Source organism: Variovorax sp. FG153 (genome assembly GCF_057809595.1).
This window is the reverse complement of sequence record NZ_JBMDKG010000009.1, coordinates 1-55,800: the sequence shown is the minus strand read 5'-3', so window position 1 is coordinate 55,800 and position 55,800 is coordinate 1. Positions and strand designations below refer to the sequence as shown.

Here is a 55,800-nt window from a genome sequence, read left to right as displayed (position 1 = left end):
CAGCCGCAGCCCCAGCGCCTCGCCATGGCGGCTGTGCGGCGTGATCTGGTGCAGCATGCTCATCACCATCGGCTGCACCGCGCCGAGCGCGAAGCCCAGCACCACCGAACAGACGCCCATGCTCAGGGCCGAAGGCAGCAGCGGATAGACCAGGAAGACGCCAACCGTGACCAGGGTCGAAACGAAGATCACGCTGCGCTCGGAAGCGCGCGAGGCGATCGCCGGCAACACGATGCGGATGACGGCCGCCGCGATCGCGAAGGCGCCGAGGATCGAGCCGATCACCGAGGCGCTGATGCCGCGCTCGTGCCCGAGCACCGGCAGCACGAAGGCATGCACGTCCCAGCTCGAGGACTGCAGCCAGTTCACGAACAGCAGGCGGCGGAACATGGGTTCGCGCAGCAGGTCCCAGGCGCGCGTGCGCGCGGCACCGGGCGGCGGCGGCGTGGGCGGCGGCTCGTGGGCGCCGCGCGCCATCAGCCAGCACAGCACCGGCAGCAGCGCCATGGCGGCGAAGCAGACGCGGAAGGCCAGCATGTCGGCCGCCGCGCGGCCCGCATGGTCGATCAGCAGCCCGGCCAGGAACGGGCCGACGAAGTTCGCCACCGCGGGCGCGATCGCGAGCCAGCTGAACACCCGCTTGAGCTCGGTCGGCGTGGTGGCCGAGCGGCCGACGTGGCGCTGCAGCGCGATCACGGTCGCGCCGGTGGCGCCACCTGTCAGCAGCGCCGCCACGCACATGGCCGGAAAGACCGGGAACGCCCAGACCAGCCCCGCGCCCAGCGAGGCCGCGATCACCGACAGCAGCAGCGGCCGCTTGAAGCCGTGGCGGTCGGCGAAACGCCCGGCCGGCAGCGCGAGGAAGACCTGGGTCAGCGCGAACAGCGCGATCAGCACGCCGACCGCGGCCGCGCTGTAGCCCTGCTGCAGCGCCAGCAGCGGCGTGGCCAGCCGCATGCCGGCCATGGTGGCGTGGAGGCAGACCTGCGCGCCGATGACGCGCAGCAGTTCGCTGCCCTTCACGGCTTGCCGCCGGTGTCGGGGTCGGCGTCGATGCCTTCGGCGCCCGCGGCCAGCGGCGGCAGCAACGCCTGCGCCTGGCCCTCGGGCAGCGCCTCGACCTTGCGCAGCGCCAGGCGCATCTGTTTGGCGCGCGTGTCGGCCTTGTCGAGCGTGTCGGAGGCCTTGGCCACCTGTTCCTTCACGCGCTCGACCCACTCGCCATAGCGCTCGAACTCGGTCTTGACCGCGCCCAGCACCTTCCAGACCTCGGAGGCCTGGCGCTCGAGCGCCAGCGTGCGAAAGCCCATGTGCAGGCTGTTGAGCATCGCGAGCAAGGTGGTCGGCCCGGCCAAGGTCACGCGGTACTGGCGCTGGATCGCGTCCATCAGGCCCGGACGCCGCAGCACTTCGGCATAGAGGCTCTCGACCGGCAGGAAGAGGATCGCGAAATCGGTGGTGTGCGGCGCCGCGAGGTAGCTCTCGGCGATGGACCTGGCCTCGGCGCGGATGCGCGCCTCGAGCGCCTTGGCGGCGAGCTCGGCGGCACCCGCGTCGGCCTGCTCGTGGGCCTCGATCAGGCGCTCGTAGTCGTCGCGCGGAAACTTCGCGTCGATCGGCAGCCAGACCGGCGCGCCCTCGTCGCCGCGGCCCGGGAAGCGGATCGCGAAGTCCACCCGCTGCCCGCTGCGCGGCTTGGTCTCGACCTGGCGCGCGTACTGCTCGGGCGTGAGCACCTGCTCGAGCAGCGCCTCGAGCTGCACCTCGCCGAAGATGCCGCGCGTCTTCACGTTGGTCAGCACGCGCTGCAGGCTGCCGACGCCGACCGCCAGCGTCTGCATCTCGCCCAGCCCCTTGTGCACCTGCTCGAGCCGCTCGGCCACCTGCCGGAAGCTCTCGCCGAGGCGCGCCTCGAGCGTGCTCTGCAGCTTCTCGTCGACGACCTTGCGCATCTCGTCGAGCTTGGCGGCATTGCCCTGCTGCAGCTGGGTGAGCTGGCTCTCCATCGTGGCGCGCACCTCGGCGAGGCGGCGCGCGTTCGATTCGGACAGGCCCTGCAGCTGCGAGGCCAGCGTGTTCTGCAGCGCGGCGAGCTGCAGCGCGAAGGCGTCGAGCTGGGCGTTCTGCGTGCGCGTGGCCTCGGCGCCCTGCATCACCAGCGACTGCTGGAAGGTGGCGAAGGCCTGCGCCGTCTCCTGTCGCGCGCCACGCGAACTCTCGGCGATCTCGCGGCGCAGCTCGCGCTCGGTGCGCGCGTGGGCGGCGAGCAGCTCGCCATGATCGGGCGGTGGCTGCCGGCGGGCGAGCAGCCAGACGAGGAGCACGAGCTGGATGGCGGCCACGGCCGCCAGGGCGAGAAGAAGCAGATCGGTGAGTTCCAAGGGGATCGCGGGGCGCTTTCTTTCTTTTTCGTTCGGCGCTTACCTGGCGGCCACGGGCGTGACCGGCGTGACCGGCGTCAATGGGCCCTTGCCGCCGAAGAAGGCGATCAGGTTGTCGGCCGCGAGCCCGGCCATGGCCTTGCGCGTGGGCACCGTGGCGCTCGCAATGTGCGGCGTGAGCACGACGTTGGGCACGGTCAGCAGGTCGGGATGGACCTTGGGCTCGCCCTCGAACACGTCGAGCCCCGCGGCGGCGATGCGCTTGTCGCGCAGCGCCACGGCCAGCGCCGCGTCGTCGACGATGCCGCCGCGCGCGATGTTCACCAGGGTGGCGGTGGGCTTCATCAGCGCGAGTTCGGCGGCGCCGATGGTGTGGTGCGAGGCGGCCGAGTACGGCACCACCAGCACCACGTGGTCGGCGCTCTTGAGCAGCTCTTCCTTGCTCGCGTAGGTGGCCTTGCACTCGGCCTCGAGCGAGGCGTCGAGTCGCGAACGGTTGTGATAGATCACCTTCATGCCGAAGCCGTGCGCGCCGCGCTTCGCGATGCCCTGCCCGATGCGGCCCATGCCGATGATGCCCAGCGTGGCGCCGTGGATGTCGGAGCCCGCGAACATGTCGTAGCTCCACTTCTGCCACTTGCCGGCGCGCAGGAAATGCTCGCTCTCGGCGATGCGGCGCGCGGTGGCCATCAGCAGCGCGAAGCCGAAGTCGGCGGTGGTCTCGGTCAGCACGTCGGGCGCGTTGGTGCCGACCACGCCGCGCGCGGCCATCGCGTCGACGTCGAAGTTGTTGTAGCCCACGGCCATGTTGGCGCAGATCTTCAGGTCGGGGCAGGCATCGAGCAGCGCCGCGTCGATGCGCTCGCTGCCGGTGGTGAAGGCGCCCTGCTTGCCCTGCAGCTTCGCGGCGAGCTGCTCCCTGGTCCAGCTCTCGTCGGACTGGTTCGACTCGATCTCGAAATGCTGCGCCAGGCGCTCGAGGGTCTCGGGGAAGATCGCGCGGGCGACCAGGATCTTGGGCTTGCTCATGGGCTTGTCTCGCTAGCGGAAGAAGAGGAAGGTGGTGAGGACGAACAGCGGCAGCAGGATGGCCATCGACCAGGCCATGTAGCCGAAGAAGCTCGGCATGCGCACGCCGCGACTCTCGGCGATGGCCTTGACCATCAGGTTGGGCGCGTTGCCGATGTAGGTGTTGGCGCCCATGAAGACCGCGCCGGCCGAGATGGCCGCGAGCGTGGTCGCGTAGGTGGTCATCAGCGCCGCGGGATCGCCGCCCGCGGTGTTGAAGAACACCAGGTAGGTCGGCGCGTTGTCGAGGAAGGAACTGAGCGCGCCCGTGGCCCAGAAGTACATCGCCGGGTCGGGCTGGCCGTCGGGCCGCGTGACCGCCGAGACGACGGCGCCGAACGGTCCCTGCGTGCCGGCCTTGAGCATCGCGATCACCGGGATGATGGTCAGGAAGATGCCCGCGAACAGCTTGGCGACCTCGGCCATCGGGCCCCATTCGAACTGGTTGGCCTGGTGCACCGACTTCGCCGTGATCTTCAGCGAGACCAGCGTGATCGCGATCAGGCCGACATCGCGCAGCAGGCCCGGCAGGCCGACCTCGGTGCCGGCCACGTCGAAGCGCACGCCCGACTTCCAGAAGCCGCTCATGAGCACCAGCGCCACCACGCCCGCGAGCAGCCAGAAGTTGGCGGCGCCGTCGAAGCCGATGCCGGGCGTGTCGGGCGTGGGGTCGACCGGCAGGATGCCTTCCTTGCGGTAGTAGTGGCGGTCGATCAGGTAGAACAGGACCAGCAGCACGCCGAGCACGAACATCGTGTCGGGCAGGATGTTGCGCGCGGTCCAGAAGAAGTCCACGCCCTTGAGGAAGCCGAGGAACAGCGGCGGATCGCCCAGCGGCGTGAGCGAGCCGCCCACGTTCGAGACGATGAAGATGAAGAACACGACCACGTGGACCCGGTGCACGCGGTTGTCGTTGGCGCGGATCAGCGGCCGGATCAGCAGCATCGACGCGCCCGTGGTGCCCATGAAGCTCGCGAGCACCGCGCCGATCGCGAGGATGGCGGTGTTCAGGCCCGGCGCCCCGTGCAGGTTGCCGCGGATGTGGATGCCGCCGGCCACCGTGAACAGCGCGGTCAGCAGCACGATGAACGGGATGTACTCGGCCACCAGCGCATGCATGAGCTGCGTGCCCGCGAGCGCCGGGCCGTGCAGCGCCGCGAAGGGCAGCAGGAAGGCCAGCGCCCAGGCCGCGGAGACCTTGCCGTAGTGGTGGTGCCAGAAGGACGGCGCCAGCAGCGGCATCAGCGCGATCGAGAGCAGGATCCCCGCGAACGGCACGCCCCACAGCGGCGACAGCGAGCCGCCGTCGAAATCCGCGGCCAAGGCCGGCCCGGCAACGAGCAGCGGCACCATCGCCGCCACGAGACGCATCGATTTTTTCATGGGGCCGTACCGTACCAGAGCCGGGCCCCGCGGCGGACCGCGTGAACCCGCATCAGGCGGCAGGCTGCTCGATCTCGAACACCTGGCGCAGATAGGCCAGGTATTTCTCGTCCTCGCACATGTTCTTCGACGGGGTGTCCGAGAGCTTGGCGACCGGCTGGTCGTTGCAGCGGATCATCTTGATCACGATCTGCAGCGGCTCGTAGCCCAGGTCGTTGGTGAGGTTGGTGCCGATGCCGAAGGCCAGCTGGCAGCGGCCGCGGAACTGCTGGTAGAGCTCGATGGTGCGCGGCACCGTGAGGCCGTCGCTGAAGATCAGCGTCTTGGTGCGCGGGTCGACGCGGTTCGCGAGGTAGTGCGCGATCATGCGCTCGCCCCAGTGGAACGGATCGCCGCTGTCGTGGCGCGCGCCGTCGAAGAGCTTGCAGAAGTACAGGTCGAAGTCGCGCAGGAAGGCGCTCATGCCGTAGACGTCGGACAACGCGATGCCCAGGTCGCCGCGGTACTCGCGCGCCCAGCTCTCGAAACCGAAGATCTGGCTGTCGCGCAGCCGCGGGCCCAGCGCCTGGCAGGCCTGCAGGTATTCGTGCGCCATGGTGCCCAGCGGGATCAGGCCCAGCTTCATCGCGTAGAGCACGTTGCTGGTGCCCGCGAGCTGCGGCAGCCGGCCGCCGGGCTGCGAGGCCGAGGGTGGCGAGGTCACGGCGCCCAGGCGCGCGTTGAGGGTGCGCAGCACTTCCTCGTGCCAGTCCTTCGAGAAGCGGCGGCGCGTGCCGTAGTCGGCGATCTTGAGGTCGCCGAGGCCGGCTTCCTGCAGCTGGGCGATCTTGGTCTCGAGGCGGCGGCGGCCCTCGTCAAGGTCGGGGCGCTTCTGCGTGTTGCGGAAATAGACCTCGTTGACGATCGCCAGCACCGGGATCTCGAACAGGATGGTGTGCAGCCACGGGCCCTGGATGCGGATCTCGAGTTCGCCCGAGGGCTGGGGAATGATGTTGATGTACTTCTCGTTGAGCCGGAACAGGCCGAGGAAGTCGATGAAGTCGCTCTTGATGAAGCGCATCGAGCGCAGGTAGGCCAGCTCGGCATCGCGGAACTGCAGCGAGCAGAGGCTGCGCACCTCCTCGCGGATCTGGCTCGCGAACTGCGCGAGGTCCACGCCGGGGTTGCGGCACTTGAAGCGGTACTCGACGCGCGCCCCCGGGAAGTGATGCAGCACGACCTGCATCATGGTGAACTTGTAGAGGTCGGTGTCGAGCAGGCTGTGAATGATCATGGTGCGGCGCGCGTTGTCTCTCTGTCGTCCCGGCCCGGAGTTTTCGCGGGCATCGCTCGATTATCACGGCCCCCGTCGGCCTGTGCCTACGGACCCTGCCCAGCACGTCCTACCGCTGGGGTGAATGCGCCTGGAGACAGTGTTTTCACGGCGGCGAAATGACCCGCCGAATCAACCTCTCAAGGAGATTCGCATGAACAAGGACACCATCGAAGGCAACTGGAAGCAGCTCAAGGGCAAGGTCAAGGAGCAATGGGGCAAGCTGACCGACGACGACTTCGACGTCATCGCCGGCAAGCGCGACCAGCTGCTGGGCCGCATCCAGGAACGCCACGGCATCAGCCGCGACGAGGCCGAGAAGCAGGTCAAGGACTGGGAATCGCGCGACGGCCGCACGCCCGACGCGCTCTGGTTCGAACGCTACTGACGGGTGTCCTGACGCCCCCCCTCCCTCATCCATCGACCAGGAGAACTCCAAAATGAAGAAACATCTGCTCATGCTCGCGCTCGCCTCCACCTGCTTCGTCGCCACCCAGGCCGGCGCCCAGATGAACAAGGACGAGCACAAGGTCGCCAAGGAAAAGATCGAGGCCGACTACAAGGTCGCCAAGACCCAGTGCGACACGCTGAAGGACAACGCCAAGGACGTCTGCCAGAAGGAAGCCAAGGGCAAGGAGAACGTTGCCAAGGCCGAGCTCGAGCAGCAGTTCAAGCCCAGCGACAGCAACGCGCGCAAGGTGGCCGAGGAAAAGGTGAAGGCCACCTATGAAGTCGCGAAGGAAAAGTGCGACGACCAGACCGGCGATGCCAAGTCCGCCTGCGTGAAGCAGGCCAAGGCCGACGAGGACAAGGGCAAGGCCGACATCAAGGCGATGGCCAAGAAGTAAGCCGCGTCTCCGACCTCGCAACGACGGCGCCCCCAGGGGCGCCGTTTCTCTTGGGGGCTCAGGCCCGCAGCGAATCGACCACGCGCTGCAGCGCATCGGGCAGCGGCACCGGCCGCTGGGTCGTGCGGTCGACGTAGACATGCACGAAATGCCCCTGGGCCGCCGCGGTGTCGGCACCCTGCGCGAACAGGCCGACCTCGTAGCGCACGCTGGACCGCCCGGCCTGCGCCACGCGGATGCCGGCCTCCACGGTCTGCGGGAAGGCCAGCGGCGCGAAGTAGTTGCACTGGGTCTCGACCACGAAGCCGATGGTCGAGCCCTGGTGGATGTCGAGGGCGCCGCGCTCGATCAGCAGCGCATTCACCGCCGTATCGAACCAGCTGTAGTAGACGACGTTGTTGACGTGGCCGTACATGTCGTTGTCCATCCAGCGCGTGGGAATGCTGCGGAAGACGGGGTAGCTGGCGCGCGGCTGCGGCACGGGCTTGGGGCTGGGAGAGGCGGGCGTCGTCATCGCGCGAGATTCTGCCAGCGGCCTTGGCCGGCTCCAGGCGACTGCGCGACACCCATGGTCGCCATCGGCTTTCAAGGGCGGCCGGCCTGTTTTAGAAAGCCTCTTCTAAATTGCTGCAAAGCAACAAAAACCTCTTGCCCGGAGATTTCAGCTGCCTATACTTGAGCCCATGCTGCACCGCAACAAAGACGACGAGGCGCAGCGCAACGTGAATAGACCAACCATCATCCCTTCCGGAGATTCCAAATGGCCCTGACCGCTGACCAGATCCTCGCCGCCCAAAAAGCCAACCTCGAAACCCTGTTCGGCCTGACCACCAAGGCTTTCGAAGGCGTCGAGAAGCTCGTCGAACTCAACGTGACCGCCTCCAAGGCCGCCCTGTCCGAAGCCGCCACCACCGCCCAGGCCGCCCTGAGCGTGAAGGACGCGCAAGAACTGCTGACGCTGCAAGCCAGCCTGTTCCAGCCCCTGGCCGAGAAGACCGCCGCCTACAGCCGTCACCTGTACGAAATCGCCCAAGGCACCGGCGCCGAATTCACCAAGGCCTTCGAATCGAAGGCCAGCGAAGCCCAGCAAGCCTTCGTCGGCCTGGTCGACAGCGCTTCGAAGAATGCCCCCGCCGGTTCGGAAACCGCCGTCGCCGTGCTGAAGAGCGCCGTCGCCGCCGCCAACAACGCTTTCGAATCGGTGCAAAAGGCCGTCAAGCAAGCGTCGGACGTCGCCGAAGCCAACTTCAACGCCGTGTCCACGCAAGCCGTCGCCGCTGCCAAGACCGCGACCGCTTCGTCGCGCAAGCGCTAAGCCGCCGACCACCACCAGTTGTCTCCTTGGGTCCTCACGGATCCAATTCAGGGCCTCGTCTTCGGACGGGGCCTTTTTTTATGCGCGCGCCGAAACCGCCTCACGCCGGGCCGTCTTCGATAATGCAGGGCTTTTCTTCCTCAGGAGACTCCTACATGCAGATCGACGGCAAGGTTTTCATCGTGACCGGTGGCGCTTCGGGCCTCGGCGAAGGCGCGGCGCGCATGCTAGCCGGCAACGGCGCCAAGGTCGTCATCGCCGACATGCAGGCCGACAAGGGCGAAGCCGTCGCGCGCGACATCGGCGGCGTGTTCGTGAAGTGCGACGTGAGCCAGGAGGCCGACGGCCAGTCCGCCGTGGCGGCCGCGTTGCAGCTCGGCAAGCTCGTCGGCCTGATCAACTGCGCCGGCATCGCGCCGGCCGAGAAGACCGTGGGCAAGAACGGCCCGCACGCGCTGGCGGTGTTCAGCAAGACCGTCACGGTCAACCTGATCGGCAGCTTCAACATGATCCGGCTGGCCGCCGACGCGATGAGCAAGAACGAGCCCGAAGCCACGGGCGAACGCGGCGTGCTGATCTCGACCGCCTCGGTCGCGGCCTACGACGGCCAGATCGGCCAGGCCGCCTACAGCGCCTCGAAGGGTGGCGTGGTCGGCATGACGCTGCCGATCGCACGCGACCTGGCGCGCAACGGCATCCGCAACATGACGATCGCCCCCGGCATCTTCGGCACGCCGATGCTGTTCGGCATGCCGCAGGAAGTGCAGGACGCACTCGCCGCCAGCGTGCCCTTCCCCTCGCGCCTGGGCACCCCGGCCGACTACGCGAAGCTCGCCAAGCACATCATCGAGAACGACATGCTCAACGGCGAGGTGATCCGGCTGGACGGAGCGATTCGACTCCCTCCCCGCTGACCGAGGACGGCCGCACGCGGGTGCTGCCGGTGCGGTCCAGGCGCTCGTAGTTCGCGATCACCTGGGCGCCCAGCAGCACCAGCGTGGCCGCGATCTCCAGGCTCAGCAGCACCACGATCGCCGTGGTCAGCGAGCCGTAGACGACGTTCACCTGCGACAGCGTCGAGAAATACCAGATCAGGATCCGCCGCGTGGCCTCCCACAGCAGCGCGGCGGTGATGCCGCCCAGCAACGCATGGCGCAGCGACATGCGCCCGGCCGGCATCACGAGGTAGAGCGAGGTCAGCATGAAGATCTCGCCGCCCAGCCCCAGCAGGTACAGGAGCAGCCCCGACACGCCGGACAGCGACCAGCTGCGCCCGAGCAGGTCGACGCTCTCCTGCCCCACGAGCTGCAGCGCGCCCGACACCAGCGTGACCAGCAGCAGCCCCACGCACAGGCACAGGATGTAGACGTAGGGCATGGCCACCGACACCAGGAAATGGCGTTTGTGGTCGGCCTTGCGGTGATGGAAGATCACCGCCATCGCGCTCTCGAGCACGCTGAAGGCCAGCGAGCTGAAGAAGATCATCGTCACCAGCAGCACCGGCCCGAGCACGTCGCGGTGGTCCAGGAAGCTCGACAGCTCGGCCACGATGGCCTTCGACTGCCCCGGCAGCAGCCATTCGAGGTAGCGGCCGATGGTGCGCAGCAGCTCGGCCTGGTCGATCACATGCGACAGCGCGATCACGCTGACGATCAAGAGCGGCACGATCGACAGCAGCGCGTAATAGGCCACGGCACCGGCCAGCAGCAACCCCTGGTTGGCGCGGAATTCTTTCAGGGCCTCCCAGCCGAAGCGCAGCGGGTGGCGCAGCAGCGGGGCGGCGTGTTTCAGCGGATTGAGCGTCGTCATGCGGGCGGGATGGTCGGTCGCCGCCAGTATGCCGCCGGGTCGCGGGGGACCCGCGGCTTGCGTATGATTTGCCGCTCCCCGCCTACATGACCATCCCCGCTTCATTCATCCAGGAACTCATCGCGCGCGCCGACGTGGTGGAAATCGTCGGCCGCTACGTGCAGCTCAAGAAGGCCGGCGCCAATTTCATGGGGCTGTGCCCCTTCCACGGTGAGAAGTCGCCCTCCTTCTCGGTCAGCCCGACCAAGCAGTTCTATCACTGCTTCGGCTGCGGCGCCCACGGCAACGCCATCGGTTTCCTCATGGAGCACGCCGGCATGGGCTTCGTGGAGGCCGTGCACGACCTCGCCGGCCAGTACGGCCTGCAGGTGCCCGAGGACGACGCCTCGCCGGCCGAACGCGCCCGCGCCGCCAGCCAGCGCCAGAAGCAGGCCACGCTGACCGACGTGCTCGAGAAGGCCGGCGACGCCTTCCGCAAGCACCTGCGCCAGGCGCCCGGCGCCATCGACTACCTGAAGGGCCGCGGCGTCTCGGGCGAGATCGCCAAGCAGTTCGGCATCGGCTATGCGCCGCCGGGCTGGCGCACGCTCGCGGGCGTGTTTCCCGACTACGAGGACCCGCTGCTGGCCGAGAGCGGCCTGGTGATCGTCAACACCGAGGACGGCCAGGTCGAGGCCAGCGAGGCCAAGCGCTACGACCGCTTCCGTGACCGGGTGATGTTCCCGATCCGCAACGTCAAGGGCGAATGCATCGGCTTCGGCGGCCGGGTGCTCGGCGACGAGAAGCCCAAGTACCTGAATTCGCCCGAAACGCCCGTCTTCAGCAAGGGCCGCGAGCTCTACGGTCTCTACGAGGCCCGCGCCGCCTTCCGCGACCGCGGCTACGCGCTGGTGACCGAGGGCTACATGGACGTGGTGGCGCTGGCGCAGCTCGGCTTTCCGAACGCGGTGGCCACGCTGGGCACGGCCTGCACCACCGAGCATGTGCAGAAGCTGTTCCGCTTCACCGAATCGGTGGTATTCAGCTTCGACGGCGACGCCGCCGGCCGCCGCGCGGCGCGCAAGGCGCTCGACGGCGCCATGCCCTATGCCACCGACACGCGCAGCATCAAGTTCCTGTTCCTGCCGGCCGAGCACGATCCCGACAGCTTCATCCGCGAGTTCGGCGCCGAGGCCTTCGCTCGCTTCGTGCAGGAGGCCACGCCGCTGTCGCGCTTCATGATCGAGGCCGCGCGCGAGGGCTGCGACCTCGGCACCGCCGAGGGCCGCGCCCACATGAGCAGCAACGTGCGCCCGCTGTGGAGCGCGCTGCCCGACGGCGCGCTCAAGCGACAGCTGCTGAGCGAGATCGCCACGCTGGTGCAGCTCGACGCGGCCGCGCTGTCGGACCTCTGGGCCACGGCGGCGGCACCGCGCGGCGGCGGCGCCTCGCGCCAGGCCGAGCGCAGCCAGGAGCGCCCGCCCGACGACGACGGCTACTTCCCCGAACCGCCGGTCTACGAAGAGCGCGAGCGTTACTACGAAAACGATAGCAAGAAGCGGCCGTTCAACAAGCGTTTCGGCCGCAAGGAGCCGCCGCGCGAACCGATGCGCGGGCGCAGCCAGCCGCTGAGCCGGCCCGACATCGCGGTGCGGCTGCTGCTCGCCAACATGGCGCAGTGGGAACCGCTGTCGCACGAGGTGCACCTGATGCTGTGCGAGCTGCCGGGGCTGCACGGCGCGCTCTTTACCTGGCTCGACAGCCAGCTGCACGAGCACGGCGCCCAGTCGTGGGCCGCGCTGCGCGAGGGCCTGCGCGGCCAGGAATTCGAGGCGCTGGCCGACAAGCTGATGACGGCCGCGGAAGGCGGCCCGCCCGTCGATCCGGAGGCCAGCGAGAGCGACCTGCAGGCCGAGGCGGCCCGCGAGCTCGGCAGCGTGCTCGACTTCATGCTCGACGACCGTCTCAAGTTCCAGCAGAGCGAGGCCATCGCGGCCGTCGGCAAGGATCCGCGGGCGCTCGAGCGCTACAAGGCGCTCGAGGCGCGGCGGCTCGAGCTGCGCGCCCGCATGCGCCCCAAGACGGTGTGATTGCTTGAAATTTGCGCAAGACGCTATAATGTAGGGCTTCGCAACTGGCGAAATCGGCAAGAGCGACAGCAGCACCTCCGGACCGGCCCCTCGCGCAACGCACTCCACGGCAACCCCGCTGGAAAGGGCCAATACCCGCAAGGACTGCACACCAAATGATCGCCCGACATCTTGCCTATTGAGGATTTATTCCTCTTTTCCCCAATTGTTCCTGTCCGGCCGTGCCGGGCTGGCGGCGCTGTCCTCGCGGACCGCGCCCGTGTGATTTCGTGTGATCCCGCTTGTTCATTCTTGTTGTAACGAGGTCGTATGCCCAGTTCAAAGAAGCCTGCTCCTTCACCCGCCAAAAGCGCCGCCGCCAAGCCTGCAGCCGAAAAACCGTTGAAAGCGGCCGCTTTGCCGGCAACTAAGACGGGTGCAGCCGCGTCCAAGGCGGCAGCCGCAACGAAAGTGAAAACCGTGCCCACGAAATCGACGACCACCACCGACGACACCAAGAAGACAGCCGCCAAGACGGCTGCCGCAGGCGCTGCAGCCCCCGCGGCCAAGAAGGTCGGCCGCCCGCCCAAGGCCGCCAGCACCGCCGCCGCTCCCGCCACCGGCGCCAAGCGCGGCCGCAAGCCCAAGGCCGACAAGGATGCGCCCGAGAGCGACGTCGACCTGTCGGACATCGAGGACGACCTGGCCGGTGACGAACCCGCGGCCGCCGTTGCGACGACCGAGGAGAAGGTCAAGCCGCTGCGCATGAAGATCAGCAAGGCGAAGGAACGCGCCTTGATGAAGGAATTCGGCCTCGACGAGACCGTGCTGTCCGAGGAAGACCTCGCCAAGCGCCGCTCGCGCCTGAAGACCCTGATCACGCTGGGCAAGACCCGCGGCTACCTGACGCACGGCGAAATCTCCGACCACCTGCCCGACAAGCTGGTCGACGCCGAGACCATGGAAGTCGTGGTCACCATGCTCAACGACATGGGCGTGGCCGTCTACGAGCAGACCCCCGACGCCGAGACCCTGCTGCTGAACAACACCGCCCCCACCGCGACCACGGTGGAGGAAGCGGAAGAGGAAGCCGAAGCGGCTCTCTCCACCGTGGACAGCGAATTCGGCCGCACCACCGACCCCGTGCGCATGTACATGCGCGAAATGGGCACGGTCGAACTGCTGACCCGCGAAGGCGAAATCGAGATCGCCAAGCGCATCGAAGGCGGCCTGATGGCGATGATGGAGGCCATCTCGGCCTCCCCCGCCACCATCGCCGAGATCCTGCGCCTGGCCGGCGAGATCCGTGAAGGCAAGGTCGTCATCTCGACCATCGTCGACGGCTTCTCGAACCCCAACGAGGCCGACGACTACGTGGCCGAGGAAGACTTCGACGAATTCGACGAGGAAGACGACGACGACGGCAAGGGCGGCTCCAAGGCGCTGACCAAGAAGCTCGAGGAACTCAAGAACGAGGCCCTGTCGCGCTTCGACCGCATCGCCGAGATGTTCGAGAAGGTGCACAAGGTCTACGACAAGGAAGGCTACGGCACGCCCTCGTACACCAAGGCCCAGCAGTCCCTGTCGGACGAGCTGATGACCATCCGCTTCACCGCGCGCACCATCGAGCGCCTGTGCGACCTCGTGCGCACCCAGGTCGACGACGTGCGCAAGAAGGAGCGCGAGCTGCGCCGCATCATCGTGGACAAGTGCGGCTTCCCGCAGGACGAGTTCATCCGCGACTTCAGCGGCTTCGACAAGAACGGCAACCGCATCGCCTCCAACCTGCTGAACCTCAAGTGGGTCGAGAAGCAGGCCGCCGCCGGCAAGCCCTGGAGCGCCGTGCTCGCGCGCAACATTCCGCCGGTGCAGGAACTGCAGCAGAAGCTGGCCGACATCCAGTCGCGCGTGGTGGTGCCGCTGACCGAGCTCAAGGACATCAACAAGCGCATGAACGAGGGCGAATCGTCCTCGCGCGATGCCAAGAAGGAAATGATCGAGGCCAACCTGCGCCTCGTGATCTCGATCGCCAAGAAGTACACCAACCGCGGCCTGCAGTTCCTCGACCTGATCCAGGAAGGCAACATCGGCCTGATGAAGGCGGTGGACAAGTTCGAATACCGCCGCGGCTACAAGTTCTCGACCTACGCCACGTGGTGGATCCGCCAGGCGATCACGCGCTCGATCGCCGACCAGGCGCGCACCATCCGCATCCCGGTGCACATGATCGAGACCATCAACAAGATGAACCGCATCTCGCGCCAGCACTTGCAGGAGTTCGGCTTCGAGCCCGACGCCGGCATCCTGGCCGCCAAGATGGAGATCCCGGAAGACAAGATCCGCAAGATCATGAAGATCGCGAAGGAGCCGATCTCGATGGAAACCCCCATCGGCGACGACGACGATTCGCACCTGGGCGACTTCATCGAGGACAGCAGCAACACGGCCCCGATCGAGGCCGCGATGCAGGCGGGTCTGCGCGACGTGGTCAAGGACATCCTCGACTCGCTGACGCCGCGCGAAGCCAAGGTGCTGCGCATGCGCTTCGGCATCGAGATGTCGACCGACCACACGCTGGAAGAAGTCGGCAAGCAGTTCGACGTGACGCGCGAGCGCATCCGCCAGATCGAGGCGAAGGCCCTGCGCAAGCTCAAGCATCCGTCACGCTCGGACAAGCTGCGCAGCTTTATTGATACGCTCTGAGCCGGTCTCCCGGTATTTCCCCGCAAAGGAGGCGCCCGCAAGGGCGCTTTCTTTTTTGGGCCCCTCTGCGACAGCTACCCAGATAAGAAGAATGGAGCAATCCTCATCATGAATCCCGATGCAGACAAACTCTGGCAAGCCCCGCGCTGGGCGCTGGCCGTGCTGCTCGCGGTGCTCGGCATGCTCGGGCCCTTCTCCATCGACACCTACATCCCCGCCTTCTCGGGCATCGCGCGCTCCATCGGCGCGACGCCGGCCGAGATGCAGCAGACGCTCTCGGCCTACCTGTTCGGCTTCGCGTTCATGAACCTGTTCCATGGCGCGCTGTCCGACAGCTTCGGACGCCGCCCGGTGGTGCTGTGGGGCCTCGCGGTGTTCACGCTGGCCTCGCTGGGCTGCGCGCTGTCGCAGACGATCACGCAGCTGGTGCTGTTCCGCGGCTTGCAGGGCCTGTCGACGGGCGCGGGCATCGTGGTCTCGCGCGCGGTGATCCGCGACATGTTCCCGCCCGCCGAGGCCCAGCGCGTGATGAGCCAGGTCACGATCTACTTCGGCGTGGCACCGGCCATCGCGCCGATCGTCGGCGGCTTCCTGTTCGTGCACGCAGGCTGGCACGCGGTGTTCTGGTTCCTGGTGGCCGTGGGCGTGGTGCTGTTCGCCGCCAACTACAAGCTGCTGCCCGAGACGCTGCATCCCTCGCACCGCCAGTCCTTCCACGTGCGCCACCTGCTGCGCGGCTACTGGGACCTCTGTTCCGACCCGCGCTTCCTGCTGCTGGCCTTCGCCAGCGGCGTGCCCTTCAACGGCATGTTCCTCTACGTGCTGGCCGCGCCGGCCTTCCTCGGCGACCACCTCGCGCTGCAGCCGCAGCAATTCTTCTGGTTCTTCCTGCTGACCATCGGCGGCATCATGCTCGGCGCGCGCGCCAGCGGGCGCATGGCCGGCAAGGTGGCGCCCAAGCGCCAGATCCGCGACGGCTTCCTGATCATGCTGGTCACCTCGGTGGTCAACGTGGTCGCCAACACCTTCTTCCAGGCCCACGTGGCCTGGGCGCTGTGGCCGCTCGCGGTGTTCGCCTTCGGCTGGGCGCTGATGGTGCCGGTGGTCACGCTGCTGGTGCTCGACCTGCATCCCGAGCGCCGCGGCATGGCCTCCTCGCTGCAGGCCGTGATCGGCTCCACCGCCAACGGCATCGTGGCCGGCGCGGTGGCGCCGCTGGTGATGCACTCCACGCTCGCGCTCGCGCTCACTTCCACCCTGATGCTGGCCATCGGCCTGGTGGCCTGGGTCTGGCTGCACGGCCGCTGGCCCGACATCGGCCGGCGCGTCGCCCACGAGGGCTGAAACGGCGGCAGGCGAACGAACAAGAACAACACCGAGACACTCTTCGATCCGCATGTCCTCCGCCAACAAGCTCCTCGTCTATCTGCGCGCCTGGCTGCCGGGCCGCACCACCGTCGATGCGCGCGAGCGCCTGCGCGCCATGGGCGGCGCGGCCCTCGGGCTGCTGATCACGGCGCTGATCTGCCGCTGGATCGCGCAGACCCTCGGCGGCAATGCCGTGTGGCTGATCGCGCCGCTGGGCGCGAGCGCGGTGCTGGTGTTCGCGGTGCCGGCCAGCCCGCTCGCGCAGCCCTGGTCGGTGGTGGGCGGCAACACGCTGTCGGCCATCGTGGGCATCGCCAGCGTCAACTGGATTCCCGACCCGGCCGTGGCCGCCGCGGTCGCGGTGGGCGGCGCCATCGGCCTGATGTTCGTGGCGCGCTGCCTGCATCCGCCGGGCGGCGCCGCGGCGCTGCTGGCGGTGCTCACCCACACCACGCACCTGTCGTCGGCCTTCTTCCCCTTCTTCGTCAACTCGCTGCTGCTGGTGCTCGCGGGCGCGGCCTACAACAGCTTCACCGGCCGGCGCTATCCGCACGTGCAGGTGGCGCAGCCGCCGCGCGCCGACGCGCGCTTCAGCCAGGCCGACATCGATGCCGTGCTGGCGCGCTACAACCAGGTGCTCGACATCAGCCGCGACGACCTCGAGTCGCTGATCCAGCAGACCGAGCTCGAGAGCTACAAGCGGCGGCTCGGCACCCTGCACTGCGACGACATCATGTCGCGCACGCCGATCACGGTGGAGTTCGGCACGCCGCTGCAGGAGGCCTGGGCGCTGATGCACGAGCGCCGCATCAAGGCGCTGCCGGTGGTCGACCGCACGCGCCGCGTGGTGGGCATCGTCACGCAGGCCGACTTCTTCCGCCAGCTCGACCTGGCGCACCACGAGGGCATCGCGGGCCGGCTGCGCGACTTCATCCGCGCCACCCGCACCGTGGTCTCGAACAAGCCCGAAGTGGTGGGCCAGATCATGACGCGCCAGGTGCGCGTGGCCAGCGCCGACCGCCCCGTGGTCGACCTGGTGCCGCTGTTCTCCGAGGGCGGCCACCACCACATCCCGATCATCGACGCCGAGAAGCGGCTGGCCGGCATGATCACCCAGTCGGATTTCGTGCGCGCGCTCTACCGCGCGGTGCGGCCCGAGAACTGATCGCCCCGGGCCGCGAAGGCCCGCGTGCTCACTCGAGCACCACGTTGGCCTTCTTCACCAGCGCCGCGTAGCGCGCCGCCTCGCTGCGGAAATAGGCGGCCGCCTGCTCGGGCGTGGTGGGCTTGATGAGGTTGCCCTGCTTGTCCATGGCCTCGCGCACCTCGGCGCTCGCGAAGGCCGCGGCCACGGCGTCGTGCACGCGCTGCACCTCGGCCGCCTGCATCTTCGCCGGCCCGATCACCGCGAACCAGCCCTCGACCACGTAGTTCGGCAGCCCCTGCTCGGCGATGGTCGGCATCTCGGGCGCGGCCGGCGAGCGCGCCGGGCCGCACAGGCCGATGGCGCGCAGCGCGCCGCTCTTCAGGTGCGGCTGCACGGCCGGCAGCGCGACCACGCCCATCTCGACCTGGCCCGCGATCATGTCGGTGACCATCGGGCCCGTGCCCTTGTACGGAATGTGCCGCGCCTTCACGCCGGCCTCGTCCATGAACATCTCGCCGGCCAGGTGGATGATGGTGCCGTTGCCCGAGGAGGCGTAGTTGTAGCCCTCGGGCTTCGCGCGCAGCAGCGCCACCAGCTCCTTCACGTTCTTCGCCGGCAGCTTCGGGTTCACCGCCAGCACCAGCGGCGTGGCGCCCACCACGCTGATCGGCGTCACGTCGGCGATCGGGTCGAAGGGCATCTTCCGAAACACCGCCGGGTTGATGACGTGGTTGTTCGACACCATGCCCAAGGTGAAGCCGTCGGGCACGGCCTTGACCACGGTCGAGGTGCCCGTGATGCCGCCCGCGCCCGGCTGGTTCTCGACCACCACCGGCTGGCCGAAGGACTTGCCGAGCGCCACCGTGGCGGCGCGCACGATGGCGTCCACGCCCGAGCCCGCGCTGATCGGCAGGATGAAGCGCACGGGCCGGTCGCCCTGTGCCCAGGCGGGCCAGGCGGCCAGCGCGGCCGCGCCGGCACCCAGGCCCAGCAGCGCGCGGCGGTTGATGAAGAAAGGCAGTGGGTTGCGCATCGTCTTGTCTCTCGTTGTAGTGGGGGAAGAAAAAACCGGCCTAGGCCACGGCCGCGTCGTCGAGCAGCGCCTGCATCTGCGCCTCGCCATAGCCGAGCTCGGCCAGCAGCTCGCGCGTGTGCTGGCCCAGCGTCGGCGGATCGAGGCGCACGCCCAGGCGCTCGCCGCCCAGCGTGATCGGGAACAGCGTGGTCTGCGCGGTCTGGCCCGCGCGCTCGCCGTCGGGCAGGCGGATGTCGGCCAGGCCGCCGGTGGCCAGCAGGTGCGGATCGCCGTAGAGGTCCTCGGGCCGCACGATCGGCGCGAACGGCAGGCCGCGCGCCTCGAAGAGCGCCGACAGCTCGGCGGCCGGGCGCGAAGCCAGCCGCGCGCGCAGGTCCGCCAGCAGCGTCGGGCGCAGCCGCACGCGGTCGTTGTTGGTGCGCAGCGCCGGGTCGGCCTTGAGGTCGTCGAAGCCCAGGGCATCGCAAAAGCTCTGCCATTGCGCGTCGCTGACCGCGGCCAGGAAGATCTGCTCGCCGTCCTTCACGGTGAACACGTCGTACAGCGCCCAGGCCGAGATGCGATCAGGCATCGGCGCCGCGGCCTGGCCCGTGATCGCGTACTGCAGCATGTGCTGGCCGACCAGGAACACGTTGTTCTCGAACAGCGCCGAATGCACCTCCTGCCCCTCTCCGGTCTGGCCGCGCTGCATCAGCGCGGCCATCGCGCCGATGGCGCCGAACATGCCGCCCATGATGTCGTTGACGCTGGTGCCCGCGCGCAGCGGGTCGCCAGGCCGGCCGGTCATGTAGGCCAGCCCGCCCATCATCTGCACCACCTCGTCGAGCGCTGTGCGGTGCTCGTAGGGGCCGGGCAGGAAGCCCGTGTGGTTGACGTACACCAGCCGCGGGTTGAGCCGGCGCAGCGCGGCGTAGTCGAGGCCGTACTTCCCCATGGTGCCGGGCTTGAAGTTCTGCGCCACCACGTCGGCGCCGGCGCACAGGCGCAGCGCGGCCTCGAGCCCCTGCGGATGGCGCAGGTCGAGCGCGATGCTCTTCTTGTTGCGGTTGAACATCGGGAAGAAGCCCGCGCCGGCGCCCAGCAGGTGGCGCGTGCGGTCGCCTTCGATGGGCTCGACCTTGATGACCTCGGCGCCGAGGTCGGCCAGCACCATGCCACAGGTCGGGCCCATCACCATGTGGGTGAACTCGACCACGCGGATGCCGGCCAGCGGCAGGCGCTTCTCTTCGAGGGCGCTCATGCCGCCACCTCTTCCTGCGCGAAGGTCTTCGGGAAGCCCGCGCGCCACAGCGTGCCCTGCAGCGTCTCGCCGTCCAGCCATTGCGCCACGCGCTCGCGCAGCGCGAGCAGCTGCCGCAGGTCGACGCCCGTGGCCACGCCCATGCTCTGCAGCATGAACAGCAGGTCCTCGGTGTCGACGTTGCCGCTGGCGCCCGGCGCATGCGGGCAGCCGCCGATGCCGGCCAGGCAGGCGTCGAAGCGCGCGATGCCGACCTCGAGCGCCGCATAGACATTGGCCAGCCCCAGCCCGCGCGTGTCGTGGAAATGGCCGCACCACAGCCGCTCGCCCGCGATGGCCCGCGCGCGCTCGAACAGGCTGCGCACCATCGCCGGATCGGCATAGCCGACGGTGTCGGCCAGGCTCACGCGGTCGGCGCCCGCGTCGAGCAGCCCCTGCATCAGCCGCAGCACCTCCTCGGGCGCCACCGGGCCCTGGAGCGTGCAGCCGAAGGCGGTGCCCACGCCGCCCTCGATCAGCGTCCTCGAGCCCGCGGCATCGCGCGCGGCGCGGATGCGGCCGACCTCGGCCACCACCTCGTCGGGCGTCTTGCGCAGGTTGGCGAGGCTGTGCGCATGGCTGGCCGACAGCGGCACCACCAGCAGATCGGCCTCGCCCTCGATGGCGCGTTCGGCGCCCTTCAGGTTGGGCACCAGCACCGAGGCGAACAGGCCCGGCAGGGTCTTCGCGAAGGCCAGCAGCTCGGCCGTGTCGGCCAGTTGCGGCAGCAGCCGCGCGGGCACGAAGGAGCCGACCTCGATCTCGCGCTGGCCGGCTGCATGGGCAGCGCGGATCCATTCGCGCTTGTGCGCGGTGGGCAGGGTGCGGGCGATGCTCTGCAGGCCGTCGCGCAGGCCCACTTCGCGCACGGTGGCGCGCGGCGGCAGGAAGGCGTGCGGGCGCGCCGGGGCGGAAGGTTCGGTCAAGGCGGTGTCTCCGTGGGATGGATGTCTGGAATCGGCGTCATTCTTAGACTTTCCGATTCGATGCAGAAGCTATATTTCGGAAGCCGATCCGTTCCGAATCGGAACACCACGAAAACCACGGAGCCGACGCCATGCGCGACCTCGACCTCACCACCCTGCGCCTGTTCGTCTCGGTCTGCGAGACCCGCAGCATCGCGCGCGCCGGCGCGCAGGCCAGCATCGTCGGCTCGGCCATCAGCAAGCGGCTGGCCCAGCTCGAGGACACGCTGGGCACGCCGCTGTTCGTGCGGCGCCGCCGCGGCGTGGTGCCCACGGCCGCCGGCGAAACCCTGCTCGAGCATGCGCGCGCCATGCTCGGCAGCGTCAACCGCATCGAGCGCGACATGGCGGCCTATGCCGGCGGCATGCGCGGCCATGTGCGCATGCTGGCCTCGGCCTCGGTGATGGCCGAGTCGCTGGCCGAGGACGTGGCCGATTTCCTGCAGGACCCGGCGCACCGCAACATCCGCGTCGACATGGAGGAGCGCGTCAGCCCCGAGATCGTGCGCGGCATCCGCGAGGGCGTGGCCTCGATCGGCCTGTGCTGGGACGCGGCCGACCTCGAGGGCCTGCAGCGGCGCGACTACCGCAGCGACCACCTCGCAGTGGTGGCCCATCCCTCGCACCCGGTGGCGCGGATGCGCGAGGTGCGCTTCGAGCAACTGCTCGACCACGAGTTCGTCGGCATGCCTGCGCTCAGCGCGGTACAGCTGCTGCTCGCGCGCGAGGCCACGGCCGCGGGCAAGCCGCTGGTGCACCGCGTGCTGGTGTCGAACTTCGACGCCGCGCTGCGCGTCGTGCGTGCCGGCCTCGCGATCAGCGTGGTGCCGGCCGAGGTGGCGCAGCCCTTCACCGCGGCCTACGGCCTGTGCCTGATGCCGCTGGCCGACCCGTGGGCGAAGCGCCGCTTCGCGATCTGCTTTCGCGACGAGGCCTCGCTCTCGCCCGCGGCACAGCTGCTGGTGGCGCACCTCGAGAAGCTGGCGCGGCGCGACTGATCCGCCCGATTCGACCGGATTACGAAACGATCCTTTGCGCGGAAGCCGGTTTTTGTTTCGTTCGGCGCCATCCACACTGCGGGCTTCACCTGTCACACCCTCATCCGCAGAAAGAATCGCCATGTTCCGCCGCAGCTTCCTCGCCGCCACCGCGCTCGCCGCCTTCTCCACCCTCGGTCTCGCCGCACCTGCCGCCCCCTTGACGCTCGAGGTCTACAACCCTGGCGCGGCCTCGCTGTTTCCCGTCTCCTCGAGCATCGTCTCGGGCGAGAAGGAGGCCGTGCTGATCGACGCCCAGTTCCAGCGCAACGACGCCCAGGCGCTGGTGAAGAAGATCCAGGCCGGCGGCCGCAGGCTCGCCACCGTCTACATCAGCCACAGCGACCCCGACTACTACTTCGGCCTCGACGTGATCCATGCCGCCTTCCCCGACGCGAAGATCGTCGCCACGCCGCAGACCGTGGCCGCGATCCAGGCCTCGAAGGACGGCAAGCTGGCCCACTGGGGTCCGATCCTCAAGGACAACGCGCCGCAGTCGCTGGTCGTGCCCGAGCCGCTCGCGGGCGACACGATCGAGCTCGAGGGCCGCAAGATCCAGGTCGTCGGCCCCACGCCCGCGCGCACCGTCGCGTGGATTCCCTCGCTCAGGACCGTGGTCGGCGGCGTGCCGGTATCGGCCAACATCCACCTCTGGGTGGCCGACACGCAGACGCCCGAGTCGCGCCGCGACTGGCGCCGCACGCTCGACCGCATCGCGGCGCTCAAGCCGAAGACCGTGGTGCCCGGCCACTACCTGCCGAACGCCGACGGCTCGGCGCCCTCCACGCTCGCCTCGGTGAACTTCACGCGCGCCTACCTGCAGGCCTTCGAGACCGAGGCCGCGAAGGCCAGGGACTCGGCCGCGCTGATCGCCGCGATGAAGAAGCGCTACCCCAAGCTGGAGGACGTCTCCTCGCTCGAACTGAGCGCGAAGGTCATCAAGGGAGAGATGAAATGGCCGCAATGAACGAAGCCACCACCCTGCACTGCATCTTCGACCCGCTGTGCGGCTGGTGCTATGCCGCCGCGCCGCTGGTCGAGGCCGCGCGCGAGGTGCCCGGGCTGCGCGTCGAACTGCATGGCGGCGGCATGATGACCGGCGCCAACCGCCGCGCCATCACGCCGCAGTGGCGCGACTACGTGCTGCCGCACGACCGCCGCATCGCCGAGCTCACGGGCCAGCCCTTCGGCGAGGCCTACTTCGAAGGCCTGCTGCGCGACGGCACGGCCGTGATGGACTCCGAGCCGCCGACCACCGCGATCCTCGCGGCCGAGTCGCTGCGCGCGGGTGGCGCGCTCGACATGGCCCATCGCGTGCAGCGCGCGCACTACGCCGAGGGCCGGCGCATCGCCGACGCCGACGTGCTGCAGGCGCTGGCCGCGGAACTGGGCTTCGATGCCGAGGCCTTCGCCGCGGCCTTCGCGCGGCTGTCGGGCGAAGCGACCGCGCAACACATCGAGGCCAGCCGCGCGCTGCTGCGCCGCGTCGGTGGCCAGGGCTTCCCGACCTTCGTGCTCGCGCGGCCCGATGGCGGCGCGAGCCGGGTCGACATCGGCCCGTGGCTGGGCCGGCCGGACGCGTGGAAGGCGCAACTCGCGAGCTTCGCGGCGCCGGCGTCAACCTCGTCGGCAACGCCGGCCTGCGGCCCGGACGGCTGCGCGATCTGAGCGCTACGCGACCTGCTCCAGAAAGACCAGCCGGATCGGCTCCTCGAGCAGTTCGTCGAAGCGCTGCTCGAAGGCCTTGAAGTGCGGCGTGGCCAGATGCGCATCCAGCGCGGCCTGGTCCCGGAACGACTCGCGCATGTAGAAGCTGCCGGGTTCGTCGCGCAGTTCGAACAGCGTGTAGTCGAGGCAGCCGGGCTCCTGGCGCGTGGGCGGCACCAGCGCGCTCAATGCGGCGCGAAGGGATTCGCGCCGACCGGGCCGGGCTTTCAGGACGGCGATGCCGATGAGGGGGGTCGTGTTCATGGGGCGTGGAGGGTGTGACAGGGACCCCGCAGTGTGCGAGCAGGCCCGTGCATGAAAAAGCCCTCGCGCCCGGAAACTCTTTCAAGCGCCGCTTGAAGATCGGCCCGGCGCTAGCGCGTGCACTGGAAGCTCGCCGCCTGCGCCACATCGCCTCCCACGTAGCGCGGCCACAGCGGCCATTCGCACAGCGGGCGCGCGCGCACCGTCCTGAAGGGCGGCTGCACCTCCTGCTCGAGCAGTTGCAGGCCGGCGGGCGCGCGGCCGCGCTCGACCCAGTCGACCAGCACGCCGAGCATGTCGACGTTGGCCGGCGCGCCGCTGCCCACGTGGTCCACGCCGGGCGCGGTGTACAGCCGCATGAAGCGGTCCGCCTCGGCGCGGCCCATGCGCGCGACCACCGACTCGTGGTAGCGGATGCCCGCGAACGGGCTCTGCGCATAGTCGGCCATGTGCTCGAGCATCAGCAGCTTGCCGCCGCGCGCGCTGAAGGCGCCGAGGTCGGGGTCGGTCGAATCCATCAGCCGCGAGACGGTGGCGATGCGCGCCGCATGGTCCTCGGCGCGGTAGTTGCGCACGTCGAGCGACGGATCGCGGGCATAGAAGTACTGCAGCGCGCCGCTGCCGTAGAACCACGCGATGCCGTTGCTCGGCTGCGGCGGCACGGTCGGCGCGGCGCTGCCGGTCCACCAGGCGTTCCAGCCGCCCATCGAGGCGAAGGCCGGCGTGGCCTCGCCGCCGATGCCCCAGCCCGGGTACTCCGCGATGCCGTTGGCGAGTGGCACGGGCGAGCGCCACGGCGAACGCAGCGTGCGCACCGCCTGCACCTGCGCGTCGTTGAGGCAGTCGTCCCCGCGCGTGCCCGCCGCGCAGCGCAGGCTGGCCGGGTCGAAGCGCTGCAGGCAGGCCACCGGGTTCGACACGATGCGATCGGCCGTGCCGTCGGCGGCATCGCAGGCCGCGAGCACGGCCTCGTGCACCCGCTGCACCTGCGCGGGCCGCAGCCAGCCCTCGCCGAAGGTGGCGATGCCGTTGCGCGTGCCCGCATGCTGCAGCCCGGTCCAGTTGATGACCGGCACGCGGCTGAAGATGCCGTCGAAGTCGCGCGGATAGCGCTGCGCCATGGTCAGCGCCTCGCGCCCGCCCTCCGAGCTGCCCATGAAGTAGAGCTTGCGCGGCGCCTGTCCGTAGGCGCGCTGCATCAGCGCCACGGCCACGTCGCGCACCTTCTTGTACGAGGCATGCGCGAAGTTCTCGAGCGCCTCGTCGTTGAGCGCGAAGGCCTGCGGCGGCTGGCCGGCCACGTTCTGGTGGCCGGAGTCGGTGCCGTAGGTCACGTAGCCCTGCGCGAGCGGCGTGGGCTGGTCGAAGCGGGCCGCCGGCACCAGCGCCAGGCCGGTGATCAGCACGCCGTTGAACCCGCCGCCGCCGTACTGCAGGCTGCGGCCGTTCCAGGCCAGCGGCAGGTTGACCTGGAACCCGATCGGCGGCGCGGCGGCATCGAGCGGCGCGATGCGCCCGAGCAGCCGGCAATGCGCGGGCGTGGCCGGCGTGATGCGCGCCGCCGGACTCGGGCCGCGCTCGGCCACCGCCAGCGGCGCGGCGGCCACAAGGGTGGCGGTGTCGATGGTCGCCATGCCGCTGGGCAGGCCGATCGCGCCGGGGGGGGGGGGGGCACCGGTGCCGCGAGGCGCGCGCAGGCCGCGGCGGGGTCGGGCCCGAGGCTCAGGCTTTGCGGCGCGGAAGGCCCGCCGGTGCCGCAGGCGGCGAGCAGGCCCGCGGCGATCGCCAGGGCCGACAGGCCGGCGGTTCGTCGCATCGTCGTGTTCCGGATCGTCATGGTCTTCTGTCTCCTTGTCTTTCCGGCCGATGCGTCGACCGCCTAGCGCGCCACGCCCAGCAAGCGATCGAGCACCTGCGGCTGCGCGCGCAGCGCGGCCGCGCTGTCGGCATGCACGATGGTCCCGTGGTCGAGCACCACGGCCTCGTCGGAGATCGCGAGGATCGCCTGCGGATGCTGCTCGACCACGATCGCGGCCAGGCCCTCGTCGCGCGTGATGCGGCGGATGGCGCGCAGCAGCTCCTCCACGATGATCGGCGCCAGGCCCTCGAGCGGCTCGTCGAGCAGCAGCAGCTTCGGGTTCAGCACCAGCGCGCGGCCCACGGCCAGCATCTGCTGCTCGCCGCCCGAGAGCTGGGTGCCGAGGTTGGTCTTGCGCTCGGCCAGGCGCGGGAACATCTCGTAGACGCGGCGCGGATTCCACGGCCCGGGCCGCTCCACGGCCGTGAGGTTCTCGTGCACGGTGAGCGACTTGAAGATGTTGCGCTCCTGCGGCACCCAGCCGATGCCGGCCGCCGCGCGCTGGTGCGGCGCGAGCCGGTGCAGCGCCTGGCCGCCGAGCGCGATGCTGCCGCCGTGCTGGCGCGTGGCGCCCGCCAGGGTGTTGATCAGCGTGGTCTTGCCGGTGCCGTTGCGGCCCAGCAGCGCGAGCGTGCGGCCCTCGCCGAGCGCGAAGGACACGTCGTGCAGCACCACGGCCTCGCCGTAGCCGGCGCTGAGGTTATCGATGCGCAGCAGCTCAGACATGGGCGGCCTCCGCGGACTGGCCATGGCCGAGGTAGACCTCCTTGACCCGCGGGTCGCTGGCGATGGCCTCGGGATCGCCCTCTGTCAGCAGGGTGCCGTTGACCAGCACCGTCATGCGGTCGGCGAAGCTGAACACCAGGTCCATGTCGTGCTCGATCAGCAGCACCGACACGTCGGCCGGCAGCGCGGCCACGGTCTGCAGCAGCTCCTCGCGCTCGCCCGCGGGCACGCCGGCCACGGGTTCGTCGAGCAGCAGCACGCGCGGCTCGCAGGCCAGCGCGATCGCGATCTCGAGCAGCCGGCGCTTGCCGTAGGCCAGATGCTTGGTCTGCTGGTGCGCCACGTCGGCCAGGTGGAACTGCTCGAGCAGCTGCCCCGCGCGCTCGGCCACCGCCCTGGTCGCGCCGAGCGGGCGCCACCATTGCGCGCCGATGCCCTGGTGCTGCGACACGACCAGCGCCAGCGTCTCGAGCGGCGTCATCGAGTCGAACAGCTGGTTGATCTGGAAGGTGCGCACCAGCCCGCGCGCCACGCGCTTGTGCGGCGCGAGGCGCGTGATGTCCTCGCCGAGCAGCGTGATGCGGCCCTCGGAGGGCGTGAGCACGCCCGTGAGCTGGTTGATCAGCGTGGTCTTGCCGGCGCCGTTCGGGCCGATCAGCGCATGGCGCGCGCCGCGCCGGAGTTCCATCGAGACGTTGTTCGTCGCGGTGATGCCGCCGAAGCGCATCACCAGCCCATGGGTCGAGAGCACGGTGTCGGTCATGCCGCACCGCCCTTCTTGCCGGCACCGAACCAGGTCCAGGGCTTGAGCAGACGATCGCGGCCCACGAGCACCAGCAACACCAGGATCAGGCCGATCCAGAACATCCAGTACTGCGGCGTCACCGACGACAGCCAGGTCTGCAGCAGCTTGAAGACGATGGCGCCCGCGACGCCGCCGTAGAGCCAGCCCACGCCGCCGATCACCAGCATCAGCAGCACGTCGGCCGAGCGGTCGAAGGCCAGCACGTCGAGCGAGGCGAAGCCGGTGGTCTGCGCGAGCAGCGCGCCCGCGGCGCCGGCCACGCCGGCCGCCACGGTGTAGATCACGGCCAGCCGCGACACCACCGGGATGCCGATCGCCATGGCGCGCAGCCGGTTGTCGCGGATCGCCTTGAGCGTGGCGCCGAAGGGCGAATGCACGAGCCGGCGCATGACGAGGAACAGCACCAGCATCACGGCGAGCGAATACCAGGCGGCCGTGCGGCCGTAGAGATCGAACTCGAACAGGCCGAGCACCGGCCCCATCACCACGCCCTGCAGGCCGTCGGCACCGCCGGTCAGCCAGTCGAGCTTGTTGGCGAGCTCGAGCAGCAGGAGCGCGGTGCCGAGCGTGACCATCAGCCGCGTGAGGTCGCTGCCGCGCAGGATGGTGACGCTGGCCACCAGCCCGAGCAGCGCCGACAGCACGATGGCGAACAGCAGGCCCACGGTCGGGTCGGGCATCACCAGCTTGGCGAACAGCGCCGCGGCATAGGCGCCGAAGCCGAAGAAGGCCGCATGGCCCAGCGAAACGATGCCGGTGTAGCCGAGGATCAGGTCGAGCGACATCGCGAACAGCGCGACGATGGCGATCTCGTTGACCAGCAGCGAGTGCGAGGGCGTGATCAGCGGCAGCGCGAAGGCCACGGCCCACACGACGAACTCGACCGGGTGCCAGCGCGCCTTGCGCAGCAGCGGCGACTGGAAGTCGGAAGGCGCATCCATCAGCGGCCCCCCTTGCGCGTGAACAGGCCCTGCGGCCGCCACATCAGGATCAGGATCATCAGCAGGTAGACGGTGAAGGCGCCCATCTTCGGAATGAAGTACTTGCCGGCCACGTCGGCGATGCCCAGCAGCAGCGCGGCCGCGAGCGGCCCGGTGATCGACGAAGTGCCGCCGACCGAGACCACGATCAGGAAATAGATCATGTACTTGAGCGGGAAGGTCGGATCGAGGCCGAGGATCTCGGCGCCGAGCGCGCCGCCCAGCCCCGCGAGCCCTGAGCCGACCGCGAAGGTCAGCAGGAACACCACGTTGACGTTGATGCCCAGCCCCGCGGCCACGCGCGGGTCGTCGACCGCGGCGCGCAGCCGGCTGCCGAAGCGGGTCTTCGAGAGGATCAGTTGCAGCACCACGGTGAGCACCGCGCAGACCGCGATGATGAACAGCCGGTAGTGGCCCATGCCCAGCATCAGCGCGCCGTCGCCGAGCTCGGTGCGCCCGCGCAGCCATTCGGGCAGCTGCACGTTCTGCTGCGAGGAGCCCACGAAGTAGTCGATGGCCGCCACCGCCATGAAGGCCAGCCCGATCGAGAACAGCACCTGGTCGAGGTGCGGCTTGCCGTACATGGGCCGGTAGAGCGTGCGCTCGAGCAGCGCGCCGGCCAGCGCCACGACCACGAAGGCCAGCGGCAGGCACAGCATGAACGGCACGCCGAACTTCTGCATCGCGAACACGGTGAGATAACCGCCCGCCATCGCGAAGGCGCCGTGCGCGAGGTTGATGAAGTTCATCAGCCCCAGCGTCACGGCCAGCCCCACGGCGAGCACGAACAGCAGCATGCCGTAGGCGATGCCGTCGAAAAGAATGGTGAGCATGTGCGCTTGTTCGCGGCTGCCGAATGCGGGCTGACCGGACGCGAAGGACGCGAAAACTACGCGAAGGACGCGAAAGAATTCAAATGAAGTTTCTTTCGCGTCCTTCGCGCAACCTTCGCGTCCTCTGCGTCCGGCTGCCCGATCCCGTGTTTACTTTGCCTTGCCCGGGTCCTTGACGCCCTTGATCACGTCGAACTCGACGTTGTAGAGCTGCCCGTCCTTCTTCTCGACCTTGCGCAGGTACACGTCCTGCACCACGTCGCGGGTCTGGGCGTCGATCAGCACCTGGCCGCGCGGGCTCTCGAAGACCTGGCCCTTCATGCCGGCCAAGAGCGCCTCGCCGCCGCCCTGGCCCTTGCTGGTCCTGAGCGCCTCGTAGATCACGCGCATGCCGTCGTAGCCGCCCACGGCCATGAAGTTGGGGCGCAGCTTGGGGTTGGCCTTCTCGAAGGCCTCGACGAACTTCTTGTTGGCGGCCGAGGGATGGGCGGCCGAGTAGTGGTGCGAGGTGACCACGCCGAGCGCGCCGTCGCCCATGTCGTTGAGCTGGTCATCGTCGGTCACGTCGCCGGTGGCGATCAGCTTGATGCCGGCCTTGTCCATGCCGCGCTCGAGGAACTGCTTCATCACGGCCGCGCCCGCGCCCGAGGGCACGAAGACGAACAGCGCGTCGGGCTTGGCGTCGCGCACCTTCTGCAGGAAGGGGGCGAAGTCGGGGTTGCGCAGCGGCACGCGCAGCTTGTCGATCACCTTGCCGCCGTTGAGCGCGAAGCGCTCGCTGAAGAACTTCTCGGCGTCGTTGCCGGGGCCGTAGTCGCTCACCAGCGTGACCACCGTCTTGATGCCGTTCTTCGGCGCCCAGTCGCCCATCGGCACCGACACCTGCGGCAGCGTGAAGCCGCTGCGCACGATGAAGGGCGAGGCCTCGGTGATGCTCGAGGTGGCCGCGGCCATCACGACCTGCGGCGTCTTCGACTGGGTGGCGATCGGCGCCACCGCGAGCGCCAGCGGCGTCAGGCCGAAGCCCGCGAGCACGTTGACCTTGTCGTTCACCACCAGTTCCTGCGCCAGGCGCTTGGTGACGTCGGGCAGGCCGGTGTCGTCCTTGACGATCAGCTCGATCTTCCTGCCGGCCACGGTGTCGCCGTTCTGCGCCATGTACAGGCGCGCGGCGGCCTCGATCTGGCGGCCGGTCGACGCCGACTGGCCGGTCATCGGCAGGATCAGGCCGATCTTGAACTTGTTGTCCTGGGCCTGCACGGCCGTCACGGACAGCGCGCCGGAAAGCGCGAGCGCGGCGAGGCTCGCGGACTGGATGAGTTGACGCCTTTGCATGAGTTCTCCTTTGGGGGCGACGAGCGGAATCGGCCTATTTTTCAACACTTTGCAACATTCCTTGTCGCGGGCCTTCACCTAGGCGCGGGCCCGCGCGGCGCTTTGTTGCGCGATAGACAAATGAACTGCGCGATGATCGCGCAACGGGGTGGATCGGTGCCGGTCAGGCGTCCGCGCGGTACGCGGAATCGAGCGTGAGCGTACCCACCGCGCGCGACACGCAGGCACAGATGCGGGTGGTGGCCCGCTTCTCGTGCGCGCTGAGGAACACGTCGCGGTGGTCGATCTCGCCGTCCACGGCCAGCACGTCCATCGCGCACAGACCGCATTCGCCGCGCCGGCAGTCCCACAGGGTCTGCACGCCGGCCGCGTCGAGCGCATCGAGCAGCGAGCAGTCGGCCGGCACGGTGATCGCGAGGTCGTGCCGCGGCACGCGCACGGTGAAGGCCTGCGCGGCCAGCCGGCCGCTGCTGCCGAAGGTCTCGAAGCGCAGGTCGGCCGCGGGGCGGCCGGCGGCCGCCCAGGCGCGCTGCACGGCCTCGAGCATCGGTGCCGGGCCGCAGGTGTAGAGCTGGCCGCCCGCGGGCAGCGCGGCGATGGCGGCCGCGAGGTCGATGGCCGCGGCGCCTTCGTGCGTCTGCAACGCCGTCTCGCCGAGCGTCGCGCGCAGTTCGTCGAGGTAGGCGAATTCGCCCGCGTGGCGCGCGCCGTAGTGCATGGCCAGCGGCACGCCGCTGCGCCGCGCATGCGCGCTCAACCGTTGCGCCATGCCCACCAGCGGCGTGATGCCGATGCCGCCCGCCACCAGCAGGTAGCCCGGCGCCGACAGGTCGAGCGCGAAATGGTTCTGCGGCGCGCTGACCTGCAGCCGGTCGCCCACGGCCAGCCGCCACATCGCGAGCGAGCCGCCGCGGCCGTCGTCGAGCCGCTTGACGGCGATGCGCCAGCCGCCCAGCTCGCCCTGCCCCACGAGCGAATACGAGCGCGTCTGCGACTGGCCCTGCGCGTTCGTCACCTGCACCTGCAGATGGGCGCCGGGCTCGTGGCCGCCGGCGGTGCCCGCCTCGGGCCGCAGCTCGAATTCGCGCACGGTGGGCGTGAGGTCGCGCAGCGCCACCACCTGCGCCTGCATCCATTGGAGATCGCTTTTCATCGGGGAACCAGGACCGGAAAAAGAAGGAAGCCGCTCAGCCGCGGCGGCGGATCAGTTGCACGCCCGGCAGCGGACGCTGCTGCTCGGCGGGCGCGCCATGCAGCGCCTCGCGCAGGTTGCGCCGCGCGATGCGGCTGTGCTCGCGCATCAGCGCCTCGGCGCGCGAGCCCTCGCCGGACTCGATGGCGTCGAGCACCTGCACATGCTGGTCCTGCGCGATCACAAGCATGTCGCGCGCGGCCGGCGAATTGGCCTGCACGATCACGAAGCCCGAGGGCGAGGCGAACGGCAGGTTGATCACGCGCTCGAGTTGCTGCGCGATCACCGGGCTGCCGGCCATCTCGCACAGCAGCGCATGGAAGCGCTCGTTGTGCGTCACGTAGCGCGAGAAGGCGGCGTCATCGAGCGCGGGCTCGCGCAGCAGCTCGTCGATGCGCTGCAGGCAGCCGCGCGCCTCGCGCAGCACCACCGGCGCCGCGCCGCGTTCGGCCGCGAGCCGCGCGACCAGCCCCTCGAGCGTGCCGCGCAGCTCGATCGCATCGGCCACGTCGCGTTCGGAAAAAGTGCGCACCGCATAGCCGCCGTTGGGCAGGGCCTCGAGCAGGCCTTCCTGCTCGAGCCGCATCAGCGCGGTGCGCACCGGCGTGCGCGACACGCCGAGTTGCTCGGAGATCGCGACCTCGGCGATGCGCGCGCCGCCCGGCAGCTCGCCGGCCAGGATCATCTCGCGCAGCCGCAGCTGCGCCTTCACGGCCTGCGAGGCGCCGCTGTCGCCGGGCTCGCCGGCGCTGCTGCTGGCGGCGACCTTCATGCGGCCTGCCGCCGGTCGACGCGGATCGGGATCGCGGCGCGCGCGGGCCGCTCCTTGTCGACCATGCGGTCGATCAGTCGCCGCGCCCACATCGAGCCGGCGTCGATGTTGAGGTTGTAGAAGCGGTGGTCGGGATGCTCGTCGATCGCCTTCTGCTGCGCCTCGAGCACCAGCTCGTCCTCGCGGAAGATGCCCGAGACGCCCTCGCGCAGCTCGTGCGTGAGGCGCTGCTCGCCCAGGCAGTAGTTGCGCGCGAAGGCCCAGAAGTAGAGGCAGGTCTTGTCGGTCTCGGGCGTGATGGTGTTGAGCACGTAGCCGTTGACGCCCTTGCCGCGGTCGCCCGGGTTGCCGCCCTGGGGCACCGCGCCGCTGCCGGCCTCGGCCACGCCGACGTCGATGTTGACCGTGCACGGCGCCTCGAAGCGGATGATCTGCCAGCGGTCGACCTTGCCCGCGTAGCCGCGCGCATGGCGGATCTGGCCACCCCAGAAAGGCGGCGCCTCGATGTTCTCCATCCAGCGCGTGACGGTGGCCGAGCGGTCGCCATGGGTGGCGACGAAGGGCGCCTCGGCCACCTCGCGGTTGCCGATCGAGGAGCCGTGCACGAAGGTCTCGTGCGTCAGGTCCATGAGGTTGTCGACCACCAGCCGGTAGTCGCAGTTCACGCGGATCATCTTGCCGTCGCCGGCCCAGGCCGGGTCGTCGTTCCAGTGCATGTCGGGCACCAGCGCGGGGTCGGCCAGCGCCGGATCGCCGGGCCAGATCCAGATGAAGCGGTGCTTCTCGGCCACCGGGAAGCTGCGCACGCAGGCCGAGGGGTTGAGCGTTTCCTGGCTCGGCATGTGGGTGCAGCGGCCCTGGCTGTTGTAGACCAGGCCGTGGTAGCCGCAGACCAGCTCGTCGCCCTCGAGCCGCCCCATCGACAGCGGCAGCAGCCGGTGCCAGCAGGCGTCCTCGAGCGCGGCCACCTGCCCGTCGGTGCGGCGGAACAGCACCAGCTTCTGGTTGCAGACCGTGCGCGGCAGCAGCGCATGCCGCACCTCCACGTCGTAGGCGGCGGCATACCAGGCGTTGAGCGGGAAATGGGGCGATCGCGTGTCCATGGATACTCAATGTATACAAAAACACGAGAATTTCCAGCCAATTACGCCGAATCAAGGGAAAACACCGATCTCTCTGTACACATCAACGTCGTCGCACAAGGCGATACGATGTTCCGTTCCACCTCTTTCGTTCAGACAAGCCGGAGTTCCATCCTCATGTCACAGCACGCCACCCTGCCCGCCCGCTACGACCACGTGGGCAGCTTCCTGCGTCCCCAATACCTGCTCGAAGCCCGCGAGCAGAAGGCCAGGGGCGAGATCACGCCCGAGCAACTGCGCACGGTCGAGGACAAGGCCATCGCCGAGGTCGTCAAGTTCCAGGAAGACATCGGCCTCAAGAGCATCACCGACGGCGAATTCCGCCGCACCTACTTCCACATCGACTTCCTCGACCAGCTCGGCGGCGTGAAGACCGACATCCCGGTCACGATCCGCAAGCCCGACGGCAGCGAGGAACTGGCACCGCCCGCCATGCGCGTCATCGACAAGGTGCGCCACGTCAAGAACATCCAGCTGGCCGACTTCGAGTACCTCAAGAGCCAGGTCTCGGCCGGCCGCACGCCCAAGGTCACGATCCCCTCGCCGACCATGCTGCACTTCCGCGGCGGCCGCGCGGGCATCAGCAAGGAGGCCTATCCCGAGCTCGACCCCGCTTTCTACGACGACGTGGCCCAGGCCTATGGCGACGAGCTGCGCTCGCTGGCCGCGGCCGGCTGCACCTATGTGCAGATGGACGACACCAACCTCGCCTACCTCTGCGACGAGCACATGCGCGAGGCGGCCCGCAAGCGCGGCGACGACCCGAACGAGCTGCCGCACCGCTACGCCGCCTTCATCAACAAGGTGGTGGCGCAGAAGCCGCCGGGCATGCTGCTGGCCATGCACCTGTGCCGCGGCAACTTCAAGAGCACCCATGCCGCGGCCGGCAACTACGAGCCGGTGGCCGAGGCGCTGCTCAAGGAGATGGACCTCGACGCCTACTTCATGGAGTACGACGACGCGCGCTCGGGCGACTTCAAGCCGCTGCGCTTCCTGCCCAAGGGCAAGACCGTGGTGCTGGGCCTGGTGACCACCAAGTTCGGCCAGATGGAGGACAAGGACGAGCTCAAGCGCCGCATCGAGAACGCCGCCATGTACGCGCCGCTCGAGCAGCTCGCGCTGTCGCCGCAGTGCGGCTTCTCGAGCACGGTGCACGGCAACAACATCGCGGTCGAGGCGCAGCGCGCCAAGCTGCGGCTGGTGGTCGAGACCGCGCAGGAGGTCTGGGGATCGACCTGAGCCGCGCTTTCTGCTGAACTCGGGGCCATGACGACCCACATCTTCTCCGGCCCCCTCAGCATGTTCGGCGCCAAGGTGCAGATCGCGACGCTCGAGAAGGGCATCGCTTTCGAGCTCGTGATGGTGCCCTTCGACCGCGACGACAACTACAGCCCCAAGCACCCCGAGGTGCTGCGCATCAACCCCAAGGGCCAGGTGCCGGTGCTGATCGACGACGCGGTCGAGCTGTTCGACTCGACGCAGATCTTCGAGTACCTCGAGGACCGGCATCCACGGCCCGCGCTGTGGCCCGCCGAAGCGGCCGCGCGGGCCCGCGCGCGCCAGCTCGAGCACCGTTCCGACGAGGTCTTCTTCCCGCAGGTGGTCAGGCTCTTCGGCCTGCAGGAGGCGATGCAAAGCCCGCCCGCGGTGGAGGCCTGCGCCGCCTGCGCGCGCTTCTACGGCCAGCTCGACACCCTGCTGGCCGACGGCCGCGCGTTCCTGGCCGGCGACTACGGCTATGCCGACATCGCCTTCTACATGGCCCATGTGTTCGCCGACCGCAAGGGCGCGGGCATGACCGCCGAGACGCCGCGGCTCGTGGCCTGGCGCGACCGCGTCGGCGAGCGGCCCGCGGTACGCGCGGTGGTCGACCCGATGATGGACTTCCTGGCCTCGCAGGGCCGCGGCGTTCCGGCCTTCCTTCGGCGCTGAGGGGGCAAGCACGGCGGCGCGCGGCCGCCTCAGGCATCATCGGCCCATGCCGAAAAACGGGTTCGACTGGCTTCCCTCTCCGTCCCAGCATTTCCTCGTCGTCACCTTCGCGCTGCTGGTCTACGTGCTGACCACCCGCGCACGCCGCGAGCAGCGCGCGCCCACCACCGCCATCGCGTGGGTCATGGGCCTGGTGCTGCTGCCCTACCTGATCCTGCCGATGTACCTGCTGTTCGGCCAGCGCAAGCTGCGCCCCGCGGGCTCGGCGCGGCCGCCGCGTTCGGCTCCGGCCGGCCACTGGGCGGCCGACCTGATCGAGAGCTTCGGCCTGGCGCCGCCCGGGCGCAGCGCGATCCGGCTGCATGCCGACGGCGAGCACGCGCGGCTCGCGCTGTTCGAGGTGATCGACGGCGCGCGCGAACGGCTCGACGTCTGCACCTTCATCATCGGCAACGACGCGCTCGGCCGCTCGGTGATCGAGCGGCTCGCGCAGCGCGCGCGCGAAGGCGTCAAGGTGCGGGTGCTGCTCGACGGCTTCGGCGCGCTCACGCTGCCGCGCCACCACTTCGATCCGCTGCGCGCGGCCGGCGGCGAGGTGGCGGTGTTCCGGCCTTTCTTCAGCCTGCGTCGCATCGGGCCGCGCAACCTGCGCAACCACCGCAAGTTCACCATCGCCGACGACGGCTGGCTCTGGTCGGGCGGGCGCAACCTCGCCTGCGAGTACTTCAACGGCGACGCCGCCCATCCCGAGGCCTGGCGCGATCTCTCGTTCGACCTGCGCGGCAGCGTGGCGGCCGCCGCGGCGCGCCAGTTCGACCACGACTGGGCCTCGGTGCGCAGCCGCAAGCCGCGCGCGATCACCGCTGAAGACGTGCCCGAAGGCCCGGGCGCCGCGCTGGCGCAGTTCCTGCCGAGCGGCCCCGACCAGACCGAGGACACCGCGCATGCGCTGCTGATCGACGCCTGCTTTCGCGCCGAGCACCGGCTGCTCGCGATCACGCCCTACTTCGTGCCCGGCGACGGCCTGCGCGACGCGCTGCGGCTGGCCGCGCGGCGCGGCGTGCAGGTCACGATCGCGATCCCCGCGCAGTCGAACCACCGGCTGGCCGACTTCGTGCGCACGCGCGCCATGCGCGACCTGGCGCGCGCGGGCGTGAGCTTCCGCATGCTGCCGTTCATGGCCCATGCCAAGGCGGTGGTGGTCGACGACCAGCTCGCGATGTGCGGCTCGATCAACCTCGACCTGCGCAGCCTGCTGCTGAACCACGAGGCCAATGTCGTGTTCTACGGCACGCACGAGATCGAATGGCTGGCCGAATGGATCGAGACCACGGCCTCGGCCGGCGAGGCCTACCGCGCGCGGCGCCCGGGCCTGTTGCGCGACGTGGCCGAGGGATTGCTGCTCACCGTCGCCTTCCAGCTTTGACGGGCGCGGCGGCCTGCTGGCCGCCCGCCTCCCGCGCCACCGCGTCGAGGCCCGCGAGCACGTAGCGCATCAGGTCGTCGACCAGCGCCCCGGTGTCGCGCACCGCGGGCAGCACGCGCTGGCCCAGCTCCTTGGGCGCGACCATCATCACGATGCACGGCAGCACCGTGAACATCACGCCGCGCTGCACCGAAGGATGGTCGTCGGCCAGGCCCATGATCTCGCCGATCAGCCCGCGCACCACCTTGGCCTTGGGCAGCACCGCCTTCTGGATCAGCACCGGCATCGCGCTCGAGGGCGACAGCGCCTCGCGCAGCATCACGCGAAAGCCCCAGGGCGCCTGCGGCTGGTGGCCCATCTCGACCAGGTGGCCGAGCAAGGCGCGCAGCCGCTCGCGCGGATCGGCGCCGCTGCTCGCCTGGGCCACCAGTTCGTCCAGGCTGACGATCTGGCGGTGCGCCTCGACCAGCACCGCCTCGTAGAGGCCGTCGCGGCCGCCGAAGTGGTAGTTGACCGCCGCCATGTTGGTGCCGGCGCGGGTGCAGATCTCCTTGCTGGTGCTGGCCGCGAAGCCCCGCTCGGCGAACAGCCGGCCCGCGGTCTCGAGGATGTGGGCGCGGGTCGCGTTGCCGTCGGTGCGCGGCGCGCGCGCGGCCGGTTCGGCCTCGGCGGCGGGCGGTGCGGAGGAGGCGGTCGGACGAGGGGAACGGGAGCGGCTGGCCATGGCGCGAGCCTACCCCAACTTCCGGCCTACTTCAAATTCAAATTTGAATTTGATACGATCCGGACGCTCCTTCCGCTTCCGCCCCAAAAAGCCATGACCAAGAAACCCCTGATCGCCCTCGCCGTCGTCGTGCTGGCCGCCGCGGCCGTCGCCGCCTGGCACTACGGCCGCCCGGCCGCGCCTTCCGACCGCATCGTGCTCTACGGCAACGTCGACCTGCGGCAGGTGTCGCTGGCCTTCAGCGGCAGCGAGCGCGTGGCCGAGCTCGCGGTGCGCGAGGGCGACCGGGTGCGCGCCGGCCAGGTCATCGGCCGGCTCGACACGCGCACCCTGGCGCTGCGCGTGGCGCAGTCGCGGGCGCGCATCGGCGTGCAGGAACAGGCGCTGCTGCGGCTGAAGACCGGCAGCCGGCCCGAGGAGATCGCGCAGGCCGAGGCGCAGGTGAGCGCCGCCCAGGCCGATGCCGAGCTCGCCGCGCAGCAGCTCGCGCGGCTGCAGGCCATCGGCCAGTCGACCGCGGGCCGCGCGGTGAGCCAGCAGGACCTCGAGAGCGCGCAGGCGCGGCGCAAGGTCGCGCAGGCCCAGCTCGACAACGCGCGCAAGGCACGGCAACTGGTGGTGAGCGGGCCGCGCAAGGAGGACATAGCCCAGGCCCAGGCCCAGCTCGAGGCGGCGCGCGCCGAGCTCGCGCTGATGCAGCACGAGCTCGAGGAGGCCGAGCTCAAGGCGCCGATCGGCGCCGTGGTGCGCGCGCGGCTGCTCGAGCCCGGCGACATGGCCTCGCCGCAGCGCCCGGCCTTCACGCTCGCGATCACCGATCCCAAGTGGGTGCGGGCCTACGTCGCCGAGCCCGACCTCGGCCGCATCCAGGCCGGGCAGGAAGCCAGCGTGACAACCGACAGCCAGCCCGATCGCGCGATCGCGGGCAAGGTGGGCTACATCGCCTCGGTGGCGGAGTTCACGCCCAAGACCGTGCAGACCGAGGAGCTGCGCAGCAGCCTGGTCTACGAGATCCGCGTGATGGTCGACGACAGGGAGGACCGGCTGCGGCTGGGCATGCCGGCCACGGTGACGCTGCGGCTCGCATCCTCCGGAACGGCCGGCAAGTGAACGCGCCCGCCGTCCTCGCGCGCGGCCTGCACAAGCGCTTCGTCGTCAAGCCCGCGAAGAAGACCGTGCACGCGCTCGACGACATCGCGCTCGAGGTGCCGCCCGGCACGCTGACCGCGCTGGTCGGCCCCGACGGCGCCGGCAAGACCACGCTGCTGCGGCTGATGGCCGGCCTGCTGCGCGTCGATGCCGGCGAGCTGCGCGTGCTCGGCATCGACGTGGCCGCCGACCCGCAGGCGGTGCAGGACCGCATCAGCTACATGCCGCAGCGCTTCGGCCTCTACGACGACCTCAGCGTGCAGGAGAACCTCGACCTCTATGCCGACCTGCACGGCGTGCCGCGCGACGAGCGGCGCGCGCGCTACGGCCGGCTGATGGAGATGACCGACCTCGGCCGCTTCACCGACCGGCCCGCGGGCAAGCTCTCGGGCGGCATGAAGCAGAAGCTCGGGCTGGCCTGCACGCTGGTGCGTTCGCCCGAGCTGCTGCTGCTCGACGAGCCCACGGTGGGCGTCGATCCGCTGTCGCGGCGCGAGCTGTGGCAGATCGTGCAGCAGCTGGTGGACGACGAGCAGCTCTCGGTCATCGTGAGTACCGCCTACCTCGACGAGGCCGAGCGCTGCGCGCGCGTGTTCGTGCTGCGCGAGGGACGGCTCGTGGCGCAGGGCGCGCCCGAGGAGATCCGCGACCGCGCGCAGGGCCTGTGCTTCGTGGCCGCGCCGCCGGCCGGCGAGCCGCCGCGGCGGCTGCAGGCGCGGCTGCTCGATGCGCGCGCCGAGATCGTGGACGCGGTGCCGCAAGGCGGCGAGGTGCGCTTCGTGCGGCGCGACAACGCGGACGAGGCAAGCATCGAAGCACTGCTCGAGGGCGCGGCCGCCGAGCCCGTGGCGCCGCGGCTCGAGGACGGCTTCATGACGCTGCTGCGCACGCAGGAAGAGCCGGCGCCGAAGCCCGCCGAGCCGATCGCGCGGCAGCCGGTGCCCTCCTCCTCCACGCCCGGCGACACCGTCATCGAGGTCAAGGACCTGGTACGCCGCTTCGGCGACTTCACCGCCGTCGCCAGCACCAGCTTCAGCGTGCGCCGCGGCGAGATCTTCGGCCTGCTGGGCCCCAACGGTGCGGGCAAGACCACCACCTTCCGCATGCTCTGCGGCCTGCTGCCGGCCAGCGGCGGGCAGCTGCGCGTGGCCGGCGTCGACCTGCGCCATGCGCGCGCGCAGGCACGCCGGCGCATCGGCTACGTCTCGCAGAAGTTCGCGCTCTACGGCAACCTCAGCGTGCGCGAGAACCTCGAATTCTTCGGCGGCGCCTACGGCCTGCGCGGGGCGCGGCTGCGCGAGCGCATGGACGCGGTGCTGCGCCAGTTCGACCTGGCGCGCGAGATCGACGCGCCCAGCGGCCAGTTGCCCGGCGGCTACCGCCAGCGCCTGGCGATGGCCACCGGCCTGCTGCACGAGCCCGAGATCCTGTTCCTCGACGAGCCCACCAGCGGCGCCGACCCGCTCGCGCGGCGCGAGTTCTGGCGCCGCATCACCGCGCTGGCCGAGGCCGGCACCACGGTCGTGATCACCACCCACTTCATGGAAGAGGCCGAGTACTGCGACCGCATCGTGATCCAGGACGCGGGCCGGCTGCTGGCCATCGGCACGCCGCGCGAGGTGCGCGCGCAGGCACTGGGAGACACATACGGCGAGCACGATGCGCGCCGCATCGACATGGAGCAGGCCTTCATCGGCATCGTCGAGAAGGCGCGGAAGGAGAAAGCATGAGCGGCTTCTGGTCCCGCCTGGTCTCGCTCACGCGCAAGGAGTTCCGCCAACTGCTGCGCGACCGCAGCAACCTCGCGATCGGCATCCTGCTGCCGATGGTGCTGATCCTGATCTTCGGCTACGGCATGTCGCTCGACGTCAAGCATGCGCCGGTGGCGATCGTGTTCGAGGACGCCTCGCCCGGCGCGCACGAGGCGATGGCCGGGCTGCAGCTCTCGCCCACGCTCGCGCCGATCCCGCTGGCCTCGATGCACGAGGCCGAACGGTTGATGCGCGAGCGCCGCATCGACGCCATCGTGCGCGTGCCCTCGGACTTCTCGCGCGCGCTCGCGGCCGGCCAGGCGCGCGTGCAGGTGATCGTGCATGGCGCCGACGCGGGCCGCGCGACCATCGTGCTGCAGTACCTCGATGCGGCCATCGGCCAGTCGGCGCTGCGCCAGGCCGACCGCGGCGGCAACGCCAGCGCGGCGCCCGCCATCGGCAGCGTGACGGTCGAGCAGCGCATGTGGTTCAACGCCGCCAACACCAGCACCTGGTACCTGGTGCCGGGGCTGATCGTGCTGATCATGACGCTGGTCGGCGCCTTCCTCACGGCGCTGGTGATGGCGCGCGAATGGGAGCGCGGCACGCTCGAGGCGCTGTTCGTCACGCCGGTGCGGCCGGTCGAGATCCTGCTGGCGAAGATCGTTCCCTACTTCGCGGTCGGCATGCTGGGGCTGGCGCTGTGCCTGCTGGCCGCGCGCTTCCTGTTCGCGGTGCCGATGTACGGCTCGCTGGCGGTGGTGGTGCTGAGCTCGATGCTCTACCTGGTCGTGGCGGTGAGCCTGGGTCTGGTGATCTCCTCGGTCACGCGCAACCAGTTCCTCGCCAGCCAGGTGGCGCTGATCGCCACCTTCCTGCCCTCGATGATGCTGTCGGGCTTCCTGTTCGACCTGCGCAACACGCCGCTGGCGGTGCAGGTGATCGGGCATGCGCTGCCGGCCACCTACTTCATGGAGCTGGTCAAGACGCTGTTCCTCGCGGGCGACGTCTGGCCGCTGATCTGGCGCGACTGCGCCATCCTCGCCGCCTACGCGGTGGGCCTGCTGGCGCTGGCGCGCGCGGTCACGCGCAAGCGCCTGGACTGAAAGGAACCGCACCATGCTCGACTTCCTGCTGCGCATCGCCAACCTCTGCCGCAAGGAACTGCTCGCGATCCTCAAGGACCCCGCGAGCCGCGTGATCCTGGTCGTGCCGGCGCTGATGCAGAGCCTGATCTTCGGCTACGCCGCCACCTACGACCTCAGCAACGTGCCCTATGCGCTGCTCGACCAGAGCCATGGCGGCGCGGCCACCGAGCTGGTCGCGCGGCTCGACGGCACCGGCGTGTTCCACCGCGTCGCCACGCTGCGCACCCAGGCCGACATCCGCGAGGTCATCGACACGCAGAAGGCGCTGCTGGTGGTGCAGCTCGGCCCCGACTTCGAGCAGCGGCTCGCGGCCGGCCAGCGCGCGCCGGTGCAGCTGATCCTCGATGCGCGCAACTCCAACACCGCGGGCTCGGCCGCGGGCTACGTGGGCGCGGTGGTCGAGCGCTACAACGCCGAGCTGCGCAGCCGCGCGGGCCTGGCACCGGCGCCGCTGGCCGTGGAATCGCGCGCCTGGTTCAACCCCAACCTCGAGACCCGCTGGAACCTGCTGCCCGGCATGATCGCCGCGCTCAGCATGGTGCAGACGCTGCTCTTGACCGCACTGTCGGTGGCGCGCGAGCGCGAACAGGGCACCTTCGACCAGCTGCTGGTGACGCCGATGTCGCCGCTCGAGATCATGGTCGGCAAGGCGCTGCCGCCGGTGCTGGTGGGGCTGGTGCAGTCCTCGCTGGTGCTGCTGGTGGCGCGCTTCTGGTTCGGCATCCCGATGGCGGGCTCGCTGTTCACGCTCTACACCGGGCTGGTGTTCTTCACCGTCGCGAGCGTGGGCATCGGGCTGTCGATCTCGGCCGTGTCGGCCAACATGCAGCAGGCCATGCTCTACACCTTCGTGCTGCTGATGCCGATGATGCTGCTGTCGGGCCTGACCACGCCGGTGCGCAACATGCCCGAAGTGCTGCAGATCGCCACGCTGGCCAATCCGCTGCGCTTCGCGATCGACCTGGTGCAGCGCGTCTACCTCGAGGGCGTCGGGCTCTCGACGGTGGCGGCCAATCTCATTCCGCTCTCGGTCATCGCCGTGGTCACGCTGCCGCTCGCGGCCTGGCTGTTCCGGAACCGGCTCGCCTGAACGCGCGCCACCCCACGTCTGGAGAAGAAGACATGTCCCTCCCTCATGCCCTCGCGCCGCTGGTGCTCGCCCTCGCGCTGTCGGGCTGCGCGGTCGGCCCCGACCATCGCCCCGCCGAGACGCCGGCCCCCGCCGACTGGTCGGCCTGGCACGGCGGCGCCGATGCGCTGCTCGGCGCCGAGCGGCGCGCCGGCGCCTCGGCCGCCACCAGCGACTGGAAGGCCTTCGGCGATCCGCTGCTCGACAGCCTGCAGGCGCGCGCGCTCGCGGCCAACCACGACCTGCGGACGGCCGCCTTGCGCTTCGCGCAGAGCCGCGCGCAGCGCAGCGCCACCGCGGCGCAGCGAGGGCCGCAGCTCGAGGCGAGCGCGGGCGTGAACCGCCAGCGGCAGAGCGAGAGCGGCGCGGCCACGCGCATGATCGACGCGATCGGTTCGTCGGCCGGCAACCGCGAGCAGCTGATCCGCTCGCTGTCGCAGCCCTTCGACCTCTACCAGGCCGGCTTCGACGCCTCGTGGGAGATCGACCTCTGGGGCCGCGTGCGGCGCGCGGTCGAGGCCGCCGAGGCCGACAGCGCCGCCTCGGCCGCGCTGCTGCGGCAGGCGCAGCTCAGCGTGCAGGCCGAGGTCGCGCGCAACTACGTCGAGCTGCGCGGCAGCCAGCGCGAACTGCAACTGGCGCGCGCCGACCTCGCGGCCGCCGGCGAGTCGCTCGAGCTGGTGCAGGCCCGCGCGCGCGGCGGCCTCGTGACCGAGCTCGACCCGGTGCGCCAGCGCGGCCTGCTGGCCGAGCTGCGCGGCCGCATCCCGGCGCTGCAGCAGCAGGAGGCGCAGGCGATGAACCAGATCACGCTGCTGCTCGGCGCCACGCCGGGCGCGCTCAATGCCGAACTCGCGGCGCCGGCCGATGCCACCGCGCAGGACCGCGCCCTGCCCGAACTCGCGCTGGGCCTGCCGGCCGAACTCGCGCGCCGCCGGCCCGATATCGCCGCGGCCGAGGCGCAACTCCATGCCGCCACCGCGCGCGTGGGCGTGGCGGTGGCCGAGCTCTATCCGCGCGTGACGCTGGGCGCGCGCTTCGGCAACGAATCGGTGGGCCACGAGCGCTTCGGCAACTGGGGCAGCCGGCAGTGGCAGGTCGGCCCCTCGCTGAGCCTGCCGATCTTCGACATGGGAAGGCGCCGCAGCACCGTGACCCTGCGCGAGCTGCAGCAGCAGGAAGCGGCCGTCGCCTTCCAGCAGACGGTGCTCAAGGCCTGGCACGAGATCGACGGCGCGCTCAGCGCCTATGCGGCCGAGCGCCGCCGCCAGGCCGAGCTGGCCGAGCGCGAGCGCGAGAGCGCCGATGCGCTGGCGCTCGCGCAGGCGCGCTACGCCGGCGGGCTCACCGATTTCGGCGTGGCGCTCGATGCCCGCCGCACCCTGCTGCAGGCCCAGCGCGACCGGGCCCAGAGCCGCAGCCGGCTGGCCGTGGACTGGGTCGCGGTCTGCAAGGCGCTGGGCAGCGCGCCGCCCGAGGAGGCGGTCGCCACGGCGGCATCGGGGCCGCCAATTTGATACATTGTAACAACGTTTGAAACACAAACACACAATCCATCTAGAATTACTACCGGTTTCGGTAGTTGACGGATTGGTTTTGTCCGCGCGCCCCTGAGGCGCGGCCCGATCGGCACTCCCGGCACCCCCTGCATCGCAGGGCCGCCCGACGGGGGTCGCGCACGGCGAACGGCCGGCTCCCGGCGCCGACCGTTCGCGCTTTGCGCCCCCGCCGCGGGGAAGACCGATGCGAGCCTTCTCCTCGCTGCAAGCCGGCGTACGCCGGCTGTGCGCCGCCCTGCTGGGGGCGGTGGCCCTGCTGGTCGCATCGCCCTCGGGCGCGGTCGTGCTCGACGAGATCGGCCGCGGCACCGCCAGCGTCCACCGGCTGAAGTTCTTCGTCGATCCGCAGCTCGCGGCCGAGATCGGCGGCGCCGAGGCCGGCCGCCGGCTGGCGCAGTACGTGGCCGACGTGAACACTGTCTTCACGCGCGAATCGGTGCGCGGCTTCGGCTTCGATCCCGCCGCCGACCTGCAATGGATCGCGCCGGCCCAGGCACCGCAGTGCAGCCTCAACGGCCTGGTCAACGGCGAGATCGCGGTCTGCATCAACAAGTCGACGCGCGGCTACAGCCATGGCGGCCTGACGATGAGCTGGACCTTTCCGGCGCGCGGCGCGACCTGGAACCTCAACTGGACCGCGATCCACGACCCGCTGCGCCTCACGCGCGCCATCGCGCCCGGCGCCGTCGAATCGACCGAGAAGGACTACCTCGGGCGCCAGCTCAAGACCCTGCTGCACGAACTCGAGCACGTCTTCGGCGCCGGCTCGGGCGAGTACTACAACGCGATCGCCGTGGCCGACACCACCGACGTCGCGCCCAAGGCCGACCTCGACCTCATGAAGCCCGCCGACCGCTACTGGTGGCCGCGCCAGCACTGGCGGCTCGATCCGCTGCTGGGCACGGTGTTCGAGGAGCGCTTCGACCCCGCGGCCAACCGCGTCGCCACGCTCGAGATGATCCGCTTCACCGAGGGCACCAAGGCCAACCTCGACACCGACTGGAGCAACTGGCCCAAGCTCGGCAGCTCCAAGTTCATGGCCGGCACCACCGCCACCCAGGTGCGCGTGAGCGAGCGCGAGGGCGGCGCGGCGCTGCCCGGCGCGCAGGTCTGGGTATGGCGCGATCCGGGCGCGGGCAAGCCGCTGGAGCCGATCGCGCAGGGCGTGTCGGACGCGGGCGGGCGCTTCGTCTTCGACTGGCGCTGCGGCTTCACCTGCTTCGCGGTCGGCAAGACCAACCTGCTGGTGAAGGCGCAGGCACCGGGCCGCGCGCCGGGCGCTAGCTGGTTCACCATCTTCGATGCCTTCGAGCAGAAGGCGGTGCGCGGCCAGGCCATGTTCTCCATCGACCTGCCGCTGGGCCTGCCCGACGACCACAAGCCGGTGGTCTCGCTGGCCGCGCCGGCCATGGCCACCGTGGGCCAGCCGGTGACGCTGGCGCCGGTGGCGGTCGACAACGTGGGCGTGTGGGGCCTCAAGGTGATGGGCGCGCAGAGCCTGCCGATCTGCAGCTTCACCGCGCCGCCCTACACCTGCAGCTGGACGCCCACCGCGCCCGGCATGCAGACCATCCGCGTGATCGCGATGGACGCGGCCGGCAACACGGCGGTGGCCTCGGCCAACGTGATGGTCAACCCGCCGGCCGACACGCTGCCGCCCGCCGTGGCCTTCGTCGCGCCGCCGACCGCAGCGGCCGGCCTGCCGCTGCGCCTGGCCGCGAGCGCGGCCGACAACGTGGCGGTGGCCGAGCTCAAGTTCATCGCCGACGGCCGCACCGTCTGCACGCTGCGCGCCGCGCCCTACGTGTGCACCTGGACGCCGACACGCGCGGGCCATGCGGTGATCGAGGTGCGCGCCTCGGACGCGGCCGGCAATCTCGCGGCCGTGTCGGGCGGGGTGCGCGTCGAGGGCGGCTTGCGGCCCGAGGACCTGTAGCGCAACCCTACATGCCGCGGTCGCTGCGCTGCCGCTGCGCCGTCATCAACGCCGTGTGCATGGCCTCGCGCATCGCGGCCAGCGTGCGGCTGTCGTCGTCGGTCTTGCGCGTGACCAGCGACAGCTGCAGCATCGGCGCGCCACGGCCGAGCCGCACGATGCGCACCGGGTAGGTCGCCACCAGCCCCGGGTCCGCGATCTGCACCACCGAGATCCCGAGACCGCCGCTGACCATGGCGACGATGGCGGGCGTGCTGTCGAACTCCAGCGTGCCGCGCTTCTCGCGCACCTGCGTGCTCACGAAGCGCGCGGCCAGCGTGCCGGTGACGGTGGAACGGTCGTAGCGGATCCAGTCGTACTGCTTGAACAGCGCGGCCACCGAGCTTTCGGTGGCCGTGGGCGGCGCCACCAGCACCAGCTCGCGCCGCAGCATCGGCTGCCAGCGCAGCCGCGCCGAACCGCCGCTCTCGGGCTGCGCCACCAGCGCCGCATCGAGGTCGCCGGCCTTCACCGCCGCGATCAGCGACGCGCTGCGCCCGCGCGCGGGGCGCAGCTCCAGCCGCGGATAGCGCTCGCGCAGCAGCCGCATGGTGGCCGGCAGCACGATGGGCTGCATCGACTCGATGACGCCCAGCCGCACGCTGCCCTCGATGCTCACGCTCGCGCGCTTGCGCAGCGACTCGAGCTGCTGCAGCGCATCGCGCATGACCGAGGAGACCTCGTGCGCCAGCTTCATCGGCTTGACCTGCAGGCCCGAGCGGTCGAACAGCGGCTGGCCCAGGTAGGCCTCGAGCTGCTTCATCTGCATGCTGATGGCGCTGGGCGTGAGGTTCATCTCGTGCGCGGCCGCCGCCAGGGTGCCGCCGCGCAGCACGGCGTCGAGCGTTGAGAAGGCATCGATCTTCATCAAATTTCCTTATCTAAGACTTGAAATAGTGTCGCTTTTTCTTTGCATCGCGCGGTCCTAGACTTTTTGGCACGACACCCGAGGACCCGATCGAATGAACGACACGCAACCCGCCGCCCCCCTCGCCTGGACCGCCGAAGAGGTGCGCCAGGACAGTTCCTGGATCCAGCGCCTCAGCGAGACGGAGGTCGACGGCTTCCGCTCGGCGCTGCGGCATGCGGCCGCGCTGGGCAAGCCGCTGCTCTCGATGACGCAGGCCGACTTCCCGCTGCCCGCGGCCTCGCGCGAAGCGCTGGACCGTGCCATCGCGACCACGCAGGGCCGCTGGGGCATGTGCCTGCTCAAGGGCTTCCCGGTCGACGAATGGAGCGAGGACGAGACGCGCACCGCCTACTGGGGCATGAGCCTGCACATGGGCGTCGGCCGCACGCAGAACCGCGCCAGCCAGGTCATGAACGACGTGCGCGACGAAGGCGGCGACTACAAGGTCAAGGGCGGCCGCGGCTACAACACCAGCGCCGGCCTCGACTTCCACCAGGACTCGTGCGACGTGGTGGGCCTGCTGTGCCGGCGCACGGCCAAGAGCGGCGGCACCAGCAAGGTCATCAGCTCGATCCGGCTGCGCGACGAGGTGCAGCGGCTGCGCCCCGACCTGATCCCGGTGCTGCAGCAGCCCTTCTTCCACAGCTACCAGGGCACGCAGGACCCGTCGCAGCCGCCGTTCTACCGCTGCCCGATCTTCGGCAGCGACCCGGTGCATTTCGCCGCGCGCACCAACCGCAAGAACACCGACGCGGCGCAGCGCGACTTCCCCGAGGTGCCGCGCCTCACGCCGCAGCAGGTGGAGGCCCTCGACCTGCTCGACGAGCTGATGCCGAGCCCGCTGCTGTGCTACTCCATGACCCTGGAGCGCGGCGACCTGCAGCTGCTCAACAACTACGTGACCCTGCATTCGCGCACGCCCTTCGAGGACTTCGAGGCGCCCGACGACAAGCGCCACCTGCTGCGCCTGTGGCTCGCGATCCCCTCGTCGCAACCGCTGCCCGCTGCCTTCGAGGAGTATTACGGCGACGTGCGCGCGGGCGCGGTGCGCGGCGGCGTGCGCGGCAGCGCGATCACGTCCGAGTTCCTGGCCTACGAGCAGCGGCAGGCTCAGGCCCTGAACATGCGGCTCGAGCCCTGGCGGGCGAAGCGACTGGCGGCGGACGCCCTGGCCTGAACCGCGCGCCGGCACCGGCCGGCCCGCCCCCCGATGACAACGAAAGAGAGACAAGCATGCTTCGACGCAGATTCATCGCCGCGGGCGCGAGCGCCTCGGCCCTCGCGAGCTTCGGCGTTCGCGCGCAGCAGGTCACGCGCCTGCTCGTGGGCGCGACGCCCGGCGGCGGCACCGACATCGTGGCGCGCGCGCTGGCGCAGGAGCTCACCACGCGCCTGGGCCACCAGTTCATCGTCGAGAACCGCCCGGGCGCGGCCGGCAACATCGCGGCGCTGGCCGTGGCCAAGGCGCCCACCGACGGCAGCACGCTGCTGCTGAGCTACACCAGCCACGCCATCAATGCCTCGCTGTATCCGAGCCTCCCCTTCGATCCGCAGAAGGACTTCACGCCGCTCGCGGGCATCGCCAGCCTGCCGGCCATCCTGATCGCGCGGCCCACGCTCCCGGCCAACGACGTGCGCGAGCTGATCGCGCTGGCCAGGCGCGAGCCCGGCAAGCTCAACGTGGCGATCGCGGGCTTGGGCAGCGCCAACCACCTGGCGGGCGAGATGCTCAAGCGCGACGCGGGCATCGACATCGTGGGCGTGCCCTACAAGGGCACCGGGCCGGCCATCGCCGACGTGGTGGCGGGACAGATCGACCTGGCCTTCGCGGGCGTGGCCACGGTGCAGCAGCTCGTGAAGGCAAAGCGCCTCAAGGCCCTGGGCGTGACGAGCGAGAAGCGCCTGGCTGCCTTTCCCGACGTGCCGGCCGTGGCGGAAGTGCTGCCCGGCTATGCGTACAGCTCGTGGTATGGCCTCTTCGGGCCGGCGCAGATGCCCGCGCCGCTGGTGGCGCGCATCGCCGACGCCGCGCGCACCGCGCTGGGCTCCGAGCTCATGCGCGAGCGCTTCAGGGACGAGGGCCTGGTGCCGATGGGCACCGGCCCCGACGAGTTCGGCGCCTTCGTGCGCAGCGAGATCGTGCGCTGGGGCAAGGTGGTGGCGGCCACGGGCGCCAAGCCCGAGTGAGCAGCGGGCGGGCCGGGGAGGCCCGCGCCGCGCTTCCCCGAGCGCCGGCAAGGGTTTCCACTTAGGACTAGCCTTCGCGTCTCCCCACGGCGTCGCCGGACGCCGCAGCCCTCTTTCTTCCGCGAGCGATGGCCTCCCTGTTTTCCCGTCAAGAGATCCATGCGATCGGCCCGGGCCTGCCGGCCCACGAACGCTTCGGCGCGCTGCTCGCCATCATGCTGGGCGTGTGCGTGGCCAGCCTCGACACCGCGATCGCCAACACCGCCCTGCCCACCATCGCCAACGAACTGCGCGTGAGCGAGGCCGCCTCGACCTGGGTCGTCAGCGGCTACCAGCTCGCGATGGTCGCCGCGCTGCTGCCGGCCGCCGCGCTCGGCGACGTGCTCGGCCACCGGCGCGTGTTCCTCTGGGGCCTGGTGCTGTTCACCGTGTCCTCGCTGGGCTGCGGCCTGGCCGACTCGCTGCCCGCGCTGGTCGGCTGGCGCCTGGTGCAGGGCCTGGGCGCGGCCGGCGTGATGGGCATCAACGGCGCGCTGGTGCGCGTCGTCTACCCCTCGGGCATGCTGGGCCGCGGCCTGGGCCTGAACGCGCTCGTCGTGGGCCTGGCCTTCGCGGGCGGGCCCACGGCCGCATCGCTGGTGCTGCTGCTGGGCTCGTGGCATTGGCTGTTCCTCATCAACGTGCCTATCTGCGCCGTGGCGGTGTTCTACGGGCTGCGCTTCCTGCCGGCCACCGAGCGCCACAGCCACGGCTTCGACGGCCTGGCCGCGCTGCTGTGCGCCGCCGCGCTGGCGCTGCTGGCTTCCACGCTCACCGAGGCCGCGCACCAGGCCACCGTCGAGTCGGTGATCGTGCAGGCCGTGCTGGGCTTCGTACTGCTGGCCTGGCTGCTCAAGCGCCAGTCCGGACATCCGGCGCCGATCCTGGCCATGGACCTGCTGCGCAATCCCGTGTTCGCGCTGTCGGCCGCAACGGCCGTGTGCTCGTTCGCCGCGCAGGCGCTGGCCTTCATCTCGCTGCCCTTCCTGCTGCAGTCGCTGCTGGGCTATTCGCAGGTCGAGACCGGCTTCCTCATCACGCCATGGCCGCTGGTGGTGGCCGCGATGGCGCCCCTGGCCGGACGCCTGTCGGACCGCTACGAGCCGGGCCTGCTCTGCGGCATCGGGCTCGCGCTGCTGGCGCTGGGCCTGCTGTCGCTGGCGCTGCTGCCGCCGCATCCCACGGTGGCCGGCATCGTCTGGCGCATGGCGCTGTGCGGCGCGGGCTTCGGCTTCTTCCAGTCGCCGAACCTGCGCGCCATCATGGGCTCGGCACCGGCCTCGCGCAGCGGCGGTGCCAGCGGCATGGTGGGCACGGTGCGCCTGCTGGGCCAGTCCTCGGGCGCGGCGCTGGTGGCGGCCTGCTTCCACGTGTCGAGCACGAATGGCGCGGTGTACGCGCTGTGGCTGGGTGCCGCATGCGCGGCGAGCGCCGCCGTGTTCAGCTTCCTGCGGCTCAGGCGACGCGCACTGGCGGTCTAGTCATTTGCGGTTCGTGAAGCTGGCATTGCCCAGCCCGGTGCCGATGGTGAGCACCGCCCAGTGGCCGACATCGCGCATGAACGGCAGCTCGCTCAAGCCCTGCACCACCGCGTCGTTGTGCATCAGCACCAGCGTCGGCCCCGAGCCGATCATCGGCATGCGGCGCCACAGCGCGCTCGGCAGGTGGAAGTTCTCGCTCTCCCAGTCGCCCGGCAGGTTCTGCGCGCCGCGCGCGATCGAGCCGTCCTTGCGGATCAGGCCGGGGCAGGCGATGCCGATGAAGGGCGCGAGCCGGATCTTCTTGCGCTCGGCGTAGCGCACCATGTCCTCGAGCATGCCGGCCACGTGCTCGACGAAGTTGGTGCGGCTGGGCTTCTCGTCGGCATGGCGCCACTTCTCGCGCCGCACCACCTTCGCGAGCGAGAAGTCGCGCGCCTTGCGGTGGCGTGTCTTCACGATGCCGCAGCGCACGTTGGTGCCGCCGATGTCGATCGCGAGGATCGCGTCGTGCTTCTTGAGCATCTCGGGCGGCGTCAGGTGCACCCAGCCGATCAGCCCGCCGTCGTCGACCTCGTGCGAGAGCCGGCCGAGCTGCACGTGCACGCCCATCTCCTCGAGGATCGCGCCGGCTTCGAGGATCGCGCGCTCGCCGGCCTCGCTCTCGGGAAAGCCTCCGCCCACCACGATGCGCTCGACCTTCTCCCATGAAGGCTGGTGCAGGAAGCGCTGGATCACGGCCGCGAGCTCCTGCGCGAACTCGCCGATCGCGCTGTGCATCACGTTGGCCGCGTCGCTGACCTTCTGGCCGCGCAGCAGCCGGTCGAGCTCCTTCTTGCTCATGTCGCGCGAATGCCGCAGGCCCAGCGGATCGGTGCCGTCGCTGCGGTGCTTGCGGCGCCAGCGCTCGAGCAGCGCGCGGAACGCGGTCTGGCTCGCCTGGTCGCCGACGAAGCCCTCGTTGTCGCGCAGCTGCAGGCTATAGCCGTCGACCTGCAGCTTGGGCAGCTCGCGCAGGCCGTGGACGTCGGGGCCGGGCAGGTCGATCTTCGGAGCGGGCCGGCTTCCGGCCTTGGACTTTCCCGTGACGGGCTTGGCGCTCCCTGGCGCGCGCTTGGATTGGGTCATGCGGCCAGTGTGGGCCCCATGCGCGCCGCGCCGCATCGGCGCCGCGCACGGCAGGCTGTAGGACGCCGACGGGTACGCCGCGCGCGGGCTTGTCTATACACTGCCCGCGATGCACCCGCCCCACTCCCTCCGGCGCGTCGCGCTGCCCCTCGTGCTCGCGCTGCTGGCGGCCATCGCCTGCCTGTGGTGTGCGGCATCGGCCCGCGCGGCCACCGACGACGGCACGCTGCGCGTCGGCTCGAAGCGCTTCACCGAGTCCTACATCCTGGCCGAGCTGCTCGCCCAGACCGCCGCGCCGCACCTCGCGAACAAGCCGGTGGTGCGCCAGGGCCTGGGCAACACGGCGATCGTCTACGAGGCGCTGCGCTCGGGCGCGATCGACCTCTATGCCGAATACACCGGCACCATCGCGCTGGAAATCCTGAAAGGCTCGCCCGCGGCCACGCGCACGCAGATGAACGAGGCGCTCGCGCCGCTGGGCCTGGGCGTGGCGATACCGCTGGGCTTCAACGACGGTTATGCGCTCGCGGTGCGCGCGGCCGATGCCGACCGGCTCGGGCTGCGCAGCCTCGGCGACCTCGCCAAGCATCCCGAGCTGAAGCTCGGCCTGTCGAACGAATTCATCGGCCGCGCCGACGGCTGGAAGGGCCTGGCCGCGCGCTACGGCTTCACGCAGACGCCCACCGGTCTCGACCACGGCCTGGCCTACGACGCGATCGGCGCGAAGCAGGTCGACGTGATCGACATCTACACCACCGACGCGAAGATCGACCACCTGGGCCTGCGCGTGCTCGAGGACGATCGCCAGTACTTCCCGCGCTACGACGCGGTGGTGCTCTACAAGCTCGACCTGCCGCAGCGCCTGCCGCAGGCCTGGGCCGCGCTGCAGAAGCTCGAGGGCCGCGTCGACGAGCACGCGATGATCGCGATGAACGCGCGCGCCGAGCTGCAGAGCGTGCCCTTCGACACCATCGCGCGCGACTTCCTCGCGAGCGCCGGCAAGGACGGCGCGGCGCCGCAGGACACGCGGCGCGGCTTCGCGGCCAAGCTCTTCGGCCCCGACCTCTGGCAGCTCGCGCGCCAGCACCTGCTGCTGGTGGCGCTGTCGGTGGGCGTGGCCATCCTGGTCGGCGTGCCGATCGCGATCCTGGTGTTTCCGCATCTGCGGCTGCGCGCGCTGGTGCTGGGCGTCGCGAGCCTGATGCAGACCGTGCCCTCGCTGGCGCTGCTCGCGGTGCTGATCTCGATGCTCGGCGCCATCGGTACCCTGCCCGCGCTGATCGCGCTCACGCTCTATTCGCTGCTGCCGATCATGCGCAACACCGTGACCGGCCTGGCCGAGGTGCCCAACGGCCTGCGGCTGGCCGGCACCGCGCTCGGCATGACCTCGAAGCAGAGCCTGCGACTGGTGCTGCTGCCGCTGGCGCTGCCCACGCTGCTCGCGGGCGTGCGCACCGCCACCGCCATCGCGATCGGCACCGCGACCATCGCGGCCTTCATCGGCGCGGGCGGCTTCGGCGAACGCATCGTGACCGGGCTCGCGCTCAACGACCGCGAGTTGCTCGTGGCGGGCGCGCTGCCGGCGGCGGCGCTGGCGCTGTTGAGCGAGGGCGTGTTCGAGCTGGTGGAGTTCTGGCTGCGCCGGCGCCGCCGCGCGCCGCCGGCATCGACAGTGCCTTGAGGCCCTCGCGCAGCAGCCGCGCGCCCACGCCCAGCGGCTTGTCGGCGCGGTGGCAGAAGTAGGCGCGGTGGCCGGTCTCGCCGTCCACGCCGAGCCGGCCCACCGGCAACTGCACCAGCGTGCCCGCGGCGATGTCGGCCGCCACCAGCCATGACGGCATCTTTCCCCAGCCGAGCCCGGCGCGCAGCAGCGCGAGCTTGATCTGCATGTCGCCCGCGCGCCAGGTGGTGGGCGAGAGCACGTCGAAGTCCTGACCCGCGCTGAGCGCGCTCGCGTCCTCCACCACGATCTGCAGATGCCGCGCGGCCGCATCGTCGAGCGAGCCGCGGGCCTTCTTCCTCGCGAGCGCCGCCAGCGGATGCGCGGCGGCCGCCACCGCCACCATCGACAGCGGCAGCAGGAACTCGCGCGCGATGCGCTCGTCGAGCTGCGAGAAGGCCGAGATCGCGATGTCGCAGCGGCCGCTGTGCAGCGCCTCGACCGGCGCGCCCATCGAGCCGTACTCGATGCGCATCGCGATGCCCGGGTGCACCGCGTGCACGCCGCGGATGGCGGCCGCCACGAGGTCGATCGGGAACAGCGTGTCGACCGCGATCGACAGGCCGAGCTCGATGCCCTGCTCGATCCCCTGCGCGCGGGCGCGCAAGGCATCGACCTTCGCGAGGATCTGCCGCACGTCGCCCAGCAGCGCCTGGCCCGCGGGCGTGAGCACCGGCTTGTGGCCCGAGCGATCGAACAGCCGCACCTGCAGCTGCTGCTCGAGGTTGGCGACGGCCTGACTCACGGCCGACTGCACGCGGTGCAGCCGGTCCGCGCCCGCGCGGAAGCTGCCGGCCTCGGCCACCACCGCGAACATCTGCATCTGGGACAACGTGAGCGCATCCAGCATGGGCGTTTCCTCTTTCGGGCAATGCGACTCGATCGGTTCGATCGATGAAGTCGACCGATATTATTTGCTTTCATCGATCGGATTCGAAGGCCAGACTGGCGTCCATGCACTCCACGTCCGCGCCGCTGCCCTCCTCCGCCGCCACCACCGCCTGGACCGGCGTCGCCCTGGTCGTCGCCGCGGGCGTGATCGCCGCGCTGCAGGTCGGCAAGGTCGCGATCGCGGTGCCGCAATTGCGCGAGGACTTCGGGCTCGGCCTGTCGGCGATCGGCTGGCTGATGGCGGTGTTCTCGCTGCTCGGCGTGCTCGGCGCGATTCCGGTCGGCGCCTGGATCGCGCGCGCGGGCGACCGTCGGCTGCTCGCGGCCGGCCTGCTGGCGCTGGCCGTCGGCAGCACCATCGGCGCCCTGGCCGGCGGCCTGGCCGCGCTGCTGTTCGCGCGCGTGGTCGAGGGCCTGGGCTTCCTGCTGATCGTGATCGCCGGGCCCGCGCTGCTGCAGCGCATCGTCGCGCCCGCGGCCAAGGATCTGGCCTTCGCGATCTGGAGCTGCTTCATGCCGGTCGGCATCGCGATCGCGTTCTTCGTCGGCTCGGTGCTCGAGGGCTGGCGCGGCTTCTGGCTCGCGAACGGCCTGCTCGCGCCGGTGCTGCTGGCGCTGGTGCTGGCGGCCGTGCCGCGCCCGGAGCGCGACGCGCGCCGGCTGTCGTGGCGCGACATCGCCGGCGACACCGCCCGCACGCTCGCGGCGAGCGCGCCGCTGCGGCTCGCGCTGTCCTTCGCGATCTACAGCCTGCAGTTCTTCGCGCTGTTCAACTTCCTGCCGGTGCTGCTGATCGAGCGCATGGGCACGAGCGCGGCCACGGCCGGGCTGTTGAGCGCGCTCGCCTGCCTCGCGAACGTGGCCGGCAACCTCGCGGCCGGCCTGTTGCTGGCGCGCGGCACGCCGCGCTGGCGGCTGGTGGCGATCGCGACCGCCACCATGGGCATCGCCGCGCTCGGCATCTTCCTGCCGCTCCTGGCGGCGCCGCCGACCTTCGTGTTGTGCCTGCTGTTCTCAGGCGCCGGCGGGCTGCTGCCCGCGACCCTGCTGGCCTCGGCAGAACGGGCCGCGCCGGAATCGCGGCTCGCGCCGCTCACGGTCGGCCTGCTGATGACCGGCAACAACGTCGGCCAGATGATCGGCCCGGCGCTGGTCGGCGGCGCGGTCGAGGCGCTGGGCTGGCCGGCCGCCGCCGCGATCGTGGCACTCGCGAGCGTGGCGGGGCTGGGGGTGGCGATGGGGTTGCGGCCGCTGCGCTGAAGGCGCGGCCGCGAACGCTGCCTCACTCAGGCCAGCGTGTAGGCCGTCTTCACCGTGGTGAAGAACTCCTGCGCATAGCGC

General features: G+C 70.4%; 47 protein-coding genes and 2 pseudogenes (1 of these 49 only partly in view). 25 read left to right on the top strand and 24 right to left on the bottom strand.

Annotation, left to right across the window (positions count from 1 at the left end):
* The 5 genes in view from ACODT0_RS12880 to pncB are tightly spaced (at most 52 nt apart) and all read right to left on the bottom strand, a layout consistent with a single transcriptional unit that may run on beyond the window.
* Positions 1 to 1,023: the 5' portion of an MFS transporter gene (locus tag ACODT0_RS12880; protein ID WP_057590410.1), read on the bottom strand. It extends 156 nt beyond the left edge of the window; 1,023 of the gene's 1,179 nt are visible here — the first part of the coding sequence; the start codon lies at positions 1,021 to 1,023; the stop codon falls past the left edge of the window.
* A complete protein-coding gene (locus ACODT0_RS12875) occupies positions 1,020 to 2,381 on the bottom strand; it encodes a DNA recombination protein RmuC (protein WP_489041441.1) in 1,362 nt (453 codons plus the stop codon). Before ACODT0_RS12875 ends, ACODT0_RS12880 begins: the two co-directional genes overlap by 4 nt.
* Before the next feature lie 39 nt (positions 2,382 to 2,420).
* A complete protein-coding gene (locus ACODT0_RS12870) occupies positions 2,421 to 3,410 on the bottom strand; it encodes a 2-hydroxyacid dehydrogenase (protein ID WP_413763969.1) in 990 nt (329 codons plus the stop codon).
* Positions 3,411 to 3,422: 12 nt separating this feature from the next.
* The gene (locus ACODT0_RS12865; protein ID WP_489041440.1) at positions 3,423 to 4,832 is read right to left on the bottom strand and encodes a sodium:proton antiporter; all 1,410 of its coding nucleotides are present in this window, start codon (positions 4,830 to 4,832) and stop codon (positions 3,423 to 3,425) included.
* 52 nt (positions 4,833 to 4,884) lie between these two features.
* Positions 4,885 to 6,105: a nicotinate phosphoribosyltransferase gene (pncB, locus tag ACODT0_RS12860; protein WP_057590414.1), complete on the bottom strand. Its 1,221-nt coding sequence runs from the start codon at positions 6,103 to 6,105 to the stop codon at positions 4,885 to 4,887.
* Between the two features lie 193 nt (positions 6,106 to 6,298).
* Here pncB and ACODT0_RS12855 point away from each other — a divergent pair, with 193 nt between their 5' ends.
* Both ACODT0_RS12855 and ACODT0_RS12850 read left to right on the top strand, forming a co-directional pair.
* Entirely contained in the window at positions 6,299 to 6,532 is a 234-nt protein-coding gene (locus ACODT0_RS12855; RefSeq protein WP_057590415.1) for a CsbD family protein, read from the top strand.
* Positions 6,533 to 6,584: 52 nt separating this feature from the next.
* Positions 6,585 to 6,992, top strand: a complete 408-nt coding sequence (locus ACODT0_RS12850; protein WP_057590416.1) for a hypothetical protein — start codon at positions 6,585 to 6,587, stop codon at positions 6,990 to 6,992.
* A gap of 58 nt (positions 6,993 to 7,050) precedes the next feature.
* On the opposite strand, the gene ACODT0_RS12845 is transcribed toward ACODT0_RS12850, so the two are convergent.
* Complete coding sequence (locus ACODT0_RS12845) at positions 7,051 to 7,506, bottom strand: acyl-CoA thioesterase (protein ID WP_296728265.1); 456 nt, start codon at positions 7,504 to 7,506, stop codon at positions 7,051 to 7,053.
* A 246-nt stretch (positions 7,507 to 7,752) separates the two neighbouring features.
* Between ACODT0_RS12845 and ACODT0_RS12840 the strand changes: the two genes are divergently transcribed.
* Both ACODT0_RS12840 and ACODT0_RS12835 read left to right on the top strand, forming a co-directional pair.
* Complete coding sequence (locus ACODT0_RS12840; protein ID WP_057590418.1) at positions 7,753 to 8,307, top strand: phasin family protein; 555 nt, start codon at positions 7,753 to 7,755, stop codon at positions 8,305 to 8,307.
* A gap of 155 nt (positions 8,308 to 8,462) precedes the next feature.
* Positions 8,463 to 9,221 carry a 3-hydroxyacyl-CoA dehydrogenase gene (locus ACODT0_RS12835; protein ID WP_479672075.1) on the top strand — a complete coding sequence of 253 codons (759 nt, stop codon included), beginning with the start codon at positions 8,463 to 8,465 and terminating at the stop codon, positions 9,219 to 9,221.
* On the opposite strand, the gene ACODT0_RS12830 is transcribed toward ACODT0_RS12835, so the two are convergent.
* Positions 9,169 to 10,116, bottom strand: a complete 948-nt coding sequence (locus ACODT0_RS12830) for a YihY/virulence factor BrkB family protein (RefSeq protein ID WP_057590420.1) — start codon at positions 10,114 to 10,116, stop codon at positions 9,169 to 9,171. The two genes, ACODT0_RS12835 and ACODT0_RS12830, sit on opposite strands and share 53 nt — an antisense overlap.
* 86 nt (positions 10,117 to 10,202) lie before the next feature.
* On the opposite strand from ACODT0_RS12830, the gene dnaG reads away from it, so the two are divergent.
* The 4 genes from dnaG (at position 10,203) to ACODT0_RS12810 (ending at position 17,400) form a co-directional block, all read left to right on the top strand.
* Complete coding sequence (dnaG, locus tag ACODT0_RS12825; RefSeq protein ID WP_489041439.1) at positions 10,203 to 12,185, top strand: DNA primase; 1,983 nt, start codon at positions 10,203 to 10,205, stop codon at positions 12,183 to 12,185.
* A 309-nt stretch (positions 12,186 to 12,494) separates the two neighbouring features.
* Positions 12,495 to 14,867, top strand: coding sequence for an RNA polymerase sigma factor RpoD (gene rpoD / locus ACODT0_RS12820; RefSeq protein ID WP_057590422.1), 2,373 nt, complete (start codon positions 12,495 to 12,497; stop codon positions 14,865 to 14,867).
* A gap of 108 nt (positions 14,868 to 14,975) precedes the next feature.
* Positions 14,976 to 16,211 carry a multidrug effflux MFS transporter gene (locus ACODT0_RS12815; protein ID WP_057590423.1) on the top strand — a complete coding sequence of 412 codons (1,236 nt, stop codon included), beginning with the start codon at positions 14,976 to 14,978 and terminating at the stop codon, positions 16,209 to 16,211.
* A gap of 52 nt (positions 16,212 to 16,263) precedes the next feature.
* Positions 16,264 to 17,400, top strand: a complete 1,137-nt coding sequence (locus ACODT0_RS12810; RefSeq protein ID WP_057590424.1) for an HPP family protein — start codon at positions 16,264 to 16,266, stop codon at positions 17,398 to 17,400.
* A 28-nt stretch (positions 17,401 to 17,428) separates the two neighbouring features.
* Here ACODT0_RS12810 and ACODT0_RS12805 read toward each other — a convergent pair whose 3' ends face one another.
* The 3 genes from ACODT0_RS12805 to ACODT0_RS12795 are packed head-to-tail and all read right to left on the bottom strand — an operon-like array spanning position 17,429 to position 20,623.
* Complete coding sequence (locus ACODT0_RS12805; protein WP_489041438.1) at positions 17,429 to 18,415, bottom strand: tripartite tricarboxylate transporter substrate binding protein; 987 nt, start codon at positions 18,413 to 18,415, stop codon at positions 17,429 to 17,431.
* 40 nt (positions 18,416 to 18,455) lie between these two features.
* Positions 18,456 to 19,658, bottom strand: coding sequence for a CaiB/BaiF CoA transferase family protein (locus ACODT0_RS12800; RefSeq protein ID WP_489041437.1), 1,203 nt, complete (start codon positions 19,656 to 19,658; stop codon positions 18,456 to 18,458).
* A complete protein-coding gene (locus ACODT0_RS12795; RefSeq protein WP_489041436.1) occupies positions 19,655 to 20,623 on the bottom strand; it encodes a hydroxymethylglutaryl-CoA lyase in 969 nt (322 codons plus the stop codon). The genes ACODT0_RS12800 and ACODT0_RS12795 overlap by 4 nt, the downstream gene beginning before the upstream one ends.
* Positions 20,624 to 20,754: 131 nt before the next feature.
* On the opposite strand from ACODT0_RS12795, the gene ACODT0_RS12790 reads away from it, so the two are divergent.
* From ACODT0_RS12790 to ACODT0_RS12780, 3 genes and pseudogenes are all read left to right on the top strand, one after another.
* The gene (locus ACODT0_RS12790) at positions 20,755 to 21,660 is read left to right on the top strand and encodes a LysR family transcriptional regulator (protein WP_057590428.1); all 906 of its coding nucleotides are present in this window, start codon (positions 20,755 to 20,757) and stop codon (positions 21,658 to 21,660) included.
* Between the two features lie 121 nt (positions 21,661 to 21,781).
* Positions 21,782 to 22,660, top strand: a pseudogene (locus tag ACODT0_RS12785) (MBL fold metallo-hydrolase); the annotation flags it as partial.
* Positions 22,654 to 23,367: a DsbA family protein gene (locus ACODT0_RS12780; protein ID WP_057590430.1), complete on the top strand. Its 714-nt coding sequence runs from the start codon at positions 22,654 to 22,656 to the stop codon at positions 23,365 to 23,367. The pseudogene ACODT0_RS12785 and the gene ACODT0_RS12780, both read left to right, overlap by 7 nt.
* Positions 23,368 to 23,370: 3 nt before the next feature.
* Here ACODT0_RS12780 and ACODT0_RS12775 read toward each other — a convergent pair whose 3' ends face one another.
* The 10 genes from ACODT0_RS12775 to ACODT0_RS12730 all read right to left on the bottom strand — a co-directional run bounded on the left by ACODT0_RS12775 (position 23,371) and on the right by ACODT0_RS12730 (position 33,274).
* Positions 23,371 to 23,670 (bottom strand): putative quinol monooxygenase, encoded by a 300-nt coding sequence (locus ACODT0_RS12775; protein ID WP_422097555.1) that lies wholly within the window; start codon positions 23,668 to 23,670, stop codon positions 23,371 to 23,373.
* 110 nt (positions 23,671 to 23,780) lie between these two features.
* Positions 23,781 to 25,304, bottom strand: a complete 1,524-nt coding sequence (locus tag ACODT0_RS12770) for a tannase/feruloyl esterase family alpha/beta hydrolase (RefSeq protein WP_489041435.1) — start codon at positions 25,302 to 25,304, stop codon at positions 23,781 to 23,783.
* Positions 25,305 to 25,549: 245 nt separating this feature from the next.
* Positions 25,550 to 26,254, bottom strand: coding sequence for an ABC transporter ATP-binding protein (locus tag ACODT0_RS12765; protein ID WP_057595668.1), 705 nt, complete (start codon positions 26,252 to 26,254; stop codon positions 25,550 to 25,552).
* Positions 26,247 to 27,017, bottom strand: a complete 771-nt coding sequence (locus tag ACODT0_RS12760) for an ABC transporter ATP-binding protein (RefSeq protein ID WP_057595669.1) — start codon at positions 27,015 to 27,017, stop codon at positions 26,247 to 26,249. The genes ACODT0_RS12765 and ACODT0_RS12760 overlap by 8 nt, the downstream gene beginning before the upstream one ends.
* A complete protein-coding gene (locus tag ACODT0_RS12755; protein ID WP_296731983.1) occupies positions 27,014 to 28,000 on the bottom strand; it encodes a branched-chain amino acid ABC transporter permease in 987 nt (328 codons plus the stop codon). The genes ACODT0_RS12760 and ACODT0_RS12755 overlap by 4 nt, the downstream gene beginning before the upstream one ends.
* Complete coding sequence (locus ACODT0_RS12750; RefSeq protein ID WP_057595671.1) at positions 28,000 to 28,872, bottom strand: branched-chain amino acid ABC transporter permease; 873 nt, start codon at positions 28,870 to 28,872, stop codon at positions 28,000 to 28,002. The genes ACODT0_RS12755 and ACODT0_RS12750 overlap by 1 nt, the downstream gene beginning before the upstream one ends.
* Positions 28,873 to 29,022: 150 nt before the next feature.
* Positions 29,023 to 30,207 (bottom strand): ABC transporter substrate-binding protein, encoded by a 1,185-nt coding sequence (locus tag ACODT0_RS12745; protein ID WP_261213690.1) that lies wholly within the window; start codon positions 30,205 to 30,207, stop codon positions 29,023 to 29,025.
* Between the two features lie 163 nt (positions 30,208 to 30,370).
* A complete protein-coding gene (locus ACODT0_RS12740; protein ID WP_479672070.1) occupies positions 30,371 to 31,360 on the bottom strand; it encodes a PDR/VanB family oxidoreductase in 990 nt (329 codons plus the stop codon).
* A 34-nt stretch (positions 31,361 to 31,394) separates the two neighbouring features.
* The gene (locus ACODT0_RS12735) at positions 31,395 to 32,171 is read right to left on the bottom strand and encodes a GntR family transcriptional regulator (RefSeq protein WP_209540963.1); all 777 of its coding nucleotides are present in this window, start codon (positions 32,169 to 32,171) and stop codon (positions 31,395 to 31,397) included.
* Positions 32,168 to 33,274: an aromatic ring-hydroxylating dioxygenase subunit alpha gene (locus ACODT0_RS12730; protein ID WP_296731971.1), complete on the bottom strand. Its 1,107-nt coding sequence runs from the start codon at positions 33,272 to 33,274 to the stop codon at positions 32,168 to 32,170. Before ACODT0_RS12730 ends, ACODT0_RS12735 begins: the two co-directional genes overlap by 4 nt.
* 156 nt (positions 33,275 to 33,430) lie before the next feature.
* Between ACODT0_RS12730 and ACODT0_RS12725 the strand changes: the two genes are divergently transcribed.
* The 3 genes from ACODT0_RS12725 to ACODT0_RS12715 are packed head-to-tail and all read left to right on the top strand — an operon-like array spanning position 33,431 to position 36,671.
* Positions 33,431 to 34,552 (top strand): 5-methyltetrahydropteroyltriglutamate--homocysteine S-methyltransferase, encoded by a 1,122-nt coding sequence (locus ACODT0_RS12725; protein WP_261213698.1) that lies wholly within the window; start codon positions 33,431 to 33,433, stop codon positions 34,550 to 34,552.
* Between the two features lie 27 nt (positions 34,553 to 34,579).
* Positions 34,580 to 35,245: a glutathione S-transferase family protein gene (locus tag ACODT0_RS12720; RefSeq protein ID WP_489041434.1), complete on the top strand. Its 666-nt coding sequence runs from the start codon at positions 34,580 to 34,582 to the stop codon at positions 35,243 to 35,245.
* 46 nt (positions 35,246 to 35,291) lie between these two features.
* Positions 35,292 to 36,671 carry a phospholipase D-like domain-containing protein gene (locus ACODT0_RS12715; RefSeq protein WP_261213702.1) on the top strand — a complete coding sequence of 460 codons (1,380 nt, stop codon included), beginning with the start codon at positions 35,292 to 35,294 and terminating at the stop codon, positions 36,669 to 36,671.
* On the opposite strand, the gene ACODT0_RS12710 is transcribed toward ACODT0_RS12715, so the two are convergent.
* Positions 36,649 to 37,395, bottom strand: coding sequence for a TetR/AcrR family transcriptional regulator (locus tag ACODT0_RS12710; RefSeq protein WP_261213704.1), 747 nt, complete (start codon positions 37,393 to 37,395; stop codon positions 36,649 to 36,651). The two genes, ACODT0_RS12715 and ACODT0_RS12710, sit on opposite strands and share 23 nt — an antisense overlap.
* 93 nt (positions 37,396 to 37,488) lie before the next feature.
* On the opposite strand from ACODT0_RS12710, the gene ACODT0_RS12705 reads away from it, so the two are divergent.
* From ACODT0_RS12705 to ACODT0_RS12680, 6 genes are all read left to right on the top strand, one after another.
* On the top strand, positions 37,489 to 38,505 hold the full coding sequence (locus tag ACODT0_RS12705) for an HlyD family secretion protein (RefSeq protein ID WP_489041433.1): 1,017 nt from the start codon (positions 37,489 to 37,491) through the stop codon (positions 38,503 to 38,505).
* A complete protein-coding gene (locus ACODT0_RS12700) occupies positions 38,502 to 40,274 on the top strand; it encodes an ATP-binding cassette domain-containing protein (protein WP_489041432.1) in 1,773 nt (590 codons plus the stop codon). The genes ACODT0_RS12705 and ACODT0_RS12700 overlap by 4 nt, the downstream gene beginning before the upstream one ends.
* Positions 40,271 to 41,401, top strand: a complete 1,131-nt coding sequence (locus ACODT0_RS12695) for an ABC transporter permease (protein ID WP_489041431.1) — start codon at positions 40,271 to 40,273, stop codon at positions 41,399 to 41,401. Before ACODT0_RS12700 ends, ACODT0_RS12695 begins: the two co-directional genes overlap by 4 nt.
* 13 nt (positions 41,402 to 41,414) lie before the next feature.
* Positions 41,415 to 42,533 carry an ABC transporter permease gene (locus ACODT0_RS12690; RefSeq protein ID WP_057595683.1) on the top strand — a complete coding sequence of 373 codons (1,119 nt, stop codon included), beginning with the start codon at positions 41,415 to 41,417 and terminating at the stop codon, positions 42,531 to 42,533.
* Positions 42,534 to 42,565: 32 nt separating this feature from the next.
* Positions 42,566 to 44,089, top strand: coding sequence for an efflux transporter outer membrane subunit (locus tag ACODT0_RS12685; RefSeq protein WP_489041430.1), 1,524 nt, complete (start codon positions 42,566 to 42,568; stop codon positions 44,087 to 44,089).
* A gap of 226 nt (positions 44,090 to 44,315) precedes the next feature.
* The gene (locus ACODT0_RS12680) at positions 44,316 to 46,067 is read left to right on the top strand and encodes an Ig-like domain-containing protein (protein WP_489041429.1); all 1,752 of its coding nucleotides are present in this window, start codon (positions 44,316 to 44,318) and stop codon (positions 46,065 to 46,067) included.
* 7 nt (positions 46,068 to 46,074) lie between these two features.
* Here ACODT0_RS12680 and ACODT0_RS12675 read toward each other — a convergent pair whose 3' ends face one another.
* On the bottom strand, positions 46,075 to 46,974 hold the full coding sequence (locus ACODT0_RS12675) for a LysR family transcriptional regulator (protein ID WP_261213715.1): 900 nt from the start codon (positions 46,972 to 46,974) through the stop codon (positions 46,075 to 46,077).
* Positions 46,975 to 47,068: 94 nt separating this feature from the next.
* Between ACODT0_RS12675 and ACODT0_RS12670 the strand changes: the two genes are divergently transcribed.
* From ACODT0_RS12670 to ACODT0_RS12660, 3 genes are all read left to right on the top strand, one after another.
* On the top strand, positions 47,069 to 48,193 hold the full coding sequence (locus ACODT0_RS12670) for a TauD/TfdA family dioxygenase (protein ID WP_489041428.1): 1,125 nt from the start codon (positions 47,069 to 47,071) through the stop codon (positions 48,191 to 48,193).
* A gap of 56 nt (positions 48,194 to 48,249) precedes the next feature.
* Positions 48,250 to 49,203, top strand: a complete 954-nt coding sequence (locus ACODT0_RS12665; protein WP_489041427.1) for a tripartite tricarboxylate transporter substrate binding protein — start codon at positions 48,250 to 48,252, stop codon at positions 49,201 to 49,203.
* A 128-nt stretch (positions 49,204 to 49,331) separates the two neighbouring features.
* A complete protein-coding gene (locus ACODT0_RS12660; RefSeq protein ID WP_261213721.1) occupies positions 49,332 to 50,723 on the top strand; it encodes an MFS transporter in 1,392 nt (463 codons plus the stop codon).
* Here ACODT0_RS12660 and ACODT0_RS12655 read toward each other — a convergent pair whose 3' ends face one another.
* Positions 50,724 to 51,848, bottom strand: coding sequence for an ROK family protein (locus tag ACODT0_RS12655; RefSeq protein WP_489041426.1), 1,125 nt, complete (start codon positions 51,846 to 51,848; stop codon positions 50,724 to 50,726).
* Positions 51,849 to 51,957: 109 nt separating this feature from the next.
* On the opposite strand from ACODT0_RS12655, the gene ACODT0_RS12650 reads away from it, so the two are divergent.
* Entirely contained in the window at positions 51,958 to 53,529 is a 1,572-nt protein-coding gene (locus ACODT0_RS12650; protein WP_489041425.1) for an ABC transporter permease/substrate-binding protein, read from the top strand.
* A 55-nt stretch (positions 53,530 to 53,584) separates the two neighbouring features.
* Here the strand turns inward: ACODT0_RS12650 and ACODT0_RS12645 are convergent.
* Positions 53,585 to 54,391, bottom strand: a pseudogene (locus ACODT0_RS12645) (LysR family transcriptional regulator); the annotation flags it as partial.
* A gap of 131 nt (positions 54,392 to 54,522) precedes the next feature.
* Here ACODT0_RS12645 and ACODT0_RS12640 point away from each other — a divergent pair.
* A complete protein-coding gene (locus ACODT0_RS12640) occupies positions 54,523 to 55,719 on the top strand; it encodes an MFS transporter (RefSeq protein ID WP_489041424.1) in 1,197 nt (398 codons plus the stop codon).
* Positions 55,720 to 55,800: the final 81 nt, after the last annotated feature.

What these genes read in the sequence shown, in the direction of transcription:
- ACODT0_RS12650 (WP_489041425.1), top strand. Translation starts at nt 51,958, where the DNA reads ATGCACCCGCCCCACTCCCTCCGGCGCGTCGCGCTGCCCCTCGTGCTC.
- ACODT0_RS12640 (WP_489041424.1), top strand. Translation starts at nt 54,523, where the DNA reads ATGCACTCCACGTCCGCGCCGCTGCCCTCCTCCGCCGCCACCACCGCC.
- ACODT0_RS12665 (WP_489041427.1), top strand. Translation starts at nt 48,250, where the DNA reads ATGCTTCGACGCAGATTCATCGCCGCGGGCGCGAGCGCCTCGGCCCTC.
- ACODT0_RS12735 (WP_209540963.1), bottom strand. Translation starts at nt 32,171, where the DNA reads ATGAAGGTCGCCGCCAGCAGCAGCGCCGGCGAGCCCGGCGACAGCGGC.
- ACODT0_RS12800 (WP_489041437.1), bottom strand. Translation starts at nt 19,658, where the DNA reads ATGAGCGCCCTCGAAGAGAAGCGCCTGCCGCTGGCCGGCATCCGCGTG.
- ACODT0_RS12705 (WP_489041433.1), top strand. Translation starts at nt 37,489, where the DNA reads ATGACCAAGAAACCCCTGATCGCCCTCGCCGTCGTCGTGCTGGCCGCC.
- ACODT0_RS12840 (WP_057590418.1), top strand. Translation starts at nt 7,753, where the DNA reads ATGGCCCTGACCGCTGACCAGATCCTCGCCGCCCAAAAAGCCAACCTC.
- ACODT0_RS12835 (WP_479672075.1), top strand. Translation starts at nt 8,463, where the DNA reads ATGCAGATCGACGGCAAGGTTTTCATCGTGACCGGTGGCGCTTCGGGC.
- ACODT0_RS12740 (WP_479672070.1), bottom strand. Translation starts at nt 31,360, where the DNA reads ATGAAAAGCGATCTCCAATGGATGCAGGCGCAGGTGGTGGCGCTGCGC.
- ACODT0_RS12730 (WP_296731971.1), bottom strand. Translation starts at nt 33,274, where the DNA reads ATGGACACGCGATCGCCCCATTTCCCGCTCAACGCCTGGTATGCCGCC.
- ACODT0_RS12775 (WP_422097555.1), bottom strand. Translation starts at nt 23,670, where the DNA reads ATGAACACGACCCCCCTCATCGGCATCGCCGTCCTGAAAGCCCGGCCC.
- ACODT0_RS12655 (WP_489041426.1), bottom strand. Translation starts at nt 51,848, where the DNA reads ATGACCCAATCCAAGCGCGCGCCAGGGAGCGCCAAGCCCGTCACGGGA.
- ACODT0_RS12850 (WP_057590416.1), top strand. Translation starts at nt 6,585, where the DNA reads ATGAAGAAACATCTGCTCATGCTCGCGCTCGCCTCCACCTGCTTCGTC.
- ACODT0_RS12680 (WP_489041429.1), top strand. Translation starts at nt 44,316, where the DNA reads ATGCGAGCCTTCTCCTCGCTGCAAGCCGGCGTACGCCGGCTGTGCGCC.
- ACODT0_RS12865 (WP_489041440.1), bottom strand. Translation starts at nt 4,832, where the DNA reads ATGAAAAAATCGATGCGTCTCGTGGCGGCGATGGTGCCGCTGCTCGTT.
- ACODT0_RS12845 (WP_296728265.1), bottom strand. Translation starts at nt 7,506, where the DNA reads ATGACGACGCCCGCCTCTCCCAGCCCCAAGCCCGTGCCGCAGCCGCGC.
- ACODT0_RS12805 (WP_489041438.1), bottom strand. Translation starts at nt 18,415, where the DNA reads ATGCGCAACCCACTGCCTTTCTTCATCAACCGCCGCGCGCTGCTGGGC.
- ACODT0_RS12810 (WP_057590424.1), top strand. Translation starts at nt 16,264, where the DNA reads ATGTCCTCCGCCAACAAGCTCCTCGTCTATCTGCGCGCCTGGCTGCCG.
- ACODT0_RS12670 (WP_489041428.1), top strand. Translation starts at nt 47,069, where the DNA reads ATGAACGACACGCAACCCGCCGCCCCCCTCGCCTGGACCGCCGAAGAG.
- ACODT0_RS12755 (WP_296731983.1), bottom strand. Translation starts at nt 28,000, where the DNA reads ATGGATGCGCCTTCCGACTTCCAGTCGCCGCTGCTGCGCAAGGCGCGC.
- ACODT0_RS12660 (WP_261213721.1), top strand. Translation starts at nt 49,332, where the DNA reads ATGGCCTCCCTGTTTTCCCGTCAAGAGATCCATGCGATCGGCCCGGGC.
- ACODT0_RS12745 (WP_261213690.1), bottom strand. Translation starts at nt 30,207, where the DNA reads ATGCAAAGGCGTCAACTCATCCAGTCCGCGAGCCTCGCCGCGCTCGCG.
- ACODT0_RS12815 (WP_057590423.1), top strand. Translation starts at nt 14,976, where the DNA reads ATGAATCCCGATGCAGACAAACTCTGGCAAGCCCCGCGCTGGGCGCTG.
- ACODT0_RS12675 (WP_261213715.1), bottom strand. Translation starts at nt 46,974, where the DNA reads ATGAAGATCGATGCCTTCTCAACGCTCGACGCCGTGCTGCGCGGCGGC.
- ACODT0_RS12770 (WP_489041435.1), bottom strand. Translation starts at nt 25,304, where the DNA reads ATGGCGACCATCGACACCGCCACCCTTGTGGCCGCCGCGCCGCTGGCG.
- rpoD (WP_057590422.1), top strand. Translation starts at nt 12,495, where the DNA reads ATGCCCAGTTCAAAGAAGCCTGCTCCTTCACCCGCCAAAAGCGCCGCC.
- ACODT0_RS12870 (WP_413763969.1), bottom strand. Translation starts at nt 3,410, where the DNA reads ATGAGCAAGCCCAAGATCCTGGTCGCCCGCGCGATCTTCCCCGAGACC.
- pncB (WP_057590414.1), bottom strand. Translation starts at nt 6,105, where the DNA reads ATGATCATTCACAGCCTGCTCGACACCGACCTCTACAAGTTCACCATG.
- ACODT0_RS12760 (WP_057595669.1), bottom strand. Translation starts at nt 27,017, where the DNA reads ATGACCGACACCGTGCTCTCGACCCATGGGCTGGTGATGCGCTTCGGC.
- ACODT0_RS12725 (WP_261213698.1), top strand. Translation starts at nt 33,431, where the DNA reads ATGTCACAGCACGCCACCCTGCCCGCCCGCTACGACCACGTGGGCAGC.
- ACODT0_RS12715 (WP_261213702.1), top strand. Translation starts at nt 35,292, where the DNA reads ATGCCGAAAAACGGGTTCGACTGGCTTCCCTCTCCGTCCCAGCATTTC.
- ACODT0_RS12830 (WP_057590420.1), bottom strand. Translation starts at nt 10,116, where the DNA reads ATGACGACGCTCAATCCGCTGAAACACGCCGCCCCGCTGCTGCGCCAC.
- ACODT0_RS12780 (WP_057590430.1), top strand. Translation starts at nt 22,654, where the DNA reads ATGGCCGCAATGAACGAAGCCACCACCCTGCACTGCATCTTCGACCCG.
- ACODT0_RS12695 (WP_489041431.1), top strand. Translation starts at nt 40,271, where the DNA reads ATGAGCGGCTTCTGGTCCCGCCTGGTCTCGCTCACGCGCAAGGAGTTC.
- ACODT0_RS12720 (WP_489041434.1), top strand. Translation starts at nt 34,580, where the DNA reads ATGACGACCCACATCTTCTCCGGCCCCCTCAGCATGTTCGGCGCCAAG.
- ACODT0_RS12765 (WP_057595668.1), bottom strand. Translation starts at nt 26,254, where the DNA reads ATGTCTGAGCTGCTGCGCATCGATAACCTCAGCGCCGGCTACGGCGAG.
- ACODT0_RS12790 (WP_057590428.1), top strand. Translation starts at nt 20,755, where the DNA reads ATGCGCGACCTCGACCTCACCACCCTGCGCCTGTTCGTCTCGGTCTGC.
- ACODT0_RS12685 (WP_489041430.1), top strand. Translation starts at nt 42,566, where the DNA reads ATGTCCCTCCCTCATGCCCTCGCGCCGCTGGTGCTCGCCCTCGCGCTG.
- ACODT0_RS12750 (WP_057595671.1), bottom strand. Translation starts at nt 28,872, where the DNA reads ATGCTCACCATTCTTTTCGACGGCATCGCCTACGGCATGCTGCTGTTC.
- dnaG (WP_489041439.1), top strand. Translation starts at nt 10,203, where the DNA reads ATGACCATCCCCGCTTCATTCATCCAGGAACTCATCGCGCGCGCCGAC.
- ACODT0_RS12855 (WP_057590415.1), top strand. Translation starts at nt 6,299, where the DNA reads ATGAACAAGGACACCATCGAAGGCAACTGGAAGCAGCTCAAGGGCAAG.
- ACODT0_RS12690 (WP_057595683.1), top strand. Translation starts at nt 41,415, where the DNA reads ATGCTCGACTTCCTGCTGCGCATCGCCAACCTCTGCCGCAAGGAACTG.
- ACODT0_RS12710 (WP_261213704.1), bottom strand. Translation starts at nt 37,395, where the DNA reads ATGGCCAGCCGCTCCCGTTCCCCTCGTCCGACCGCCTCCTCCGCACCG.